This window comes from Arthrobacter sp. Hb9-2 (assembly GCF_059091165.1).
On sequence record NZ_JBNHGJ010000019.1, the window covers coordinates 1 to 56716 of the forward strand.

General features: G+C 63.9%; 52 protein-coding genes and 1 pseudogene (1 of these 53 cut by a window edge). 18 read left to right on the plus strand and 35 right to left on the minus strand.

Going from position 1 to position 56716, the window contains the following annotated elements:
* Positions 1 to 308: 308 nt before the first annotated feature.
* Together AC5RV1_RS11970 and AC5RV1_RS11975 are read left to right on the plus strand one after the other, a co-directional pair.
* Entirely contained in the window at positions 309 to 1088 is a 780-nt protein-coding gene (locus AC5RV1_RS11970; RefSeq protein ID WP_493949077.1) for an isocitrate lyase/PEP mutase family protein, read from the plus strand.
* Between the two features lie 78 nt (positions 1089 to 1166).
* A complete protein-coding gene (locus tag AC5RV1_RS11975) occupies positions 1167 to 1844 on the plus strand; it encodes a YqjF family protein (protein ID WP_493994752.1) in 678 nt (225 codons plus the stop codon).
* Between the two features lie 21 nt (positions 1845 to 1865).
* Here AC5RV1_RS11975 and AC5RV1_RS11980 read toward each other — a convergent pair whose 3' ends face one another.
* Positions 1866 to 2186 (minus strand): hypothetical protein, encoded by a 321-nt coding sequence (locus AC5RV1_RS11980; RefSeq protein WP_493994701.1) that lies wholly within the window; start codon positions 2184 to 2186, stop codon positions 1866 to 1868.
* Between the two features lie 98 nt (positions 2187 to 2284).
* Between AC5RV1_RS11980 and AC5RV1_RS11985 the strand changes: the two genes are divergently transcribed.
* Positions 2285 to 3082, plus strand: coding sequence for a ZIP family metal transporter (locus AC5RV1_RS11985; protein WP_493994702.1), 798 nt, complete (start codon positions 2285 to 2287; stop codon positions 3080 to 3082).
* Positions 3083 to 3133: 51 nt separating this feature from the next.
* Here AC5RV1_RS11985 and AC5RV1_RS11990 read toward each other — a convergent pair whose 3' ends face one another.
* Positions 3134 to 5635, minus strand: a complete 2502-nt coding sequence (locus tag AC5RV1_RS11990) for a Tex family protein (protein WP_493994703.1) — start codon at positions 5633 to 5635, stop codon at positions 3134 to 3136.
* Between the two features lie 142 nt (positions 5636 to 5777).
* On the opposite strand from AC5RV1_RS11990, the gene AC5RV1_RS11995 reads away from it, so the two are divergent.
* Positions 5778 to 6074 (plus strand): hypothetical protein, encoded by a 297-nt coding sequence (locus AC5RV1_RS11995; RefSeq protein ID WP_163165558.1) that lies wholly within the window; start codon positions 5778 to 5780, stop codon positions 6072 to 6074.
* Between the two features lie 233 nt (positions 6075 to 6307).
* On the opposite strand, the gene AC5RV1_RS12000 is transcribed toward AC5RV1_RS11995, so the two are convergent.
* The 3 genes from AC5RV1_RS12000 to AC5RV1_RS12010 form a co-directional block, all read right to left on the minus strand.
* Positions 6308 to 7378 (minus strand): alkene reductase, encoded by a 1071-nt coding sequence (locus tag AC5RV1_RS12000; RefSeq protein WP_493994704.1) that lies wholly within the window; start codon positions 7376 to 7378, stop codon positions 6308 to 6310.
* A 133-nt stretch (positions 7379 to 7511) separates the two neighbouring features.
* Positions 7512 to 8441 carry a hypothetical protein gene (locus AC5RV1_RS12005; protein WP_493994705.1) on the minus strand — a complete coding sequence of 310 codons (930 nt, stop codon included), beginning with the start codon at positions 8439 to 8441 and terminating at the stop codon, positions 7512 to 7514.
* Positions 8442 to 8443: 2 nt separating this feature from the next.
* A complete protein-coding gene (locus tag AC5RV1_RS12010; protein WP_493994706.1) occupies positions 8444 to 9106 on the minus strand; it encodes a DUF6318 family protein in 663 nt (220 codons plus the stop codon).
* 257 nt (positions 9107 to 9363) lie between these two features.
* Here AC5RV1_RS12010 and AC5RV1_RS12015 point away from each other — a divergent pair, with 257 nt between their 5' ends.
* Positions 9364 to 9798: a pyridoxamine 5'-phosphate oxidase family protein gene (locus AC5RV1_RS12015; protein WP_493994707.1), complete on the plus strand. Its 435-nt coding sequence runs from the start codon at positions 9364 to 9366 to the stop codon at positions 9796 to 9798.
* 17 nt (positions 9799 to 9815) lie between these two features.
* Positions 9816 to 10280: a very short patch repair endonuclease gene (locus AC5RV1_RS12020; protein WP_493994708.1), complete on the plus strand. Its 465-nt coding sequence runs from the start codon at positions 9816 to 9818 to the stop codon at positions 10278 to 10280.
* Between the two features lie 119 nt (positions 10281 to 10399).
* Here the strand turns inward: AC5RV1_RS12020 and AC5RV1_RS12025 are convergent, their stop codons facing one another.
* On the minus strand, positions 10400 to 11434 hold the full coding sequence (locus tag AC5RV1_RS12025) for a glycoside hydrolase family 26 protein (RefSeq protein ID WP_493994709.1): 1035 nt from the start codon (positions 11432 to 11434) through the stop codon (positions 10400 to 10402).
* Between AC5RV1_RS12025 and AC5RV1_RS12030 the strand changes: the two genes are divergently transcribed.
* Together AC5RV1_RS12030 and AC5RV1_RS12035 are read left to right on the plus strand one after the other, a co-directional pair.
* Positions 11424 to 11759 carry a hypothetical protein gene (locus tag AC5RV1_RS12030; RefSeq protein WP_493994710.1) on the plus strand — a complete coding sequence of 112 codons (336 nt, stop codon included), beginning with the start codon at positions 11424 to 11426 and terminating at the stop codon, positions 11757 to 11759. The genes AC5RV1_RS12025 and AC5RV1_RS12030 overlap by 11 nt on opposite strands.
* 91 nt (positions 11760 to 11850) lie before the next feature.
* On the plus strand, positions 11851 to 12261 hold the full coding sequence (locus AC5RV1_RS12035; RefSeq protein ID WP_493949083.1) for an Hpt domain-containing protein: 411 nt from the start codon (positions 11851 to 11853) through the stop codon (positions 12259 to 12261).
* Here the strand turns inward: AC5RV1_RS12035 and AC5RV1_RS12040 are convergent.
* The gene (locus tag AC5RV1_RS12040) at positions 12234 to 13001 is read right to left on the minus strand and encodes a response regulator transcription factor (protein WP_493949066.1); all 768 of its coding nucleotides are present in this window, start codon (positions 12999 to 13001) and stop codon (positions 12234 to 12236) included. The genes AC5RV1_RS12035 and AC5RV1_RS12040 overlap by 28 nt on opposite strands.
* Before the next feature lie 94 nt (positions 13002 to 13095).
* On the opposite strand from AC5RV1_RS12040, the gene AC5RV1_RS12045 reads away from it, so the two are divergent.
* A complete protein-coding gene (locus AC5RV1_RS12045) occupies positions 13096 to 14751 on the plus strand; it encodes a sensor histidine kinase (RefSeq protein WP_493994711.1) in 1656 nt (551 codons plus the stop codon).
* A gap of 40 nt (positions 14752 to 14791) precedes the next feature.
* Here the strand turns inward: AC5RV1_RS12045 and AC5RV1_RS12050 are convergent, their stop codons facing one another.
* The 11 genes from AC5RV1_RS12050 to AC5RV1_RS12100 form a co-directional block, all read right to left on the minus strand.
* Positions 14792 to 15967: a 5-methylcytosine restriction system specificity protein McrC gene (locus tag AC5RV1_RS12050; RefSeq protein ID WP_493994753.1), complete on the minus strand. Its 1176-nt coding sequence runs from the start codon at positions 15965 to 15967 to the stop codon at positions 14792 to 14794.
* Positions 15968 to 16016: 49 nt separating this feature from the next.
* The gene (locus tag AC5RV1_RS12055) at positions 16017 to 18266 is read right to left on the minus strand and encodes an McrB family protein (RefSeq protein WP_493994712.1); all 2250 of its coding nucleotides are present in this window, start codon (positions 18264 to 18266) and stop codon (positions 16017 to 16019) included.
* 69 nt (positions 18267 to 18335) lie between these two features.
* Positions 18336 to 18563: a PLDc N-terminal domain-containing protein gene (locus tag AC5RV1_RS12060; protein ID WP_430229492.1), complete on the minus strand. Its 228-nt coding sequence runs from the start codon at positions 18561 to 18563 to the stop codon at positions 18336 to 18338.
* 91 nt (positions 18564 to 18654) lie between these two features.
* Positions 18655 to 19071 (minus strand): acyl-CoA thioesterase, encoded by a 417-nt coding sequence (locus AC5RV1_RS12065; protein WP_493994754.1) that lies wholly within the window; start codon positions 19069 to 19071, stop codon positions 18655 to 18657.
* 137 nt (positions 19072 to 19208) lie between these two features.
* Positions 19209 to 21287: an ABC transporter ATP-binding protein gene (locus AC5RV1_RS12070; protein WP_493994713.1), complete on the minus strand. Its 2079-nt coding sequence runs from the start codon at positions 21285 to 21287 to the stop codon at positions 19209 to 19211.
* Positions 21284 to 23017, minus strand: coding sequence for an ABC transporter ATP-binding protein (locus AC5RV1_RS12075; protein ID WP_493994714.1), 1734 nt, complete (start codon positions 23015 to 23017; stop codon positions 21284 to 21286). The genes AC5RV1_RS12070 and AC5RV1_RS12075 overlap by 4 nt, the downstream gene beginning before the upstream one ends.
* Positions 23018 to 23168: 151 nt before the next feature.
* Positions 23169 to 24809 (minus strand): MFS transporter, encoded by a 1641-nt coding sequence (locus AC5RV1_RS12080; RefSeq protein ID WP_493994715.1) that lies wholly within the window; start codon positions 24807 to 24809, stop codon positions 23169 to 23171.
* Between the two features lie 12 nt (positions 24810 to 24821).
* The gene (locus AC5RV1_RS12085; protein WP_493994716.1) at positions 24822 to 25298 is read right to left on the minus strand and encodes a MarR family winged helix-turn-helix transcriptional regulator; all 477 of its coding nucleotides are present in this window, start codon (positions 25296 to 25298) and stop codon (positions 24822 to 24824) included.
* A 290-nt stretch (positions 25299 to 25588) separates the two neighbouring features.
* Positions 25589 to 27286 (minus strand): thiamine pyrophosphate-binding protein, encoded by a 1698-nt coding sequence (locus tag AC5RV1_RS12090; protein ID WP_493994717.1) that lies wholly within the window; start codon positions 27284 to 27286, stop codon positions 25589 to 25591.
* A 5-nt stretch (positions 27287 to 27291) separates the two neighbouring features.
* Positions 27292 to 28356, minus strand: a complete 1065-nt coding sequence (gene speB / locus AC5RV1_RS12095) for an agmatinase (RefSeq protein ID WP_163165588.1) — start codon at positions 28354 to 28356, stop codon at positions 27292 to 27294.
* Positions 28357 to 28506: 150 nt separating this feature from the next.
* Entirely contained in the window at positions 28507 to 29082 is a 576-nt protein-coding gene (locus tag AC5RV1_RS12100) for a cupin domain-containing protein (protein ID WP_493949058.1), read from the minus strand.
* 275 nt (positions 29083 to 29357) lie between these two features.
* Between AC5RV1_RS12100 and AC5RV1_RS12105 the strand changes: the two genes are divergently transcribed.
* Positions 29358 to 30878, plus strand: a complete 1521-nt coding sequence (locus AC5RV1_RS12105) for a sodium:solute symporter family protein (RefSeq protein WP_493994718.1) — start codon at positions 29358 to 29360, stop codon at positions 30876 to 30878.
* Between the two features lie 80 nt (positions 30879 to 30958).
* Here the strand turns inward: AC5RV1_RS12105 and AC5RV1_RS12110 are convergent, their stop codons facing one another.
* A complete protein-coding gene (locus tag AC5RV1_RS12110) occupies positions 30959 to 31183 on the minus strand; it encodes a hypothetical protein (protein WP_493949056.1) in 225 nt (74 codons plus the stop codon).
* A 340-nt stretch (positions 31184 to 31523) separates the two neighbouring features.
* Between AC5RV1_RS12110 and AC5RV1_RS12115 the strand changes: the two genes are divergently transcribed.
* A complete protein-coding gene (locus AC5RV1_RS12115) occupies positions 31524 to 32633 on the plus strand; it encodes a VIT1/CCC1 transporter family protein (protein WP_493994755.1) in 1110 nt (369 codons plus the stop codon).
* A gap of 60 nt (positions 32634 to 32693) precedes the next feature.
* Positions 32694 to 33632 (plus strand): matrixin family metalloprotease, encoded by a 939-nt coding sequence (locus AC5RV1_RS12120; RefSeq protein ID WP_493994719.1) that lies wholly within the window; start codon positions 32694 to 32696, stop codon positions 33630 to 33632.
* 27 nt (positions 33633 to 33659) lie between these two features.
* On the opposite strand, the gene AC5RV1_RS12125 is transcribed toward AC5RV1_RS12120, so the two are convergent.
* From AC5RV1_RS12125 to AC5RV1_RS12135, 3 genes are read right to left on the minus strand one after another with little or no spacing between them, the layout of a single operon-like run.
* Positions 33660 to 34793, minus strand: coding sequence for an LOG family protein (locus tag AC5RV1_RS12125; RefSeq protein ID WP_493994720.1), 1134 nt, complete (start codon positions 34791 to 34793; stop codon positions 33660 to 33662).
* A complete protein-coding gene (locus tag AC5RV1_RS12130) occupies positions 34735 to 35124 on the minus strand; it encodes an MFS transporter (RefSeq protein WP_493994721.1) in 390 nt (129 codons plus the stop codon). The genes AC5RV1_RS12125 and AC5RV1_RS12130 overlap by 59 nt, the downstream gene beginning before the upstream one ends.
* A complete protein-coding gene (locus AC5RV1_RS12135) occupies positions 35088 to 35351 on the minus strand; it encodes a hypothetical protein (RefSeq protein WP_493994722.1) in 264 nt (87 codons plus the stop codon). The genes AC5RV1_RS12130 and AC5RV1_RS12135 overlap by 37 nt, the downstream gene beginning before the upstream one ends.
* Before the next feature lie 282 nt (positions 35352 to 35633).
* On the opposite strand from AC5RV1_RS12135, the gene AC5RV1_RS12140 reads away from it, so the two are divergent.
* From AC5RV1_RS12140 to AC5RV1_RS12150, 3 genes are read left to right on the plus strand one after another with little or no spacing between them, the layout of a single operon-like run.
* A complete protein-coding gene (locus AC5RV1_RS12140) occupies positions 35634 to 36374 on the plus strand; it encodes a GntR family transcriptional regulator (protein ID WP_493949052.1) in 741 nt (246 codons plus the stop codon).
* A gap of 17 nt (positions 36375 to 36391) precedes the next feature.
* Entirely contained in the window at positions 36392 to 37285 is an 894-nt protein-coding gene (iolB, locus tag AC5RV1_RS12145) for a 5-deoxy-glucuronate isomerase (protein WP_493994723.1), read from the plus strand.
* 43 nt (positions 37286 to 37328) lie between these two features.
* Positions 37329 to 38345: a LacI family DNA-binding transcriptional regulator gene (locus AC5RV1_RS12150; protein WP_493994724.1), complete on the plus strand. Its 1017-nt coding sequence runs from the start codon at positions 37329 to 37331 to the stop codon at positions 38343 to 38345.
* Positions 38346 to 38422: 77 nt separating this feature from the next.
* Here AC5RV1_RS12150 and AC5RV1_RS12155 read toward each other — a convergent pair whose 3' ends face one another.
* From AC5RV1_RS12155 to AC5RV1_RS12185, 7 genes are all read right to left on the minus strand, one after another.
* Positions 38423 to 39463, minus strand: coding sequence for a Gfo/Idh/MocA family oxidoreductase (locus tag AC5RV1_RS12155; protein WP_493994725.1), 1041 nt, complete (start codon positions 39461 to 39463; stop codon positions 38423 to 38425).
* Positions 39460 to 40245, minus strand: coding sequence for a TIM barrel protein (locus AC5RV1_RS12160; protein ID WP_493994726.1), 786 nt, complete (start codon positions 40243 to 40245; stop codon positions 39460 to 39462). Before AC5RV1_RS12160 ends, AC5RV1_RS12155 begins: the two co-directional genes overlap by 4 nt.
* Positions 40245 to 41333 (minus strand): Gfo/Idh/MocA family oxidoreductase, encoded by a 1089-nt coding sequence (locus AC5RV1_RS12165; RefSeq protein ID WP_493994727.1) that lies wholly within the window; start codon positions 41331 to 41333, stop codon positions 40245 to 40247. Before AC5RV1_RS12165 ends, AC5RV1_RS12160 begins: the two co-directional genes overlap by 1 nt.
* 144 nt (positions 41334 to 41477) lie before the next feature.
* A complete protein-coding gene (locus tag AC5RV1_RS12170) occupies positions 41478 to 42413 on the minus strand; it encodes an ATP-binding cassette domain-containing protein (protein ID WP_493994728.1) in 936 nt (311 codons plus the stop codon).
* Positions 42414 to 42424: 11 nt separating this feature from the next.
* A complete protein-coding gene (locus AC5RV1_RS12175) occupies positions 42425 to 43474 on the minus strand; it encodes an ABC transporter permease (RefSeq protein ID WP_174175979.1) in 1050 nt (349 codons plus the stop codon).
* A 52-nt stretch (positions 43475 to 43526) separates the two neighbouring features.
* A complete protein-coding gene (locus AC5RV1_RS12180; protein ID WP_493949045.1) occupies positions 43527 to 44522 on the minus strand; it encodes a substrate-binding domain-containing protein in 996 nt (331 codons plus the stop codon).
* A 154-nt stretch (positions 44523 to 44676) separates the two neighbouring features.
* A complete protein-coding gene (locus tag AC5RV1_RS12185; RefSeq protein ID WP_493949044.1) occupies positions 44677 to 45690 on the minus strand; it encodes a LacI family DNA-binding transcriptional regulator in 1014 nt (337 codons plus the stop codon).
* Positions 45691 to 45842: 152 nt separating this feature from the next.
* On the opposite strand from AC5RV1_RS12185, the gene AC5RV1_RS12190 reads away from it, so the two are divergent.
* The 3 genes from AC5RV1_RS12190 (at position 45843) to AC5RV1_RS12200 (ending at position 48330) form a co-directional block, all read left to right on the plus strand.
* Complete coding sequence (locus tag AC5RV1_RS12190) at positions 45843 to 47021, plus strand: Gfo/Idh/MocA family protein (RefSeq protein ID WP_493994729.1); 1179 nt, start codon at positions 45843 to 45845, stop codon at positions 47019 to 47021.
* Positions 47018 to 48037, plus strand: a complete 1020-nt coding sequence (locus tag AC5RV1_RS12195; protein WP_493949042.1) for a sugar phosphate isomerase/epimerase family protein — start codon at positions 47018 to 47020, stop codon at positions 48035 to 48037. Before AC5RV1_RS12190 ends, AC5RV1_RS12195 begins: the two co-directional genes overlap by 4 nt.
* 110 nt (positions 48038 to 48147) lie before the next feature.
* Positions 48148 to 48330 (plus strand): hypothetical protein, encoded by a 183-nt coding sequence (locus AC5RV1_RS12200; RefSeq protein ID WP_493994730.1) that lies wholly within the window; start codon positions 48148 to 48150, stop codon positions 48328 to 48330.
* A gap of 415 nt (positions 48331 to 48745) precedes the next feature.
* Here the strand turns inward: AC5RV1_RS12200 and AC5RV1_RS12205 are convergent, their stop codons facing one another.
* From AC5RV1_RS12205 to iolD, 6 genes and pseudogenes are all read right to left on the minus strand, one after another.
* The gene (locus AC5RV1_RS12205) at positions 48746 to 50203 is read right to left on the minus strand and encodes a sugar porter family MFS transporter (protein ID WP_493994731.1); all 1458 of its coding nucleotides are present in this window, start codon (positions 50201 to 50203) and stop codon (positions 48746 to 48748) included.
* 11 nt (positions 50204 to 50214) lie between these two features.
* Positions 50215 to 51087 carry a sugar phosphate isomerase/epimerase family protein gene (locus AC5RV1_RS12210; RefSeq protein ID WP_493994732.1) on the minus strand — a complete coding sequence of 291 codons (873 nt, stop codon included), beginning with the start codon at positions 51085 to 51087 and terminating at the stop codon, positions 50215 to 50217.
* A 42-nt stretch (positions 51088 to 51129) separates the two neighbouring features.
* Complete coding sequence (locus AC5RV1_RS12215; RefSeq protein ID WP_493994733.1) at positions 51130 to 52143, minus strand: Gfo/Idh/MocA family protein; 1014 nt, start codon at positions 52141 to 52143, stop codon at positions 51130 to 51132.
* A 33-nt stretch (positions 52144 to 52176) separates the two neighbouring features.
* Entirely contained in the window at positions 52177 to 53094 is a 918-nt protein-coding gene (locus tag AC5RV1_RS12220) for a sugar phosphate isomerase/epimerase family protein (RefSeq protein WP_493994734.1), read from the minus strand.
* A 185-nt stretch (positions 53095 to 53279) separates the two neighbouring features.
* Positions 53280 to 54788 (minus strand): annotated as a pseudogene (locus AC5RV1_RS12225) (CoA-acylating methylmalonate-semialdehyde dehydrogenase); the annotation flags it as partial.
* Positions 54789 to 54833: 45 nt separating this feature from the next.
* Positions 54834 to 56716: the 3' portion of a 3D-(3,5/4)-trihydroxycyclohexane-1,2-dione acylhydrolase (decyclizing) gene (gene iolD / locus AC5RV1_RS12230; RefSeq protein WP_493994735.1), read on the minus strand. The gene runs 46 nt beyond the window's last position; the window shows 1883 of its 1929 coding nt (coding positions 47–1929); its start codon lies off the right edge, out of view; it ends in the stop codon at positions 54834 to 54836.

The window sequence follows — 56716 nt, forward strand, 5'->3', positions numbered from 1 at the left end:
TCTGCTCAGGCCACCACCACCTGATCCACAAAGAACAATGGACCATCACCACCATCAACAACACCCCCTGGTACACACCCCCAAAACACCTCGACCCCCACCAAAAACCCCAACAAAACACCTACTTCAAACCACCACCCCCACCAACACCCCGGAAATGAACGCGCGAAATGGGCTGACGCGAAATGGGGTTGACCCTAGAAAGGGCAGACACGAGAGAGGCGCGCGTTGGTCAACAATCTGCGTTCAACAACCGTCCTTCCGCGAGTGACCTGCTGCTATCGCCGGGCTCCGTTAGGCTTCACAGCATGACGGAAACCATTAATGCCAAGGCCGCTGAGCTTCTCCGACTTCACCAATCAGCTGAGATCCTCCAGGTGATCAATGTCTGGGATGCCATCACAGCGAGGGTTATCACCGACGTACAGGGCACCGTGGCCCTGGCTACGGCAAGCCATTCCATTGCGGCTTCACTGGGCTACCCGGACGGCGAGAACATCCCAGTGAACGAAATGATCGGCGCGGTGGGCCGCATCGCCGCGGCTACCCACTTGCCGGTGAGCGCCGACCTGGAATCCGGCTACGGGGACCCTGGCGAAACAACGCGCAAGGCTATCGGCGTTGGAATTGTCGGTGCGAACATCGAAGACCAGATGCGCCCGCTGAAGGACGCTGTGGAACAGATGTCAGCCGTTGTTAAGGCCGGGGCAACCGAAGGAATCGACTTCGTGTTGAACGCCCGGACGGATGCCTTTCTCAGAGGCAAAGACCGCGATCCCGCCCACGTTCTCATCGACGCCATCGAGCGCGGAAGGGCATTCCTGGATGTTGGTGCCACCACCGTCTTTGTACCCGGCCTGCTCGACGAAGCCTCGGTAGTTGCTCTGGTGGACGGAATCGGCTGGAACAAGGTTTCCGTCATCAACGTCCCGGGCTCCCTGCCTCCGGCCAGACTGCAGGAACTGGGGGTCGCCCGAATCTCTTATGGCCCATGGACGCAACGGGTTGCGCTGACAGCACTGGCGGACGCCGCGGCCACCCTTCTAGGCGGCGGGGAGCTTCCCGCCGGTACCCGCGCCCTGAATTAGCAGGAGCGGGCGGTGAATCAGCACCAGGACAGGGCGGCACAATGGCCACTGCCACAGGAACTGCCACTTCCTGTCATCATGGATCAGCGCTGGATGAACGCCGTTTTCCTCCATTGGCGCATTACGGAATCTGTTGCTGCCCGCTTTATGCCCCGGGCCGTGCAGCCAGACACCTTCGATGGAAGCTCCTGGGCTGGCCTCATCGGCTTCCGCATGAAGGAGGCAGGGATCGGACGCGGACCAGGCATCCCCTACCTGGGCAGTTTCAATGAAGTCAACGTCCGCCTTTACTCCAGGGAACCTGACGGAACCCGTGGTGTCGTATTTCTGAGCCTGGATTCAAACCGGTTGCCCGTGGTCCTGGCCGCCCGGGCGGCTGGCATTCCCTACGTCTGGTCGCGGACGGGTTACCAGCCGCCCTCAGCCCGGACCCCGGTCGCCAGCTACTCCGTGCGCAGGTTCCGGCGGGGCGCCAGCAGCATCTTTCGTGCTGCGGCGGATCTTGACACACCGGTTGAGGATCCCCTGTCAACGCATCTGACTGCCCGGTTCGGGCTGCACAGCGTTTTCAAGGGCCAAACCATCTACATCCCCAACACGCACGAACCGTGGCCCCTTTACGCGGCACACCTGCTCGAACTGGACGATGGATTGATGGGAGCAGCGGGGATCACAGTGGACGGCCCGCCGGAGTCCGTGCTGTACTCCCCCGGTGTCCGGACCCAATTTGGCCGGCCCCGTTTCGTCGGGCAGTAGCTGGACCCGAAGCGAAATATCCTAAACGTCCTGCCAGCCGCGGCCCTCATTGAAAGTGGCCACGAGGGTTCCGACTCCAGCGTTGAGGGAGTTTGACGGGTCGAAGTACAGGGACGCTTCAGAGGCACGGCTGTGGGTGATCAGCTGCTCTGCTTCCAGTTTTGCCTCCGGAACCGTGGCGCCGATGATGCCTGTGCGGGCCGGGAGCTCAGGGGTATGCACAACATCTGCATCCGTCTGGGTCAGCGGGATGGTAGTACCGGAGTTGATCTCGTCGTGCGGGAACTCAAACTCAGCATCATTGGCGGCGGCAGGAATGGTGTACTCCAGGAAATAGGTCATGAATCCACCTTTGCAGAAACCCACCGCCATCGAAAGTGTGGCCAAAGGTCTTGGCATGACGTATTCCCACGTCAAGGGCGCGCTCCTATACTTGCGGCATGATGATGTCGCTGTGGTTCGGCGTCATAGCATCCAGCGCTTTGGTCGTGGGTGCCCTCATCGGCGTCCGCTTCGAACTTCCCAAGCGGCTTTTGGCCATGCTGCTGGCCTTCGCCGCGGGTTCGCTCATCACGGCCCTCGCTTTCGAACTGTTCCAAGATGCCTATGAGCACGGCGGGATCATCCGCGCGGCCATCGGCCTCATGGGCGGCGCTGTGGTGTTCACGGTCCTCAGCGCACTGTTGGACCGGTGGGCGCAGGCCGGAGAACAGAAACAGGCCACGCCTGCGGATGAGTTCCAGGGCAGCGCCAAGCTCGACACTGATGCCGCCGCTTCCGATAAGGCTGCCACTTCGGCATCAACCCGTGGAGCGGCCGGGCTGGCACTCCTGGCCGCCGTCACCCTTGATGGCGTGCCGGAGAACGTTGCCCTCGGAATCTCGTTGGGAGAAGGAACCGGTGGCTTGGCGCTGCTGGCTGCTATTTTCGTCTCCAATTTCCCTGAAGCGCTGGTAGGTTCGGCGTCTATGCGGAGCCAGGGCCGTTCGACAGGCAGCATCCTCGGACTATGGCTGGCTTGTGCGGTTCTGCTCGTCATCGCCGTCGTAGTGGGAGCTGGACCGCTTTCCGGAGCGGACCCGGAGGCGATCTCCATACCTCTGGCGTTCGCAGCCGGTGCAGTGATCGCCTCGCTCGCGGACACCCTGATGCCCGAAGCGTATGAACACGGCGGCCCGGCTGTCGCCCTGAGCACGGCGGCGGGATTCGTCCTCGCGTTCGTGCTGTCGCTGGCTTAGGCCATACCCGCCGCCGCAACCGCACCTATGACATTGAGCCACCCGAACGGGCTACTTTCCCAGGCCCGCCTTCCGCAGCGCCTCAGCCATGGCTGTGTTCACCGGGGCGGCCTGGGGAGCAGAGGTGCGGCCGGACACTGGCGCATTACGCGTCGGCTTTCCGCCCGATCGCCCCTGTTCCTGCTTCGCGCCACGCTCCGAACCTTGGGATCCACCTCGTCCGGTACTGGGGCTTCCGCCGCGCCCGCCGCTTTGGTTCCTCCCCCGCTCTTGGTTCTGTGGCCGACCGCCGGACTTCCCGGCCGACGCGGCACCCGAACCCGGGCCGCCCGAGGAGGGCTCGTCGTCGAGCCGCAGCGTCAACGAGATCCGCTTCCGCTCGGGGTCCGCCTCCAGGACCTTCACCCGGACCACTTGCCCTGACTTCACTACCTCGCGCGGATCGGAAACGAAGCGGTTGGCCAGGGCAGATACATGGACCAGTCCGTCCTGGTGTACGCCCACATCCACGAATGCGCCGAACGCCGCAACGTTAGTCACGGTCCCCTCCAGGACCATCCCCGGCCTGAGGTCGGAAATCTTCTCGATCCCCTCCGAAAACGTCGCCGCAGCGAAGGCTGGGCGTGGGTCCCGGCCCGGTTTGTCCAGCTCCACCAGAATGTCCTGCACAGTAGGCAGCCCAAAGGTCTCATCCACAAAGGCACGCGGGTCCAGCGAGGAGGCAGGCGCAGAACCAGCGGCAACGAGGATCTTGCGTGCCACCGCATAGGATTCCGGATGCACGCTGGAGGCATCCAGTGGTTCCGCTCCCCCGGTGATGCGGAGGAAGCCGGCGCACTGTTCGAACGCCTTGGCACCGAGCCGCGGCACTTTCTTGAGGTCCGTGCGCTTGGCAAAGGGCCCGTGCTCGTTGCGGTACGCCACAATGTTTTCGCTGAGCAGAGGCCCGACGCCGGCCACCCGGCTGAGCAGCGCGGGCGAAGCAGTGTTGACGTCCACTCCCACGGCGTTGACGCAGTCCTCCACCACGGCGTCCAGGCTGCGGTCGAGTTTCGACGCCGTTACATCGTGCTGGTACTGGCCCACACCAATGGACTTCGGATCGATCTTCACCAGCTCGGCAAGCGGGTCCTGCAGCCTGCGGGCGATCGATACAGCCCCGCGCAGGGACACATCCATACCGGGCAGTTCAGCTGCAGCGAGAGCGGAAGCAGAGTAGACGGATGCCCCGGCTTCTGACACCACGAGCTTTTGCGGTTTCCGTTCGACGTCCGGCAGCCGCTTGATCAGCTCCGCGGCAAGCTTGTCAGTTTCGCGGGATGCTGTTCCATTGCCAATGGCCACGAGTTCGACGGCGTGCTGCCGCGCAAGCCGCACCAGCGTCGCCAAAGCCTCGTCCCACTTGCGTGCCGGGGCATGGGGGTAAACCGTATCCGTGGCCACCACCTTGCCAGTGCCATCCACAACCGCTACCTTCACGCCGGTTCGAAGTCCGGGGTCCAGGCCCAGCGTGGCCTTGTTCCCGGCGGGCGCGGCCAGCAGCACGTCGCGAAGATTCGCAGCAAAAACGCGGACGGCCTCATCCTCGGCGGCTGCAAACATCTTGCCGCGGAGGTCCGCCGTCAGCCGGGCCAGCACGCGGGACCGCCATGCCAGCTGGGCCGTTTCCATCAACCAGGCATCGGCGGGACGCCCGCGGTCGGCAACCCCGAGGCACCTCGCCACTGCCGATTCATAGCGTGAGCGCGCAGCCGCAAGGGCGCCGTCGTCCGTGGGGTCTGCTTCGGCGAGGTCGAGCTCAAGGACACCGTCCTTCTCCCCCCGCAGCAAAGCGAGTATCCGGTGCGACGGCATGCCGGCCGGCGCCTGGGCAAACTCGAAGTAGTCAGCGAACTTCTGGCCTTCTGCCTCCTTCCCCTTCTTGACGCGCGACACCATGCGGCCCTGCGTCCAGAGGCGCTCGCGCAGGGTGGCAGCGAGATCGGGGTCCTGGGCTACGCGCTCAACGAGAATGGCGCGGGCACCCGCGAGCGCGGCGGCGGCGTCGCCAACGGCATGTTCATGGTTGAGGTACTTCGCAGCCTCGCGTTCCGGGCTTAGCTCGGGGCGTTTCAGCAAAACCTCAGCCAGCGGCTCCAGGCCGGCTTCGCGCGCTATCTGCGCTTTGGTACGCCGCTTTGACTTGAACGGCAAATAGATGTCCTCAAGTCGGGATTTTGTGTCGGCAGCGAGGATCGCTTTCTGCAACTGGGGCGTCATCTGGCCTTGCGACGCAACAGCGTCGAGAACCGTACGACGGCGGTCCTCGAGTTCACGGAGGTAGCGCAGGCGTTCGTCGAGCTCACGGAGCTGAGTGTCGTCCAGCGTCCCGGTAGATTCCTTGCGGTACCGGGCGATGAACGGGACGGTGGACCCGCCGTCGAGCAGCTCCACTGCTGCCTTCACCTGCCAGGCTTTGACGCCCAGTTCGGTGGCAATCTGGCTGTAGATTCCGTCCTCCCTTTTCGTGGGTGTGGACGGAGCAGGGGAAGGGGCGTGCGGCAGTTGGGTCACCAGAACATCTTGCCCTAAGCGCTTGCCCGGCTCCACTGCCGTGGCAGTCAAGGACGTTGGGCAAGGGTATTCCGCTGCCGCCCGCAAAGTGCTGTAGTTGAAATGCCGTCACAGGCACCGAACGCTCGAGGAAGAGGGCATCATGCGGGAACTGCTTATTGTGTTTCAGGAGGGGTTCGAGGAAGCAAACATCACCGTGACGGTGAACGGTAAGCAAGCGCGGCGGGACCTGGACGTTTCCACCAACCCGATCCTCGGCATCGCATCTGAGGTATCCGTAGAGCTTCCGGCGAAGGGCGCGCAAGTGGGGGTCGAGGTAACCAACCGGGGCCTGAAAGCGATCAAGAAGGTCAGCGGAAAGCCCAAAAGCGTGCTCGTGTCCATAGAGGACGGCAAGCTGGTCATGACGGAAGGAACCGGCCGGGAGGCGCTTCTCTAGCCCGCCCGGCAGGTGCCGAAACGGACTCTAGTAAATCTCCATTTGATGGAGTAGCATCTGATCACCGCCGGACCCCAGAGGAGCCCGGTGGGCCAACTTCACCAGCCGAAGGCCGTCGGATGACCTGAGGCGACCGCTGCCGGGACAGCACACCGAGCAGCAAACGACGGCGGCACCCAGAGCCGGGTGCCGCCGTCGTTTGCTGCCTCGTGGTTGCTGTTTGGAAGGGGCTTTTAGCCGGCGTAGGCCGGGTAGTCCGTGTAGCCCTCGGCCCCATCGGCGTAGAAGGTTGAGGGGTCCGCTTCGTTCAGCGGCAGGCTCTCGTTCCAGCGCCGCGCCAAATCCGGATTGGCAATGGCGGGACGGCCCACCACTACGGCGTCAGCATGGCCGTTGGCCACCAGGGCAACAGCTTCCTCGCGGGTGGTGACGACGTTGAAGCCGGTGTTAACCAGGAAGGTGCCATCGAAACGGGCGCGCAGATCCTGGACCAGTTCTCCACCGGGTTCGTGGTGCAGGATGCTGAGGTAAGCAAGGTTCAGCGGGGCGATGCTGTCCACCAGAACCTCGTACGTGGCGCGAACATCAGCTGCGTCAGTCTCGGCAATGCCCTGGACGTTGTGCTCCGGGGAGATGCGGATACCCACCCGGTTGGCTCCGACCGCTGCCACTACCGCGTTGACCGTCTCGATCACGAAACGTGCCCGGTTCTCCGGGGAACCGCCGTAGCTGTCGGTGCGGACGTTGGCGTTCGGCGCCAGGAACTCGTGGAGAAGGTAGCCGTTGGCTGAGTGAAGTTCGACGCCGTCGAAACCGGCTTCGATGACATTCAGCGAGGCGGCGACGAATTCTTGGATCACCAGAGGCAGTTCGTCAGTGGTCAGTGCGTGCGGCACGGGGTATGGCTGTTTGCCGGACGGCGTACGCACTTCGCCCTCGATAGCTACCGCGCTGGGGGCGACGATGGTGTTGCCGCCCGTGATCTCCGGGTGTGAGACCCTGCCGCCATGCATGATCTGGGCGAACATGCGGCCGCCTTCGGCGTGCACTGCGTCGGTGACCTTCTTCCATCCGGCCACCTGCTCTTCCGTGACGATGCCAGGCTGGCCGGGGTAGGAACGACCAGCAGGGCTGGGGTAGGTTCCTTCGCTGACGATAAGGCCGAGGGAAGCACGCTGCCGGTAATGCTCAGCGAGGAGGGGACCGGGGATGCCTTCGTCGCCGGCGCGGAGCCGTGTCAGGGGTGCCATCACCAGTCGGTTAGGGAGCTCGAGTTCGCCAAGGGCCAGAGGGGAAAACAGCATGCGCGTCCTTTCGAAGTTTTCAACGTTCTGTCTGGCCCAACTGGGAGGCGCGTGCAACTATTCCGAAAGCGGCGCGAATCACAGCACGCTTACACGGCGGTTGCTCTCCGGTTGGGGCTGGCATGACGGCTCCTTAGCGCGTTGCCCCAACTCCCGGGCACCCCTGCCCCTGGGGGTTTGCATTGCAGTCGTCGGCGTAGTTGCGGGTGAGCGACCGCCAGACGCTGATGGTTTGCGGCGGCGCGTTGAATTGGCCCTGGCCAGGGATGGGCAGGGGTGGCCCGGCATTGACGGAGTACGTTCCTTGGAAGGACGTGGTCAGCACAACCTGGAAGTCGCCCGTGGCTCCGTAGGCGTGGCTTGTCCTCGTCTTTTCACCCCAGCGGTCCTGCGGCAGCGGGCCTCCCATGGACGGCTGGGGACCGAAAACAGTTCCATCGCCGTAGTTCCAGGTGTATTGAACCGGCGTCGCGACAATGTGCACCTGCTGGCCGAACATGGTGACATCGAACTGCTGTTCCACGGCCTCCGCGTAGAAGTTGGTTTCAGCGCCCCTAAGCGTGTGGGGGCTGGGCTGGGCCACGACTGTTCCGGCATTCACCGGCAAGCTTTGGAACTGCCGCTGGATGTCGGCGGCGATGCGGGGCAGCAAGTCCTCGGGCCGAGCGTCGTAGAGGCAGGTCGGGCCCGAATGGTGGGCCCAGACTGCGCCGGGAACTCCCCGGGGCCTTGATAGCCAGGTGACAGGGATGCCCTCTTCACCGTCAGGGCCGTCCTTGCATTCGATTTGCCGGGCAAGGCAAGGCGTGTCGAAGTCGCCCCCGCCAAGGTGGCACTGAAGCTCGTACTTGTACTCGTTAGGGTCGGTTACCGGGGCGCTCGGATCAGCCCGAATAAAGTCCTCAAGTTCCGTGTCCCAGATGTAACCCACTACTTGGAGGCCAGGATTCCATTCACCACCGAATTCAGGATCGCGGCCGTCATCGCCGTGCGCCGGATTGGTAAGGAGGCTAACGAATGCGACCGTTGCGAGGAGGATGCTAAGCAGCGGGTAACGTGACACTGCTAGCCAACGATGCTTCCGAGCTCAACCACGGTCCAACCGCCGTCTTCGTAGGTGAGTATAAGTAGATTCCCCTGGTCAGGCAGCTGTGCATCCGTCCGAGCTACGGAACCATCAGGCCGTACGTATGACAAAGGTTCTTGGTGGACTTGGACGGCGACTTTGTACCGGCCCTCTTGATTCTTCATGAACGTTGTATCCGTGACTGGCGTTGTTAGTTTGCCGCCTACGAGCCAGCGCCCCTCAGAGTGCCAGTCACGAATAACGTCTTTCACTTTTTGGCAAGCTGCGCACGACGGAGGTTCTATGCTTTCAAAAAGAGCAACGTCGCCTGTCTCATATGAATAACTCAGCACACTGAACCAATACTTTGCGAACGCCTCCGCACCCTCCTTCGTCTCTGTCTTCGCCACTTCGGGCAGCACGGGGACGGGAACGTTTTGGGCGGGGCCGGATGCGTCGGCCGGTTTGTAGACGGCGCTGGTCGTCGGCGTAGGGGTGGCGGAAGGACTAGGGGAGGTCGCCTCTGTAGCTGTCGGGGATGCCGTTCCTGGATCTGCAGGTGCTCCACCCGCGCAGCCAGCCAACATCACAGCAGCAGCAACAAGGATGGCTACAGCGCCGGGACGCAAGAGGCGGGACGTGAATACGTTGTGCGATGTCATGGGCCGCTAATCCCCCAGTAGTTTCAAGACGGCATGTTCCGGACAGTGACTTAAGGGTAGCCCAGGTCACATTTCAGCGATAAGACTTATCCACAGGCAACCCGTCCTTGGATTTATCACCAAGGCAGAAAATTGGAAAGTAATTAAGCAGCCCAGCAACTAAGAGCGCGGCCTGCATCGCACATAACCAAGAACGCCGGTCGGGGTTCAACCAACTCCGCCTAGCGCATTTCTACCGAACGTAGAAGAATGGCGGCATGATGTTTGAGCACGCAGATGGAAATCCGGTCCTGGAACTCAATGACGAGCAGTCCTGGCGCCTGTTGCAGGGGACCAAGCACGGACGGTTGGTGGTCTCGGTTGCCGGGGAACCGGATATCTTTCCCGTCAACTACGTCAGCTCGAACGGCAAGCTGTATCTGAGGACTGCCCCGGGCAACAAGCTCGCCCAGCTAACCATCAATTCGGCGGTGCTCTTCGAGGCTGACGGCATCCTCTCTGACGAGGCGTGGTCCGTGGTCCTTCGGGGAAGAGCGCGGGTACTGAGCAACTCGGCCGAACTGGCAGAGGTGGAAGAACTGGGTCTGAAGTCGTGGGTGCCAACGCTCAAGGACTTTTACGTCGAGATCGAGCCTGTCGCCATTACCGGGCGCCATTTCCAGCTTGGGGACCAGCCGGAGCGCGGTTTCTAGGAATCTAGACTGAAAGCATGGCGGATAAGCTGAGCCCGGAGCAGCGCAGCTGGAACATGTCCCGGATCCGGGGGAAGGACACCAAGCCCGAGCTGCTGGTGCGCAGGCTCCTCCACGCCAAGGGGTACCGCTATCGTCTGCACGGGAGGACCGGGGGCACCCGGCTTCCGGGTAATCCGGACTTGGTCTTCGCCGGCCGCCGCAAGGTCATTTTCGTCAATGGCTGTTTCTGGCATTTCCATGACTGCCGGGTGGGCCAGCACGCACCCAAAGCGAATGCGGAGTTTTGGGAGGCAAAGCGGTCCCGTACCAAGGAACGCGACGCCGGCCAGCGCCGTCTGCTGGAGGATGCCGGCTGGGAGGTGCTCACCGTGTGGGAATGCGAGCTCAAGGATGGATCGGCACTTGAAGCGCACCTGGTGCAGTTTCTGGAAACAGAACCCCACGCTTCCCATGGAGCCCCGACCAGACAGCATTCTTGAGGCAATCTTTAGCCTTTCCCCCTGCAGCCCTTGATGCGGGTCCGGAAAGATGACTGCGTTGTCCCGTTTGGAGGACTGCAGCACCAAGAGGCCGGAGCACCAGCATCCCCTTTCGCCAGCTAACTGCGCCGCGCCAAGAGCGCCGCATTCAAGGCAGACGCCGAGGAAGGACTGCTGTTGATGCGCCAGTCGGCCTCCTTCTGCAAGTGGAACCAGACGAACCCCATGACATCGGGCTGGGCGGCAAGGTAGGACACCAGACTGGTGTTCCATTCGGCTTTCGAACCGCCGGCCTCGCTGGACGCCGTCTCAGCAATCAGGATTGGTTTACCCGGCGCGAGGCTTCGGAGCGCTGCAATACCCGGGCCAAAGAGGTCCTGGGGCGAAACCCAGCTGCTCCACGCCGTGGACGTGCCCCAGTTGTACCCGTCGAGGGCCACCACATCCACGTAGCCCGCGCCAGGATAAAGCCCCGCCAGATCTGTGGAGCCCCAGTAGGGAACATTCGGAGACCACACCCACTGGACGTTGCTGGCTCCGGTGGAGGCGACGAGGTTGTGGACGTGCTGCCAGGCCTGGACGTAGTCGCCCGGCTGATTTCCGTTCGCCGATTCCGCCCACGGATACCAGTTGCCATTCATCTCATGGGCAAAGCGGAGCATCACCGGCTGGCCCCAGGAAGCAAGGGACTGGCCCCACTCACGAATGCGGTCATCAAAGTCGCCGGCGGTGATTCGGTCAAGGGAATATGCGGGCTGCTCAACGCCGCCGCCCCAAACCCACGGCTCCCACGTCACAAGCGGAACGGCACCGCGGGCGCGCACCGCGTTCAGCTCGGTCAGTGGAGGCGACTGAAGAAAGTCTTTGTAAATGAGGATCATGGAGGGGCTCTCCCCCGCCAGTGCAGATACTTCGTCGAGTTCCGCAGCAGCCAGTGCACCGCCAGGAGTGGCCACCCCAAAACGCAAGGAGTCCGTGCTGTCAGTAGGCCGCTGGGGCGCCGGGGCTGCCTCCACAACGAACGGAGCAGAAGCCTTGATGGACGACGTCTTGGCCGTGACTATGACGGTGCCGCTGGACTCAGCAGGGATGGTGATGCCGGTACTGAATGCGCCCGTGGCTGTGGTTTTGAAAGGAAAGGTAGTGGAACCCACAATTACCGTCCCGGTTGTAGATCCCTTGAATCCCGTGCCGGAAATGGTAACAGCAGAGCCAGCCGGCCCGGACGCCGGACTCAAGGCGACTTGGCCAGCCGGGGCAGCATGTGCAGGTTGGATAAAGGCCACAGCCATTCCGGCTGCCACCACAAAGGCTATGACAAAAGTTTTCAGCGACCTCAACACAACAACTATTCTCCGCGTCTCCATGCGACCCACTGCCGCTGATTTTTTTGTACGAAATGCACTGGCTCAAGTATTGGACGTAAAAACCTGCAGTCTCATCAAGAAACACACAATTCTCCACGGAAACCGCTCCTGAGTATGCGCAGCAGCCCTAACCTGAAGGGGCGTTGATGCCCCGCCTAACCCCCCGGTTTCCGGAGTGGAAGACCACAGCCGAAAGGACAATGATGACCCCGTCCAATGATGCCGGTCGCCCACTGGTGGACCAGGCCGTCCTGGACCGGCTGCGTGAGGAACTCGAGGAGGACGAGGGGTATTGCAGGGTCTTCGTGGGGAACTTCATTGACTACCTCCCACATCGTATTGGGCGCCTGCGGCTGGCCCTGACCACCGGAGACCTGGACGGCTCGGTGGACGCCGTCCTCAGCCTGAAGACATCCAGCCAGATGGTGGGCGCCCAGCGGCTCGCCAGTCTGGCAATGGCCCTGGAAGGCGAAATCCGGACCGGAGGGCCGGACGCTGACGCCGCCGTCGTCCTTCCCAGGCTCGCGGCCTCATTCCTGAGCCGGATCAGCCAGTGCAGCTTGCAGACGATGAGCAGGCTGCAGGATCAGCGTTCGTTAGGGGCGAGCCTGTAGCCTACGCCGCGAACCGTCTGGAGCCAGCGCGGCTTCTGCGGAGAATCACCAAGTTTTTTGCGCAGGTTGCCCATGTGGACCTCGACGGATCGCTCGTCAGCTTCGCTGATGTAACCCCCGACGTCGTAATCCTCGTCCCGTAGCCGGCGAACCAGGTCCGATTTGGTACGGACAGTCCTGCCTGCCTCCAGCAGGGCGTGCAGGAGTTCGAACTCGGTGCGGGTCAGGTTCATCTCCGCACCGTCCACGGTTACCGTGCGGGAGGCATAGCTCAGCTCCAGGCCGTTATGGCTGTAATTTCCCCGCTCCGGGTGCGCCTGGCCATCCGCCGACGCCTCCACCCCGGCAGCTTCCGCCGCGTCGGGGACGGTACGGGGGCGGCGCATCATCGCAGCGATGCGGGCGCGCAGCTCCCTGGGGCGGAACGGTTTTGTAAGGTAATCGTCCGCGCCGGACTCAAGCCCTATGAGGGTATCCAGCTCTTCTGTCCGGGCCGTCAGCATCACGATATAGGCGTCCGAAAACTCGCGGATCTGCCGGGAAACCTCAAAGCCGTCGATGTCTGGCAAGCCAAGGTCCAGGGTGATGACATCCGGATTGAGGGTCTTCGCAGTAAGGACACCTTCGGCACCGCTGCTTGCCACGGTCACGTCAAAGCCTGCCTGGGTCAGCACAGTGCGAACCAGTTCCCGAATGTCGTGGTCATCCTCGATGACCAGTCCGACACGTGCATCACTCATAGTGCCCCCTCAGCAGCCAACGTCAGAAGTATAGCTGGCTGCGGATATCCTGCTGATATGGCCTCGCACACCTTGTCCCGTAAGTTTCTGCGCCATGACTAACCCTGATGCGTGGTCCTCCGGCCGGATACGGTTCTTTCGGCGTCCTTTCCATGAGTACCGGCTGACGCAGCGGGTGGCGCTCAGTCAGATGCCCCTGTTTGTGACGACGATCCTGACAGCCTTCCTGATCTGGGCGTTCTTCCCGGCCACCATGAACAATCCGCTTTTTATCGCTTTCCTGGTGTCGCAGGCCGCCATCATGGCCCTGTGCTACCTGGTTCCCTGGGAGCGGTTGCCCTACACGAGCTTCCTGATTCTTCCGCTGCTGGATTTCGTCTCCATTGCCCTCGGCAGGGAAGGCGGGCAGGAAAGCCTGACTGGCATCAGCCTGCTTGCCGTGTTCCCGGTGATCTGGCTGTGCGCCTCCGGCTACTACCCGAGGGCTGCTTTGTGGCTGTCTTTCCTGGCGCCGCTGGCCATTATCTGGGTTCCGCTGCTGATCAAAGGAAGCTTTACGGCGCAGGACTTTGCGCGGTCACTGCTCCTGCCCGTCATGATGCTCGGCATCGGTGTTTCCGTGAGTGTCCTGACGCTCAGTATGATGCGGCAGCAGCGGGAGCTGGAGGAAAAGGACGCGCAATTGCAGGCCAACCTGCGCACCAGCCAGCGCCAGGAAGCGCTGTTGAACACCGTCCTGGACACTGTCCATCTGGGGGTGCTCGCTGTGGACGCGGACGGGCATGACGTGCTGATGAACCGGAAGCAGCGGACCAACCACGAACTGGCGCGGCCCAAGGAGATAGCTGACCCGAACGAGTCCCAGCTGCTTGTGTTTGGACCGGACCGGAAGACTTTGGTTCCAGTGCAGGATCGCCCGGTCCGCCGAGCCGTCCTCGGGGAAACCTTCACGGATTACCTTGTGTGGCTGGGCTCGGGCAAGGAGCAGCGGGCTTTCGTCACCACCGCCCGGGCCATGAAGGACGCCGAGGGAAAGTTCTCCGGTTCAGTGATTGCCTTCAGCGACGTTACTGACCTCGTCAACGCCCTGGCGGCAAAGGATGACTTCGTCTCGAGCGTCTCGCATGAATTCCGGACACCCCTCACGTCAATTCTTGGGTACGTGGAAATCCTGCTCGAAGATGAGCCGGCGGAGTCGCAGCGGGGCATGCTTGAGATCATCCGCAGGAACTCGGAGCGGTTATTGACGTTGGTCAGCGACCTGCTTGCCAGCCGCAACGGGCAGCTGATTGTTACGCCCCACTCCGTGGACGTGGCCGAGCTGGTGCGCAGCAGCGTTTCCTCGGCGATGCCCAAGGCGGCTGCGTCAGGGGTGGTGCTGGCCGCTGATACGCCGGAGCGGCTGGAGGCCCACGTTGACGGACAGCGGATTTCCCAGGTACTGGACAACCTGGTGTCCAACGCCATCAAGTACTCCCCCGACGGCGGCAACGTGCTGGTCTCGCTGGCGCAGGAGGACGGCCACCTTACCTGCCGGGTCAGTGATACCGGTATGGGCATGAGCGCCGAAGACGCCTCAGAAGTGTTTGCCAAGTTCTTCCGCACCAGCAACGTCCGCAGGACTGCCATCCCCGGCGTTGGTTTGGGCCTGCCGATCAGCAAGGCCATCGTTGAGGCCCATGGCGGGACCATTGGAGTGGCAAGCGCGCTGGGCCAGGGAACCACGTTCACGTTCCGGGTTCCGGTGTAACAAGGCCAGCGCGTACGACGGCGGCAGGGCAGCCCCAGCGTTAGGCGCCGGTGCGGGCCTGCCGAACTACCTCTCCCCAGGACTGGCGGGCGAGTTCCGCAATCGAGGCCAGGATTTCCGACGGCGGCCTGGACAGGTCCAGCGGGAACTCCACAATGTCGATGTCTGTGTTCATGATGCGGCGCAGCTTGACCTCACCGGATCCCGCGTAGACCAGCCAGGCCGTGGGCACCGCCAAAGCGGTGCAGTGGGCGAGCATTTGGTAATGGTCGGCTGTCAGCGAGGCACCGAGATCGGACGCGGCCTTGTACTTGGCGTTGTAGACCACCACGGGCCGTCCGCCCAGCAGGTGCACGGCATCCGGCTGCACGGACAACCGGTCCGTGTCCCGCACCGCCTCGCTCAGGAGTGCGTTGTACTGGAGCCGGAGCTCTCCCGGGTAGGCAGCCATCGCCTCCCGCAATGCCGTGCCGACAAAATCCTTAAACACCTGGGCCATATCCACCACGAACGCAGCCGTCTGGTGCTTGCCCTGGCCCGCTTCAGCCGAGGCGCTCCGGAGAATAAGTTCCGCCAGGCGGAGGACGGCGTGGTAGCGAAGGTTCATCCGGCTGGCCGTCCACGGCGGGAGCGGCGCGCCGGCCGGAAGGCGGGTGACGGCGTCGAACCTTCCCTTGAGCTGGCGCAGCCGGCTCAGCACCTCGGCGCGGACCCGCGGCACCTGGCCCATCCGCTCCAGCGCAGCACGCAGGATGCGGTTTTCGGCGATGTCCTCGCTGAACTCGTCATAGGAAACTTCCAGGGGCACCAGCATGCCGGGCCGCCGGGAGATCTGGTCCGAGATGCGGATGCGTCCCTTGACGGTGCGGAGCGACTCGTCAACGGTGCGGTACCCCTGCAGCACGCCGCGTCCCAGGGCCCGTTCCGCGAGCTGCGCCAACGACTCAGCCAGCGCACTCCAGAGTTCCCGGTCCTCCACGGCGGCCACGGAATCGGGACGGAACCCCTGTTCGCCTGCGTAGCTGAGCAGGAACAGGAGCCGGCTGAGCCCCAGCCGGTCCTTGGGCCGGACGTCCAGCTGCACCGTGGGAGTCCTCACCGAGCCCACCTTGCCCACGGGCTCGATCCGGTACAGCCCGAGCCCCATGGGCGACGCCTTGGCCAGGCCACTGGCGTTCAGGAACGAGGCGCTGGCAGGATCCAGCCGTTCCACCATCCCGCGGGACAGTTCATCCAGCACCAGGTGCCGGACAAACGCACTGGGGTCAGCGGCCTGCAAGGCGTTCCAGCAACCGGTCCAGTCCGAAGCGTTCCTCAAGCTGGGCCCGGGTCAGCTGGCCGTGGTAGTGCTCCTCAAGCAGGGGCATCAGCTCGTACTTCCAGATCCGCCGCAGCCCGGCAGGGGTTTGGGCTGCCGGCTTCATAAAGTACGACGGGCCGATCATGAGGTCCCGGTCCCACTCGTCAATGGCGGCGTTGAGGGCATCCAGCAGCAGTGCCGGCGTGGTGTCCAGCTGCCGGGCTTGGAGGAACCGGAGCAACGAGCCCTTCACCGGTTCAGTCTGCGGGTGCAGCTCAATGAAGGCAAAACGGCGGCGGATGGCGGCATCCATCATGGCGATGGACCGGTCCGCGGTGTTCATGGTGCCGATGATGTAGAGGTTGTCCGGCAGCGTAAACGGCTCATTGGGGCTGTACTGCAGGTAAATCCGGTCGTCGCGGTACTCCAGCAGGAAGTACAGTTCGCCGAACACCTTGGCGAGGTTGGCGCGGTTCATCTCGTCGATGATGAGGAAGTACGGTTTTTTCTCGTTTCCGGGCTTGGCCGCTTCTTCGGCGAGGCGGCGGAGCGGACCGGCAACAAGTTTAAAGGACACCTGGCCTTCGTCCGTCTTGTCCGGCCGGTAGCCCTCGAAAAAGTCCTCGTAGGCATACGAAGGGTGGAACTGGACCAGTTTGACCCGCTCATCCGTGGTGTCATCCGCCAACTCAGCCGCGAGGTGCTTCGCCAGGTAGGTCTTGCCGGTGCCCGGCGGACCGTACAGCACCAGCTGCCGGTTCTCCTCCAGCAGTTCGGCGATCTCCTGGAGCGGCTCCAGCTCCATGTGCAGGGAATCCGCGAACTCGCGCGTCAGCGGACGGAAGCCCTCCTGAACGGGATGGACGACGGCGGCCGTTTCAGCATCGCCGTCGGGCTCTGTTTCCGCTTCTGCGGGCAGCAGGGCCTGCAGAGCCTGCACCACCCTGGTCAGATCAACAACGATCCCGGGTGTGGCCAGCTGCCGCTGCACATGGCGGGGAAGGCTGGTGGTGGCGTGGCCTTCGTCGAACCAGCGGACCTTCCGGCGCAGCCGCCGGTTATCCTCGTTGTGTTCGGGCTCCCCGAGTACGACGCCGAGCCGCACCTTTCCGGCGTGCTGGTAGAGCGCCAGGTCCCCGGGCTTCATCACGGTCAGGAACGCCAAGATCGCGGTCTTGGTGTCCTCGCGCTCCACATAGCCGAGGTGCTTGTAGTCCTCGTCCACGGCATGCTGGACTACCCCCGCGGTGACGCCGGGGCCCAGCAGGCGGAGATGCTCGACGTCGAGCGTCACCTTTTCCTCGCCCTGCCAGGCGGTGAGCAGTTCAGTGTTGTCGCTGTGCGTGCGCAGCAGCCATGCCCGGCGGCCGGGGTCGCCTACCTTGCGCCACTGGCTGACCAGCTGCCGGGCGTACCAGTCGATGCGCTGCCCGGCCTGCTCATCAAGGTGCAGGCGGATGCGGTGGATGTCTGCGGTGATGTCCTCTTCCGCGTCGCCTTTTGCGCCGCCCACCAGCGAGGCGAAGGCATCGCGGATTTCCTGGCGCTCCACGTCCGCCACCACAGGCTCGAAGTAGCTGGGCCAGGTGAGAAATTCGATGCTGCGGCGAATAGCGGGCTGGTCTCCCGGGGTGGCAGCGGCGAAGCGGTGGAATTTCAGCGGGTCCTGCAGGGTTTCGGCAATATCCGCCGTCGTCTGCTGGTCCACCTGCCGCACAAAACGGCAGAGCCATCCCAGGTGGTCCCAGATGGTCCAGTTGAACTCGGCGGTCCGGTCGCGGATGACGCCGTGGTCGGTGAGACCCTGGTACAGCTCCTCGGGCAGCTCCAGCGGAGGCTCGAGCCAGGAAGCAGCCTCGGCCACACGGGCGCGCTTGACCTTCAGCGACTTCACCTCATGGGCCAGGGGCAGCGACTGCAGGAACAGCAGTTCCACGGCCAGCTGCTTCGCTTCCCGCGACGCGCCCTCAAGGTTCTGCCGAAGGTTGGTCATCATGGGCGCCTTCGGATCAGGGGTGCCCCGTTCCAGCCTGTCCAGGAGCTCTGCCGCCGCCTCCGAAGTCCAGGTCATGGTGCGTCCATCCAGCGCAGACGGCTTCCCGAGGAGCCCGGGGCCAAGCACGAACCACGCAGCCTCCTCAATTTCCCGGGAGACACCGAGAGCACGGGAGGCACCGAGGGCACGGGGCATGGCAGCAGTGGAGGCGGGGGTCATGAATTCAAATTTACAGGGTGAAGCTGGATGGGCGCTCAGAGCCGCTGTGCCCCCGTGATTCTTGGGTGGCTAAGCGACCGGCTTCTTCCGGCCGAACGTAAAGTAGCCCACCGGGCCAATGAAGTTGATGAACGATGCCGCCCGCCAGGCAGCCTTGGGACCGTTGATCATCGCTGCCGGGCGCTTTGAAATGTCCCGCTGCGCCGCAACCAACAGGGACACCTGTGCGATGGCCACCAGTATTGTGCCGGCCTTCGCAGATGGGGACATTTCCTTCCAAGTCTTTTTCTGGGCCATGCCTATTCCTCCTTGGTTGGGGTTCTTAGTTTCCGTTGCAGTCCGCTTCTGCGCAACGGGCTACACGGGCCGGAGCGCCTGCACATTCCGTTCACACAGTGAATGGTGCCAGCCGTTCCTTTTGTTCAGGCGTGAGGCGCTGCACGCGCCCGGTGGCTTCGTGCACGAACGCCAGATGGCTGCTGGCCTTCACGCAGTCCTCCCGGGTGACCGGGTCCTGGACGAGGTAGTGGATATCGAAGCTCGCTCCCTTGACGGCGCCGATCCACACCTGGACCACGGCAGGGACGTTCCGGTACTCCAGTGTCCTGACGTAGCGGATCTTGTGATCCACCACCAACGCCATGGTTCCCTCCGGGACGTCGTTGAACAGCGAGACGTGCGGCTCGATACCGGGCAGCCCTGCTCCCCGCGGCGGTCCAAAAGCGGCAATCCGCGCTTCCTCGAGCATCCGGACGATCTGCACGTTGTTGATGTGCCCGTACGCGTCCATGTCGCCCCACCGCATGGGAACCAGGACCTCGATCCGGCGGCCGCCCTCGCTCAGCGGCTTCGACTGCGCGTCCTGCCGCGCTGTGCCATCCTGCCGCGCCACGCCGTCTTCCTGCAATGATGCGTTTTCCTGCACCGGGGCCTCCTGCGCGCTCAGCTGCGCACCGCCGTCGAATCATCCACCGGCAGTTCCCCTGCGTCCGCACCGGCGAACTGGGACATGTACAGCCGGTAGTAGGCGCCTTCCGCAGCGAGGAGGACCTTGTGGTTCCCCTGCTCCACGATCCTGCCGTTCTCCATGACCAGGATGGTGTCGGCGTCGCGGATGGTGGAGAGCCGGTGGGCGATTACAAAGCTGGTGCGGTCCGTGCGGAGCGCTGCCATGGCCTTCTGCACCAGCAGCTCAGTACGGGTGTCAACGGAGCTGGTGGCTTCATCGAGGATCAGCAGCGACGGATTGGCCACGAAGGCGCGTGCGATGGTGATGAGCTGCTTTTCGCCGGCACTGACGTTGTTGCCTTCCTCATCAATCACGGTGTCGTAGCCCTCGGGCAGGGCGCGGACAAAGCGGTCCACGAAGGTGGCTTTGGCCGCGGCCATGACCTGCTCCTCGGTGGCGTCCAGGTTGCCGTAGCGGATGTTGTCGTAGATGGAGCCGCCGAACAGCCAGGCGTCCTGGAGCACCATGCCCACCTTGGAGCGGAGTTCGGACCGGCTGAGGTGGGTGATGTCCACTCCGTCCAGCGTGATGGATCCGGAGTTGAGCTCGTAGAAGCGCATCACCAGGTTGACCAGGGTGGTCTTCCCGGCTCCGGTGGGCCCAACAATGGCCACGGTATTTCCCGGTTCCGCCGTGAAGGACAGGTCTTCGATCAGCTTCTTGTCTTCCGTGTAGCTGAACGTGACGTTCTTGAACTCGACGTGCCCGTCCGTCTTGGCCGGAAGGTGTTCCGTGGCCGTTTCGACGTCCTGTTCTTCGGCATCCAGGAATTCGAACACCCGCTCGGAAGATGCCACGCCGGACTGGAGCATGTTGGCCATCCCCGCCATCTGGCCAAGCGGCTGCGTGAACTCGCGGGAGTACTGGATGAAGGCTGTGGCATCGCCCAGGGACATGGAACCCGAGGCCACCCGGAGTCCGCCCACTACGGCAATCCCCACGTAGCTGAGGTAGGAGACGAACTGCATCACCGGGAAGATGATGCCCGAAACAAACTGTGCCCCGAAGCTGGCCTTGTACAGGGCCTCGTTGCGTTCCTCGAACCGTTCCAGCATGTCTGCGTCCCGGCCGAACACCCGCACGAGGTCATGGCCGGAGAACGACTCCTCAATCTGGCCGTTCAAAGCACCGGTGTTTTTCCACTGCGCTGCAAAGAGCTTCTGGCTGCGCGAGCCGATAATCCCGGCAGCGACGCCGGACAGGGGAAGCGCCACCAAGGCAATGAGGGCCAGCTGCCAGGAGACGATGAACATCATGATCACAATGCCGATGACTGTCAGCAGCGAGTTGATCAGTTGGGCGAATGCCTGCTGCAGCGCCTGCTGGATGTTGTCGACGTCGTTTGTCACCCGGGAGAGGACGTCGCCGCGCTGGCGGGTGTCGAAGTAGTTCAGCGGAAGCCTGTTGAGCTTCTTTTCGGTGTCATCGCGAAGCCTGCGGATAACCTTCATCACGATGCGGTTCAGGACGTAGCCCTGCAGCCACAGGAAGATGTTGGCAACGAAGTACATCAGCAGCACCACGGCAATGAGGAAGGACAGCTTCTGGAAGTCGATGCCGCTTCCGGGCACCAGTTCCATCTTGGAGATCATGTCTGCGAAGTTGTCCTGCCCCTGCTGGCGCAGTCCGGCCACGAATTCTTCCTTGCTGGCGCCTGCCGGGAGTTGCTTGCCAACCACACCGCCGAAAATCACGTCCATCGCCTGGCCCAGGATCTTGGGGGCAATAACGTTCAGGACCACCGCGACCACCACCATCGCAACCACGGCATAGATGCCCGCAGCCTCTGGCTTCAGCAGTCCCATGAGCCGCTTGGCGGACGGCCAGAAGTGTTCGGCCTTCTTCGCCGGCATGCCGCCAAACATGTCGCCGTCGGCTTCGGAAGGCTTGTATTCCTCTTCGAAGAATTCCTCGTCCTCAACCGCGCCGTCGTCCACCAGATCCGAGTCAGCCTGGTCCTTGGAGCCTGTTGTCTCTTTCATGTCGGTGGAGTCTCTCTTGCGGGGGCTCATGCCATTTCCTCCACGCTCAGCTGGGATTCAACAATTTCCTGGTAGGTGGGTGAGGTTTCCAGGAGTTCCTCGTGTGTTCCGCGGTCCACGATGCGGCCGTTGTCCAGGACCAGGATCTGGTCCGCTTCGGTGATGGTGGAAATGCGCTGGGCCACGATGATGACCGTGGCGTCGGCGGTGGTGCGCTTGAGCGCCGCCCGGAGGCGGGCGTCAGTGGCGACGTCAAGGGCGGAGAAGGAGTCATCAAAGAGGTAGACCCGGGGCTTGGTGACCAGTGCGCGGGCGATGCAGAGGCGCTGCCGCTGGCCGCCGGAAACGTTGGTCCCGCCCTGCGAAATCCGGGAGTTCAGCCCGTTCTTCTTGTCCCGGACAAAGTCTGCGCCCTGTGCCACCTCGAGTGCATCCCAAAGCTCCTGGTCAGTGGCCTCGGTCTTTCCAAACCGGAGGTTGTGTTCGATAGTGCCGGAGAAGAGGTAGGGCCGCTGCGGGACCAGTGCCACGCGCCTGGTGATCTCCGCCCGGTCCAGGTTGTCGACCGATACGCCGTCCAAGAGCACTTCGCCCTCGGCGATGTCGTACAGGCGCGGCAGCAGGGACAACAGGGACGTCTTCCCTGCGCCCGTGGAACCGATGATCGCGATGGTCTGGCCTGGCCTGGCAGTGAAGCTGATGTTGCTCAGCACGGGCGACTCCGCGCCCGGGTATGCGAACGTGACGTTCCGGTACTCCACCACGCCTGCCAGTGCAGCCGGGGCCTGCGGCCGTTCGGGATCGTGGATGGAGGGCTCGACGTCGAGCACCTCGCCGATGCGGTCCGCACATACCGAGGCACGCGGGATCATCATGGCCATGAAGGTGCCCATCATGACGGCCACCAGAATCTGCAGCAGGTATTGGAGGAACGCGGTGAGTGCGCCCACCTGCATCTCGCCCGAGTCCACGCGCTGCCCGCCGAACCACAGCACGGCAGCGGTGGACAGGTGCAGGATCATGCCTATGGCCGGGAACATCAGCACAAACAGGGCGCCGATCTTCAGGGATACGTCAGTGAGATCCTTGTTGGCTTCGCCGAACCGCTCGGTCTCAAAGGGTTCCCGGACAAAGGCACGCACCACCCTGATGCCGATGATCTGTTCGCGGAGGACCCCGTTGATGCGGTCGATCTTCTTCTGCATGGCACGGAAGAGCGGCATCAGGCGGACCACCAGGTAACCCACAACCACCACCAGGACGGGCACGGAGACCCAGACCAGCCAGGACAGGTTGATGTCCTCACGGAGGGCCATGATGATGCCGCCGATACACATGATGGGAGTGGCCACCATGAAGTTCAGCCCCATCAGTACCAGCATCTGGACCTGCTGGACGTCATTGGTGCCGCGCGTGATCAGGGTGGGCGCACCGAAGGTGTTGACGTCCTTCGCGGAAAAGCTGGTGACTTTGCGGAACACCCCGCGCCGAAGGTCGCGCCCTACGGCCATGGCGGTCTTGGAGCCGTAGTAGACGCCGGCGATCGCTGTTCCCACCTGGATGAAGGCGACGAGGAGCATCACCCCGCCTGTGCGCCAGATGAAGTCGGTGTCCCCGCGGGATACCCCCTCGTCAATGATCTGGGCGTTCAGGCTGGGGAGGTACAGAGCAGCGATGGTTGACGCCAGCTGGGAGACGATGACGGCCACGATGTATGGCATGTACGGCCTGGAAAACCGCCGTATGAGGGTCAGGAGCATGCCCACGGGTCCTTAAGAAGAGTTCGCGAAGTGGTGAGGGTTAAGTAGTACCAGCCGGGGCTGACATCCTTAGCCTTCCCACTCTACGAAACTCCTTCCGGGGGTGAAACAGCCCGGCGAAAGATCATCCGGGAGGAGTAGTGCCCATGGCTTACCGGGCAGCGGAGGCCGGCTCCGCCGTCGCGCTTTCCTTCTGCTGGGCCGGCTCCTGCGCAGGCTGGATGTCAACGGTGCGCCGCAACGGCTTTTCCTTGATGAACAGCACCGATATCAGCGCGACGACGGTCACGGCCGCGGAGATCAGGAAGACTTCCGCGGTGGCATCTCCGTAGGCGGCCCGCATGATCTCCCGCACCGGTTCCGGCATGTGCGCCAGGTCCATGCTGGAACCGGCCGCGCCGCCCTGCACCGGGATGCCGGCCGTTGTGAGGCCTTTAGTGGCAAGCTCGCTGACCCTGTTCGCCAGGATGGCGCCCAGCACGGAGACGCCGATGGCGCCACCCACGGACCGGAAGAACGCCACCGAGGCACTGGCCGTTCCAATATCCGCGGCACGGACCGTGTTCTGCACAGCCAGGACGAGGTTCTGCATCAGCATGCCCAGTCCGAGGCCGAGCACAGCGGTGAATACGCCGGCGTGCCACAGCTCGGTGGTGTGGTCCATGGTTCCGGCCAGTCCCAGTCCGCCGATCAGCAGGATGGAGCCGGCGATCAGGTAGCCCTTCCACTTGCCGGTCCGGCTGATCAGCAGGCCGGATGCCACCGAGCCGGTCAGGTTTCCGGCGATCATTGGCAGCGTGAGGAGCCCTGCCTCGGTGGGGGTCGCGCCGCGGGCCACCTGGAAGTACTGGCCCAGGAATGTGGACGAGCCGAACATCGCGATGCCCACCGCCACCGAAGCGATGATGGCCAGTGCCGTGGTGCGCTCAGAGATGATCTTCAGCGGGATGATGGGCTGCTCAACCTTGGATTCCACCAGGACCAGCAGCGCCAGCAGGACGATGCCGCCACCCACCATCAGGGCGGACTGCCAGGAAACCCAGCCGTAGTAGGCGGGGTTGCCGGCGAACGAGACCCAGATCAGGAGCAGGCTCACACCGGACGTGAGCAGGATGGAACCGAGCCAGTCGATCTTGGCGGGCCGGCGGACGTGGCTAATTTTCAGGGTGACCTGCAGCAGGATCAGTGCGACGACGGCGAGCGGCACGCAGACGAAGAAGGTCCAGCGCCAGCCCAGCGGGCTGTCGACGATGAACCCGCCCAGCAGGGGGCCGCCGGCGGTGCCGACTGCCATCACTGCGCCCATGTAGCCGGAGTACTTTCCGCGGTCGCGCGGCGGGATCATGGTGCCGATGATGGCTTGGGCAAGGGCGGTGAGGCCGCCCATGGCGACGCCCTGGATTACCCGGGCACCAAGGAGCAGGGGGATGGTTTCGGAAAGACCGGCCATCACGGAGCCGGCCACGAAGATGACAATGCTCAGCTGGACCAGGACCTTTTTGTTGTAGAGGTCGGCGAGCTTGCCCCAGATCGGCGTAGTGGCGGCGTTGGCCAGCAGCGCAGCTGTGATGACCCAGGCGAAGTCTGTCTGGGTGCCGTGCAGGTCGGACATGATGGTGGGCAGCGCGTTGGCCACGATGGTGCTGCTGAGGATCGCGGTAAAGAACGCGGCGAGGAGCCCGGTGAGGGCTTCCATGATCTGGCGATGGGACATTTCGGGCGGTGCCCCTGCCGGTGCGGTGGATATTGTGGCCGCGGCGGCGGCTTGGCTTGCCGCAATGTGGGTTGCCATCGGGTTCAGCTCCTAGGAGGTGTGGGTTGTGGTGGTGCCGGCCGCCTTTGCCCGGGCTGATTGCTTAAGTGAGTCGGTGAGCTTGTGCAGGACTTTTGCCGTAGTGCCGGCGTCTTCCTCGCTCCAGTCGCGCAGGTAGTCCTGCAGCGCCGCCGCTCGCTGCTCCTCGATGGAGCGGAGTTTCTCCGCTCCCAAGGGTGTGAGGGCAACCAACTGGGCCCGGCCGTCGTCGGGATCCTGCCTGCGGATCACCAAACCATGCTCTTCCAGGTCCGCGATGTGCCGGCTGAGGACCGGGGCGCTGACGCCCAGCCGCTCGGCGAGCCTGGTGGCCCGGGACTCCCCCTCCCCCACGAAGCGCAGGACACCCTGGAGCGCTACTCCGGTGTCCTGCCCGCGAACGCTGGCAGTGGCTATGCACCGCACTGCGCGTTGGAGATCGAAGATTTGGTACACGAGATCAGCTGCCGTATCCGGTGCTACTGCCATGACTTCAGGCACTCCTTACTTGTTTGCCTGAAGCAACTATACCGCCACTTGGTTGCCTTGGGAAACTAAGTGCACGTGCGGGTGGGTCAGAGCTCGCAGAATGGGGCACAACTTCCCGCGAACAGAACCGGTCGCAGCCGAAGCTTGAAACGTAAGCATGCTTTCTATTACTCTGGTTTCAGCTACTCCGCTTGTCCCCCATCAGGCGGAGCGGTTGCCAAAAAGGCCCCGCAACACGGACTCGTGCTGCGGGGCCTTTAGCTTTCGGTTCCGGCGCAAGACCGGAGCAGTTAGGCAGGCAAGTGGGTGGGCGCGAACATCTTCAGGAGCGTTTCCACCACGACGACGTTGGGCCCGTCGGCAATGAAGCCCGCCTTCAGCGCCTCCCCCACGTCCTCGGGGGCCACTTTCGTGGCAGGCACGCCGAACGCTTCGGCGAGCTTGACGAAATCCGGCCGGGCGAGTTCGGTGGCGGTGGCCTTGCCGAACGCACCCACCATGTATTCGCGAAGGATTCCGTAGCCGCCGTCGTCCACAATCAGCCAGGTGACCGGCACGTTGTGCTGCTTGGCAGTGGCCAGTTCGGAGATGGAGTACATCGATGAGCCGTCGCCGGACACGGCAAGTACCCGGCCGGGCCTGCCCACCGTTTCCAGTCCCACTGCCGCGCCGATGGCTGCCGGGAAGCCGTAACCCAGGCCGCCGGCACCCTGCGCCGAGTGGAACTGGCCCTCCCGCGCATCCCAGCAGCTCCAGCCCCAATAAGCGGAGATCGTCATGTCCCAGAAGGTTTGCATGTCCGCGGGGACTGCTTCACGGATGTCGGACATGAACTTCAGTTCCTTGCCCAGGTCCTGGGATTCCAGGCGGGCACGGACCTTCGCGAGTGATTCCTTCACCAGGTCCTCCGGCGACGTCCCGTGCCAGTTCGGCCTGGTTTCCGCATGCTCAACCACCAGCGCTTCGTCCAGGGCGGCCAGTGCCTGCCCGGCGTCGGCACGGATGCCCAGACCTGGTCGGTTGGACTCCAGGACCCGGGGCTCGGCGTCAATCTGGATGATCCTGCCCCGCGGCTCAAAGGTGAAGTAGTTGGAGGTGACCTCACCCAGGGACGAACCGATCACCACCAGGACGTCAGCGTCCTCCAGCACATCGGTCATGTGGCGGTCCTCGATCCAGGACTGCAGCGACAGTTCATGGTTCCAGGGGAACGCGCCATTGCCGCCCGGGGTGCAGATCACGGGGGCGCGAAGCTTTTCTGCGAGGGAGAGCAAGGACTTCTCTGCCCGGCCCCGCCGGGTGCCGCCGCCAGCAATGATGGCCGGACGTTCCGCGGCCCGCAGCCATTTCACCGCTTCACGGACGAGCTCCACCCGCGGCGGGTTGTCCGCCGCTTCCGCCAGGGCGTCCTCCACGGGAGGCACCATGATCGGGTCCAGCAGGACGTTCTGCGGGATTTCGATCCACACCGGCCCCTGGGGCGATGAGATGGCTTCGGTCCAGGCGTCCTGGATGGCCGACGGGATGCCCGATGCGTGCTGGATCAGCCGCTGGCTCTTGGTGACGTTGGCGGCCGACGCCTTCTGGTCGTCCAGCTGGTGCAGCATGCCCTTGCGCCGGGCGCCGAGCCCCTCAAGCGGGATCTGGCTCGCCACCACCACCATCGGAACGCCGGTGGCATACGCTTCCTGCAGCCCGGCCAGGGACGTCAGGGCGCCGGGGCCGGTGGACAGGAAAAGGACACCCACCTCGCCGGTTGCCCGTGAATACCCGTCAGCAGCGAACGCGGAATTGTTCTCCACCCGCGACGACACGAACTGCAGGTTGCCGCGCCCCATTGCATCAAAGAGCCCCAGTGCATGCTGGCCCGGGATGCCAAAGACGGTTTTCGCGCCCAGGGCTTCCAGCGTTTCGACTACGAGGTCCCCGCCATTGCGGGCACCCGTCGCCTTTGTGGGAGCGGCCGTACCCGGGTCGAAGTCGATCATGCCGGCTACTCCTTGCCGGCCGCGGCGAAGCCTGCCGGGCGGCGGACTTCCTGGCCGAGGGCCTGGGCCGCGTAGCCCGTGGCCGCTCCGAAGCGGTCCCCCGCCACGGCATTGTCTGCCATCAAGGTGACGAGTTCGAAGGCCACGTGGCTTGCGGCCACGCCAGTTATCTCGGCGTGGTCGTAGGCGGGGGCAACCTCCACGACGTCGGCGCCCACCAGGTTCATGCCGCGGAAGCCGCGGATGATTTCCAGCAGCTCGCGGCTGGTGATGCCGCCGGCTTCGGGTGTGCCGGTACCCGGGGCGTGGGCCGGATCCAGGACGTCGATGTCCACCGAGATGTACAGCGGGCGGTTTCCGATCCGGTCCCTGACCTTGGCCACGGTCTCCAGGACGCCCTGGTAGTAGACGTCCGCGGAGGTGACGATGCCGAATCCAAAGCGATGGTCGTCGTCGAGATCCTTTTTGCCGTAAAGAGGCCCGCGGGTGCCGATATGGCTGATGGCCTCGGTATCCAGGATGCCTTCCTCGACGGCGCGGCGGAACGGTGTGCCGTGGGTGTACTCGGCGCCGAAGTAGGTGTCCCACGTGTCCAGGTGCGCGTCGAAGTGCAGCATCGCGATGGGTTCGCCGGCACGCTCGGCGGCGGCGCGGAGCAGGGGCAGCGCAATGGTGTGGTCACCGCCGAGGGTCACCAGCTTGCTGCCGCCGGCTGTGAGGTCGAGCGCGTTCTGCTGCACGGTCTCGATGGCCTCATTGATGTTGAAGGGGTTGACCGCCATGTCACCGGCGTCGGCCACCTGGATGTTTTCGAAGGGGCTCACGTCCCAGGCAGGGTTGTACGGGCGCAGCAGCCGGCTGGCTTCCCGGACGTGGTTGGCGCCGAAGCGGGCGCCGGGGCGGTAGGAGACGCCGGAGTCGAAGGGAACGCCCACCACCGTGACGTCCGCTTTTTCCACCTGGTCCAGGCGCGGAAGGCGGGCATAGGTGGCAGCCCCGGCGTAACGGGGAATACGGGATGAATCGATGGGGCCAAGGTTGCCGTTGGCTTCGATGCGCAGCTCTTCCAATGGAGGCCTCTCCTTCGAGGAGTTGAGGGACTGATGTGACTGCCATCATACAGCTTGTTTCCCTGTGTGCACCAGTTGTTTACTCTTTCGACCCTTTCGAGGGTGTGGCCTATCAGGGCGGGAGCGCGATGGGGACAAGTCGGCTTGGGATCAGCGGCTGGCAGCCGGGACCAGGACCCAGAGAACTTCCACCGGCTTGTCGGTGGGGTTGATCCAGGTGTGCGGCTCCCGGCCAGGGAAGGTCACGGTATCCCCGGCGCTGAGGTCGTACTCCTCGTTGGTAAGGATCAGCCTGATATTGCCCTTAATGACATGGAGTACGTCCACGTCGCAGTCCACGGCGTAGAGCTCGGTCTCGCCGCGGCCGTGCGGTTCGATGCAGGCCTGGATGATCTGGATGCGCCGCTCTGAACGGGCGGTGAGCAGGCGCTCCACGATGCCTTGGCCGCCGAGCGAGATCCGCGGCCCGTCATTACGCTTGGTGAGGTGGGTCTCCGGCGCAGCAAAGAGCTCCCCGATGGAGATTGAGAGCACCTGGCAAAGGGTCACGAGGGAAGCCACCGAAGGCGAGGTCAGGTCGCGCTCCACCCGACTGAGGAACCCTTTGGTCAGCCCGGTGGCGTCAGCTACCTGTTCAATAGTGAGCCGCTGGGCCTGCCGTGCGGCCCGGATCCTGGAACCGATGGCAACGGGTACGTTACTCGGCTCAACTGGCAGTGCCTTCATCTGCGTACCTTTCATGGCCGGCCGCCCGGCCCCACTCTGGAGCAATACTAATGGCCAGCAGCTTCTGTGACGCCTGCGTGGCGCGCGTGGCTGCCGGCAGCAACATCCCCTTGACTGTTACCACGGTCACAGCCTACTCTTTGGAAAACACTTGTTGCCTATAAGGCAATATCTGAGAACTTACTCTCATCCCACCCCTCGTGCAGCGGCTTCCGGCTTCCCCAACAATTCCCCGGAGACCACCCCGGCTGCCAAACAGCTCCAAGGAGTCCAACGTGGACGCAAATGTCATCAACATCGCCATCGTGGTGGTGTACCTTCTCGCAATGCTGGCATTCGGCTGGTGGGGCAAGTCCCGCACCAAAAACAACAGCGACTTCCTTGTCGCCGGCCGGCGCCTTGGCCCCTTCCTGTACACCGGCACCATGGCCGCCGTCGTCCTGGGCGGCGCCTCCACAGTCGGCGGTGTAGGACTTGGCTACAAGTTCGGCATCTCAGGCATGTGGCTCGTGGTCGCCATCGGCGCTGGCGTCCTGCTCCTCAGCCTGCTGTTTGCCGGGACCATCCAGAAGCTGAAGATCTACACCGTCTCGCAGATGCTTACCCTGCGCTACGGCAGCCGGGCCACTGAGGCATCGGGCATCGTGATGCTCGCCTACACGCTCATGCTTTGCGCCACGTCCACCGGCGCCTACGCCACCATTTTCGTGGTGCTCTTCGGCTGGGACCGCGCCATTGCCATCGCCGTCGGCGGCGCCATTGTGCTGGTCTACTCCACGGTGGGCGGCATGTGGTCCATCACCCTGGCGGACCAGGTGCAGTTCATCATCAAGACTGTTGGCATCTTCTTCCTGATGCTCCCCTTCACCCTCAACGCCGCGGGCGGCATCGACGGCATCCGCAGCCGTGTTGACGAGAGCTTCTTCCAGATCGACGGCATCGGCCTGCAGACCATCATCACCTACTTCGTGGTGTACACCCTCGGCCTGCTGATCGGCCAGGACATCTGGCAGCGCGTCTTCACGGCCAAGACGGCCAAAGTGGCCCGGTGGGGCGGCGCCACGGCCGGCATCTACTGCATCCTTTACGGTGTTGCCGGCGCGCTGATCGGCATGGGCGCCAGCGTGGCCCTGTCAAACATGGAGATTGCCGCCAAGGACGACGTCTATGCCGAAGTGGCCCAGACCCTGCTGCCCGTCGGCATCGGCGGACTCGTCCTGGCCGCCGCTGTTGCTGCCATGATGTCAACAGCTTCAGGCGCCCTCATCGCCGCCGCAACCGTTGCCCGCGCCGACGTCCTGCCGTTTGTGGCCAGCTGGTTCGGCAAGACCATTAACACGGAGGACACGGACAACCCCGAGCACGACGTCAAAGCCAACCGCATCTGGGTCCTGTCCCTGGGCATCATCGCCATCGTCATCGCCATTATCACCAAGGACGTGGTCGCGGCCCTGACTATCGCGTACGACATCCTGGTGGGCGGCCTCCTTGTGGCCATCCTCGGCGGCCTGGTCTGGAAGCGCGGCACCGGTGTGGCCGCGGCCGCTTCCATGGCTGTGGGTTCGGTAGTCACGCTCGGCACCATGATCATCCTGGAGATCAACGCCAAAGCGCCGCTGGACGGCATCTATGCGAATGAGCCCATTTACTACGGCCTGCTCGCCTCCGCCGTGGTGTACGTTGCGGTCTCCCTGCTGACCAAGCCCACGGACCCCCAGGTGATGCGCAACTGGCAGCGCCGGGTCGCCGGGCAGGAAGCCCCGGATGCTCCGGCGGAACCGGTGTCCGCCCCGTAGCAGCAGCTAACTGCCCCGCATACGACGGCGGCACCTCCCCTTCGCATTCCGCGGAAGGGGAGGTGCCGCCGTCGTCCGTCCTATTCGGTCTCGCGGATCTCGTCCGGGTCCAGCGGAACCGGGCGGTCCTCTGCGTCGATGACTATCGGGGCCGGGTGTACCACCGGCTCCTCTTCGTCCAGGAGGTCATCCTCGGTGTCCCAGTCGTCCTCATTGACGGGTGCATCCTCTGCGTAGTCGTAAGCGGGGTCCGCTTCGACGGCTTCCAGGTGCGGCATGTCCGCGTGCGGTCCGGTGGTGCCCATGATCCAACCTCCGTTTGTTCGCCTGACGTGCTCTTACAGGGCGCTGGCGTGCGCCACAGTTTCATCACAGCACCGCCGGGAGCCACGGTCAAGGGTGCGCTGCTTGCCCCAAATGCCTCCGGAAGCCTGCTGATTTTGAGGGTCACCGAAACCCAGGAGTGAGGGAAGCCAGCCGAAAAACCGCGGATTTCCTCTGTAAGCTGGCGGAGCAATGGGGCCGAACCATGCCCCATCCAGCCCAGGAGTTTTCGTGTCCCAGCACGCCAATCCAGACCACCACCGCGACTCCCCTGCAGGGTCCGTTCCCTCGGATTCTGTTCCGTCAGTTCCCGCTCCATCCCTGCCAGGCGCGGAAGCCCGGCGCGCAGCCCAGCCCACACCCGCGGACATCCGGCGCTGGCGCCAGTACCTGGCGGACGAACGGGCCGAAGCCGCCGTCTACCGGGACCTTGCGCAGAACCGGCAGGGCGAAGAACGCGACATCCTGCTGGCCCTGGCCGAAGCGGAGGGACGGCACGAGGCCCACTGGTTGGGCCTCCTCGGTGAACACGCCGGCAGGGCCCGGCCGGCGTCAATCCGGAGCCAGCTGCTCGGTTTCCTGGCGCGCCACTTCGGCTCCGTCTTTGTCCTGGCGCTGGCCCAACGGGCAGAAGGCCGCTCCCCCTACGCCAAGGATCCCAACGCCACTGCTGCAATGGCCGCAGACGAGCAGATCCACGAGGAAGTAGTACGGGGGCTGGCCACCCGGGGCCGCAACCGGCTGGCTGGCACCTTCCGTGCCGCCGTGTTCGGTGCGAACGACGGCCTGGTCAGCAACCTTTCCCTGGTGATGGGCATGGCAGCATCGGGCGTAGCCAGCAGTGTGGTGCTGCTCAGTGGCATCGCCGGGTTGCTGGCCGGTGCGATGTCCATGGGAGCCGGCGAATTTATCTCGGTCCGCTCCCAGCGCGAGCTCCTGGCAGCCACCCGCCCCACGCAGGTCACACTGGCAGCCGCCCCGAAGCTGGACATCGAGCACAACGAACTGCTGCTCGTTTATCTGGCCAGGGGAATGTCCCAGGAAGCGGCGCAGCACAGGGTCGCCGAACGCATGGGCCTCCTGTCCTGCGACTGCGACCCCAGCCTGTCCCTGCAGCCGGAGCTTCCCGAGGCCGAGGACCAGCACGAAGCCGTGGGCACCGCCTGGGGCGCAGCGTTGTCCAGCTTCTGCTTCTTTGCTTCAGGCGCCATCGTCCCCATCCTGCCGTTCCTGTTCGGACTGACCGGAGTGGCTGCCCTGGTGGTAGCGGGCGTACTCGTGGGCCTCGCCCTGCTGGTGACCGGCGGCATTGTGGGCCTGCTCTCCGGCACTTCGCCGCTGACCCGCGGCCTGCGGCAACTCGCCATTGGCCTGGGCGCCGCAGCCGTCACGTACCTGTTGGGGCTGGTCTTCGGCACTGTCGTCCACTAGCAGTAGGGTTTCACTGGCAGTAGTGGATAAGCGGGGGGACAGAATAATGGGGATGCAGTAGTGGAGGGCCAGCCGCCGCGCCACACCGGAAGGCGGGCACGCACTGGAAGTACCGGCAAGGCCCTTCGGTTCGTGCTCACAGGCGCCCTGTTCTCCGCAGCGTTGGTGGGGGCAGCGCTGGTGCTTGACGATCCGCGGTTCAAGGATCTCCTCGATGTCCGCCTTGGTCCGGGGCCCTTTGGGCAGGGCACCGGCGGGCAAGAAGGCGGCGTGCCCCAAGCCGGGACTGCCGGGGAGGCCGGAGCGCAAACCCCTGCAGAGGCACGGACGGGAGCGCCGCCGGTGGGAGTTGAGGAAAAGGATGCTCCCCTCGGCCAGCCCACGCCACCCACGATGGGCAGTGACGCGTACCGGTTCCTGGCAGTCAACGGCGACGGCAGCCCAGTAGGTTACTCCCCGTGCCGGCCACTGCACTATGTCGTCAACGATGCTTTGGCGCCGGCGGGGGCGCAGCAGCTGGTCGCAGACGCCATCACTACTATTTCCGCAGCCACAGGCATTGCTTTCGTTTACGATGGCACCACAACCGAACAGCCGTCGCCCCAACGGCCCCCGTACCAGCCTGATGCCTACGGCGAGCGCTGGGCTCCGCTGCTCATTGCATGGACCACACCGGATGTGGCGCCGCAGCTGAAGGGCAAAGTAATCGGCACCGGCGGCAGCACCCACTACAGCTACGGCGACGGCCCGAAGACCTTTGTTACCGGCGGCCTGGACCTGGACGCACCGCAGATTGCGGACGAACTGCTGAACCCCGATGGCCCCCTCTATGCCACGGCAGTGATCCTGCACGAACTCAGCCATGTGATGGGCCTTGACCACGTAACGGACCCCACCCAGCTGATGTACCCGGAGATCGGCACTCCTGAGGGGTTGTCCACAGGGGACCTCAACGGCCTGTTCGAACTCAGCAAGGCCCAGTGCCGAAAGGATCTCTGAGCAGCCTGATCCACGCCGATGTCCTGGCTAGCCGCGAAGGACGGCCACTGCCTCGTCCACTGTGTCCACCAGGAAGATCCGTTCGGCCATGGGCCTTCCCTCAGCCAGGCTGCGGAGCATGGGCCACGCCGGATACCGGTGTTCCCAATGGTGCCTGCCCACCAGCACCATGGGCGTGATTTTCTCGCGGGCGCCGTAGTAGTTCTCGCAGGCGTCCTGGAAAATCTCCTGGACCGTCCCTGCGGCTCCGGGCAGGAAGATGATGCCCCCTTGGCACAGCTCGAGCAGGATGGCTTCGCGGATGGCGTTGGCGAAGTACTTGGCGATGTGGGTGGCGAAGTAGTTGGGCGGCTCGTGTCCGTAGAACCAGGTGGGGATGCCAAGCGACGGCGTTCCACCCGGAAAACGTTCGACGACGGCAGCGGCCGCCCGCGCCCACGCAGACACGGAGGGACGGAACCCCGGGACGGAGGCGAGGCCCGCCAGCGCAGCCTGCAGCCCGCCGTCGTCCGTTTGGCTCAGGTAGGCGCCCAGGTTGGCTGCCTCCATTGCTCCCGGTCCGCCGCCGGTGGCCACCACGTGCCCGTTTCGGGCGAGCAGCCAGCCGAGCCGTGCTGCCTGGGTATAGTCCGCACTCCCCCGCTGGGCAGCATGTCCACCCATCACACCCACCACGGACCGGGCTGCGAACGGCCCGGAATGGATTGCCTCCTCGAGGGCATCGCCGACAGCGTGGTCGTGCAGCGCTGAGGCGAGGGTGGCGTCAAGCCGGTGCCGTTGCCCCGGTTGGATACTCCACTGGTAAATGCGGGCGTCGGGGAGTTGCTCGTACGGGGCATCGGCGAGCCCGGCGTAAAGCTCTGCGGGCGAATACAAACTGCCCCGGTAGGGGTTGAACGGAACGGACTCGAGGCGCGGAAAAATCAAGGCGCCGCGGCGGCGGAGGGTATCCTCTGTCCCATCGTCAAAGGTGCAGCCAAGGAAGATGGCGCCTTCAACGTTCATACCCTCCAGCGCGGCCGTCCTCCCCCGCAGGTCCAGGGACTGCGCATGCCAGCCGTGCATGTCCGGGGCTCCTGCGCCGACCAGCTGGTCGAAGCTTTCAAGGTCCTGGACTTCGAGGGTGTGGGGGTGGGGGCCCAGGTTTCCGGAGAGGTTCACGCTCTAAACCTAAAGCAAAGCGGGGCCAGATACCGCCCGTCCAGGAGTTCCGGATGGGCGGTATCTGACCCCGCGTCTGTGGAGCCAGCATCTGGCCTGTCACAATCATGAGCTCATTAATGGTCACCATCCGGCCGCGGAGGTGGGCGGGTGCCATCTCCGCCAGGTACAGCGGGCAGGTGACGGCTGCAGCGCCCACGCCCAGGCCCAGCAGGATGCGGGCCGCGATCATGAAGGTAACAGTGGGGGCAATAGCGCAGCCGATGGCGCCGAAGAGGAACAGGAGCGCGCAAATCAGCAGGGAGCCGCGGCGTCCAAGCATGTCAACCATGCGGCCGCCGGCCAGGGCGCCACCGCCGCGCCAGGAAAGAGCAGCGCACTCACCACTGTTGCTTCCTCAACGGAGTTCATGTTCAGCGAGTCGTTCATGTACAAGAGTGCGCCGGAGATAACGCCTTTGTCGTAGCCGAAGAGCAGGCCGCCGAGGGTGGAAATCACTGTCAGCCGCGCGAGGTAGCCGCGGCTTTTAGTGCCAGGGGATTGGTTCTGCAAAAGCATTGTTGCCTCAGATTCTCTCAGGGACGGTTGCTTCGATGTGATGCGTGCCACCGTCTTTAGAGCGCTCTGACAGCGGCTGTCAATGAAAAGCCCTAATGCCAGAACAATTACCTCAGCCCGTGCTGCCCTGCTCTATTCCGCCGCGGGCTCTTGACCGGCCAATCCGGCCTGCTACCATCGAGGAGGAGACTATGTCCTATCAAGCGAACATATTGCGAAGTGGTCAAGCGCTTCCTGGCCCCGACCGGGTCGAAGCTGTAACCGAGGAGCAGGAACGTAAAAGTGGCAAACAACCTGGGTCTCAGCGTGGATCGATCTTCCCCTGTGCCCCTTTATCATCAAGTGGTCCAGGGCATAGAAGCGGCGATCTACAGCGGCGTCCTGGAACCGGGCAGCCGGCTGGACAACGAGATCGACCTCGCGGCCCAGCTGAACCTTTCCCGCCCCACCATGCGCAAGGCCATGGACGAGCTGGTCAGGTCCGGGCTGCTGGTGCGGAAACGAGGTGTGGGAACCCAGGTGGTGTCAAGCCAGGTGCGGCGCCCGCTGGAACTCTCCAGCCTCTATGACGACCTCACCAACAACGGCAAGAAACCCACCACCGAGGTTCTGAGCTTCGCCCATATCGAGGCGGACGAAGCCACCCTGGCCACACTGCAGCTCCCGGCCGGTTCAAAGGTTTACCACTTCACCCGGCTGCGGAAAGTGGGCGGCAAGCCCTTGGCCCTGATGGAGAACTGGGTCCGCGACGACATCACGGATATGGACGAGGCGATGCTGTCCGCAGAGGGGCTCTACGCCATCCTGCGCCGCGGGGGCGTCAACTTCCGGCTGGCCACCCAGCGGATCGGGGCAATGACCGCAAACGAATACCAGGCCGGCATGCTCGACACAGAGCAGGGATCCGCCTTGGTCACCATGGAACGCACCGCAGTGGACGATACCGGCCGCCGGGTTGAAACCGGCCACCATGTGTACCGCGCGGATTCCTACAGCTTTGAAATGACACTCGTACAGCGCTAATCCAAGGAGTCAACTCCATGACCAACTGGGTCTACCCCCTGGGCACCGCCGCCGACGGCAAGTGGGACGTCTCGATCGGTACCTCCGATTCCGCGCTCGCCGTGGAAGGGTGGGCCCACACCGGCCTGAAAGTTGCCACCCTCGCTGCAAGGGCCGACGTCGTCCTCCCGGCCGCAGACGAGGAACGCATTGTGGTCCCGCTCAACGGGTCCTTCACCGTCACCATGGACGGCGCGGAATACCAGCTGGCGGGACGCTCCTCCGTGTTCCACGGCCCCAGCGACGTCCTCTACTCCGGCACGGGGCGGCAGGTCACCATCAGCTCGGCCGACGGCGGCCGGGTGGCGGTTGCCACCGCACCGGCAAAGGATTCGTACCCCACCCGCCTGGTGACCGCCGCCGAGACCCCGGTGGAACTGCGCGGGGCCGGCAACTGCTCACGCCAGGTCCACAACTTCGGGACGCCCGCCGCACTAGAAGCCGACAGGTTCATCGTCTGCGAAGTACTCACCCCCGCCGGCAACTGGTCCTCCTACCCCCCTCACAAACACGATGAGGAAAAGGACGGCGAGACGCACCTGGAGGAGATCTACTACTTCGAGACACAGGTGGCCGCCGGTTCAGCTGCCCCGGCCGACGCCGATGCCATCGGCTACCAGCGCGTCTACGCTTCCGATGACCGTCCCATCGAGGTGTCCGCCGAGGTCAGGACCGGCGACGTTGTCCTGGTTCCCTACGGCTGGCACGGTCCCGCGATGGCCGCTCCCGGCTACGACCTGTATTACCTGAACGTGATGGCCGGACCTGGACCGGTGCGCGAATGGCTCATCAGTGACGACCCCCACCACGGCTGGGTGCGCCAGACGTGGGACGGGCAGGACATCGACCCCCGACTGCCGTTCGGCGCCTGAACGCGGCACGGCCGGACGATGGCATAGTGGACAGTGGACACCTTTGAAGCAGACTTCCCCCGCCCGGTCCGTGACCATGGAGGATGTGGCACGTGAAGCCGGCGTGAGCCGGGCGCTGGTCTCCCTGGTGATGCGCGATTCCCCGAAGGTCTCGCCCGCCAAGCGGACGGCGGTGCTGGAAAGCGCCGCCGCCCTGGGGTACTCCCCCAACCGCCTGGCCAGCAGGCTGGCGAGCCGCCGCACCAACACCCTGGGCGTCCTCTTCCTTGACCTGCACAACTCGGTCTTCGCCGACATTTACGACGGCATTGCCGAGGGCCTCGCCGGCAGCGGCAACCAGGTGATGGTCGCCGTCGGCTCCGCTGATCCCCGCACTGAACTCGAAGCCGTGAAGAACTTCGTGGACCTGCGGGTGGACGGTGTGATCCTGGCCGGCTATACCGGCTCGGCCGGTGAACTGGAGGCCGCACTCCGCGGAACGCCCGCCGTCGTCATCACCAGGGAATTGGAGGCCGACGGCGTTGATTCAGTTTTGACCGATGACTTCCGCTCCGGAGCACTCGCCGTGGAGCACCTGCACGGACTGGGGCACCGGCGGATTGCCCACGTGGATATTTCGGACTGGCTGCCGTACACCGTGCGACGCGAAGGCTACCTGCACGCCATGAAGCAGTTCGGCCTTGAGCCGATGCTGGTGCACAGCGACATGACCGAGCGCGGCGGCCGGGACGTCATGGAACAGTTCCTGGCTTCCGGCGCCGCCCTGCCCACAGCGATCTTTGCCCACAACGACCTCACTGCCATCGGCATCATGGAAGCCCTCGCTTCCCGCGGACTGCAGGTCCCGGATGATGTGGCAGTCGTGGGCTGTGACAACATCGAGGTGGCGGCCTCTCCTCTGATCGGCCTGACGTCCATTGACCAGCACGCCGGGGAACTCGGCCGGTTCGCGGCACAGGTGATGCTGGAGCGCGGGGCGGGCAGCCAAGGACCGCCGGTGACCCGTAAGCTGGAACCCGTCCTGATGGTCCGGCGCTCCTCCGGACTGGCCGCCACCTAGAGTTTTTGTCCACATATGCGGACTTCAGGCACCACCTCAAGGCCTGCATATCTGGACAAGAACTCGCACCCGAACTTTCAGCGGACGCCCGCCGTGGCTGGTTCCACCCTCACCGGGACACCAGTGGCCAACGATTCCTGGGCGGCGTCGGCCACCCGGGAGGCGGCCACTGCGTCCTCCGGCGTGCAGGGATTGCCACGCTGGCCAAGGACAAGCTCAACGAACGCGGCCATTTCGGAACGGTAGGCCTGGTCAAAGCGCTCGGCGAACGTCCTGTGCGGCTCACCGGAAGGGAAACCTACGCCGGGCTCGGCCGACGCCATGGCGGTCTTCTCATCCAGTCCCACCGTCAGCGACCGGCTGGACCCTTGGATCTCCAGCCGGACATCGTGGCCGGCCCCGTTGTAACGCGTCGCTGAGACAGTGCCCACGGTGCCGTCGTCGAAAGTCACCAGCGCCAGCGCGGTATCCACGTCCCCTACTTCGCCGATTGCCGGATCACCGTTGTTGGAGCCTTTGGCGTAGACCTCGACGATCTCGCGGCCGGTCAACCAGCGCAGGATGTCAAAATCGTGGACGGAGCAGTCGCGGAAGAGTCCCCCGGACGTGGCCAGGAACTCCACGGGGGGCGGTGCCATGTCACAGGTGACAGCGCGCAGGGAATGGATCCAGCCCAACTCGCCTGCCTGGTAGGCCCGTTTGGCTGCCAGGTAGCCGGAATCGAAGCGGCGCTGGTGGCCAATCTGGACTACGCCGTTCCTGCTGCGGATGTAATCGAGCACGGGGAGGGCATCCGCCACATTCATTGCCACCGGTTTTTCGCAAAGGACCGGGATGCCGGCGTCCACCCCGGCTTTGATCAGCTCGGGATGGGTGGCGGTGCCTGTTGCCACCACCAGGCCGTTTACGCCGGAGGCAAGGAGGGCTTCAACGGACGGCATGAACCCGGCGTCCAGGCCGGCTGCCACGGTCCGCGCGTGCTCTTCGGCCACATCCGTGAGTCTGAGCCTGACGTTGATGCCCTTCGGGTTGAGCACCGCGTTGAGGCCTGCGATGTTGGTGGCGTGCATGACGCCGATCCGGCCAACCCCTACCAGGCCAAGCGTTACATCCTTCATTGTTTTTCCTCTGCATACACGGTGAAGGCGTTCCGGAAGGCATCGAGGGCCTGGGCGCTGCTGTCGCTGGCCCATGCTTCCAGGCCCACTGTGCCCTCGTAGCCGGCATCGGCGAGGGCCCTGGCAACAGCTGCGTAATTGATTTCTCCGGTTCCGGGCTCACAGCGGCCGGGTACATCCGCCACCTGGATTTCCCCGATGTACGGCAGGGCGCGCCTCACCAGTTCGATGAGGTTCCCCTCCCCCAGCTGGGCGTGATAGAGATCCAGCATCAGCTTGGCGTTCGGGTGCCCGGCGGCCTCCACCAGGGCGAGGGTGTCCTTGGCCCGTGCCAGTGGAATGCCGGGGTGGTCCAGGATGGTGTTCAGGTTTTCCAGGCAGAACGTCACGCCGTGCTTCTCGCCCAGGTTGCCGAGCCTTTCCAGCGTCCGTGCGCCGGTGGCCCACATGCGGCCGGTGGAACGGTAGGCGGGGCGGGCGGCCCGGCCTTCCACCAATTCCGCCGGGTGCACCACCATCCGGCTGACGCCAAGTTCAAGGGCTGTGGGGATCAGCGATTCAGCTGTCCGCACCACGTCATCGGCCGTGTCCGGATCCACCAGGCTGCCGGACGCGTAACCGGTCATCGAGGAAAATACTGCGCCGGTGGCCGCTAATGCCTTGACGTCCTTGGTCCGCGAATCCCACAGTTCCACATCGAATCCGGCCTCGTGGACCCGGCGGACCCGTTCCACGAAAGGCAGGTCCAGAAACACCATTTCCGCACAGACGGCCAGCCGCATCAGACGTTTGCCTTCTGGGCGACGGCAGCCGGGGCGCCGCTTTTGACCGACTCGATGCAGGCGAGGGCCATCGCCAGGGCGCGGCGGGCGTCGGCGGCGCCGGGCGTAAGGGTGACATCCGACGACGGCGAGGCCACGCCGTCGCGCCTTGCCCGCACCGCGGCGGCGAAGTCGGCGAGTTCGTCCGTATAGGCCTGGCGGAACAGCTCCACGTTGAGCCGGGGCGTGTCCGCCGAAAGTCCTTCTGCGGTATAACGCCGGGACGCCGTTTCGGTGGCCCGGCCGGCCTGCACCATGCCTTTGGAGCCGAAGACTTCGCCGCGGACGTCGTACCCGTACAGTGCACTGAAATTCGCTTCGGCCACTGCCACGGCGCCGTTGCTGTACCGGATGGTCACCACAGCCGTGTCCAGGAACCCTTGGTCGCGCAGGGACGGCTCCACGAGCGCATCCGCCACCGCGTAGACCTCCACGGGCTCGGCCCCCTCGTTGAACCAGTTGAGGGTGTCGAAGTCGTGGATGAGCGTCTCCAGGAAGATGGTCCAGGCCGGGACCCTGGCGGCGTTGGGGATGCTTCCCGTCCCGGGATCGCGGGTCAGCGAGCGCAGGAGTTGAGGGGTACCCGCCACTCCGGCGGCGAGATCCTTCTTCGCTGCCTGGAAGTCATCCGCGTAGCGGCGGTTGAAGCCGATCTGGAACAGGACGCCGGCTTCGTCCACAGCGGCCAAGGCGGCATCGAGTTCGGCCAGGGACTGGCCGGCCGGTTTTTCACAGAAAACGTGTTTTCCGGCTGCCGCGGCCTGGGCAATCAGGGCGGAATGGAACCGTGCCGGGCTGGCGATGATCACGGCGTCAATCTCCGGATCGGCCAGGATATCGTCGGCAACCGCCGTCACCTTCGCGGTCCCCAGTTCCTGGGCAAGGTTTTGCGCGGACTCCACGTTGGGGTCCGCGATAGCGGTTAGATCGGCACCGGGGACGCGGCGGGCAATGCTTTCGGCATGGAACGCGCCCATCCAGCCTGAGCCGATGAGTCCAATCCGGACCGGTACGGGCGCTGCCGCAGGGTGCTGTGAGATATAAGCCAATGGCTCGTCCTTTCGATGGTGTGAACAGGGATGGATCAGGCGACGCCAACCCGGATCGTCATACTGTCTTCCCGTCTGATGTTGTGGTGCACTTGCGGCATGGCGAGGGGGCGCATTCTAGCCGCGGGTCCCCTCCTCCCCCTGCTAGGCGTGCCGCGGGCTGCTTTCCCTTGGCGTTTCTGCGCCGTGGGTGACGTCGGCGACCTCGGCCTGGACTTCCTTGACCACATCACTGTGACCGCCGAGCTGCTCCAGCTCGTGGGCGAGCTCTGCGAGTTCTGCGCCGCCGGCCATCTGGGCCGTCAGCTCGTCCAGGGAAATGTCCTTCTTGTCGTAGTAGCCGATTGATTTCCCGCGCTTGAGCAGCAGGAACCTGTCCCCCACCGGGAAGGCGTGGTGCGGGTTGTGGGTGATGAAGATGACTCCGAGTCCGCGGTCCCTGGCCTGCAGGATGTAGCGCAGGACGACGCCCGACTGCTTCACGCCGAGGGCCGCCGTCGGCTCGTCCAGGATGAGGACCTTGGCGCCGAAGTACACCGCCCGGGCGATGGCCACACACTGGCGCTCACCGCCAGAGAGCTGGCCGATGGGCTGTTCCACATCGCGCAGGTCGATGCCCATCTCGGCCAGTTCCTTGAGCGTGATGGCCTTCATCTTCTCGACGTCCATGCTCTTGAACGGGCCGAAACCGCTGGTCAGTTCCGAGCCGAGGAAGAAGTTCCGCCAAATCGGCATCAGTGGCACCACCGCGAGGTCCTGGTACACGGTGGCAATGCCTGCATCCAAAGCATCACGGGGGGAAGAGAACTTCCGTTCCTCGCCCATGATGTTCAACACCCCTGCGTCATGCTGGTGCAGGCCTGCGATGATCTTGATCAAAGTTGACTTGCCTGCACCATTGTCGCCAAGGACGCAGGTGACCCGGCCGTTATCCACGGCCATGGTGACGTCGCTCAGGGCGATGATGTTGCCGTAATGCTTGCCCACGCCCTCGAGGGAAAGCAGGTGGACGGGGGTGTGGGTGAGGGGGTCCCGTTCGTTCTGGAGCAGCGTTTGCTGGTCTATTTCATGTGCGTTCATTTTCCGGCCCCTTACTTCAGTTCTGCGCGGCGCTTGACGATGAGGTTGACGATGGTGGCCAGGAGCAGCATCAGGCCCAGGAAGAACTTGAACCAGTCCGGGTTCCACTGCGCGTAGACGATGCCCTTGTTGGCCATGCCGAAGATGAACGCTCCAATCGCGCCGCCGATCGCAGAACCGTAGCCGCCGGTCAGCAGGCACCCGCCGATCACCGCGGCGATGATGTAGAGGAACTCGTTGCCCACGCCTTCACCGGACTGGACGGTATCGAAGGCGAAGAGGTTGTGCATGCCGAGGACCCAGCCACAGAATCCCACGCCCATAAACAGGCCAATCTTGGTGGCCTTGACCGGCACGCCGACTGCGCGGGCCGCGTTCTCGTCCCCGCCCACGGCGAAGATCCAGTTCCCAACCCGGGTCCGCATCAGCACCCAGGTGGCTACGGCGACCAGTGCGATCCAGATGAAGACCGTGATTTTTACTTCGATGCCGGCGATGTTTACCGCGGAGGCGAAGACCCCGCGGGCCGTATCGAAGCCATCCATGTTGGAGATTGACGGCGATGAGACGGAGCCACCGATCAGACGCGTAAGGCCCAGGTTTAGGCCGGTCAGCATCAGGAAGGTTGCGAGGGTGACGATAAAGCTTGGCAGCTTGGTCTTCATCAGGATCCAGCCGTTGATGAAGCCGATACCGAGGGACACCAGCAAAGCCAGGAGGACCCCTACCCAGACATTCGTGCTGAAGTACCAGCTGAACATAGACGCCGTCAGCGCCGATGAAATCACGGCGACACCTGTGGAAAGGTCGAACTCCCCGCCGATCATCAGCAGCGACACCCCTACGGCCATGATTCCGATTGTGGAGCTGCCGTAGAGAATGGTTGCCAGCGCATTGGGCTGGGTGAACGTCGGGGACACCAACGCGAAGAAGACAAAAAGGACGATTGCGCCCACCAGGGCACCGACCTCAGGCCGGCCGAGGAGCTTCTGCAAGGGATTGCGCTTGGCGACGCGCTCATCGGTCGCCGGTGATGCGATCTTGGTCTGGGTGATGGTCATGATGTTTCTCCTTGCTGCCGGGCTGGCGCTGGCCGGCCCGGCAAGCGGGCTGTTAGCGGATTCCCTGTTCGGCGAACTTCAGGACTTCGGTTGCATTGGACTGGTCGACGATTGCCGGGCCAGTGAGGACTGACTGTCCGCCACCGAGCTTGAAGCCGCCCCGCTTGTTCTGCCACAGCGCATCCACTGCGCCGTAGCCCTGCAGCCAAGGCTGCTGATCCACGGTGAACAGTACGCTGCCATCGGCAACCTTCTGCGCGAGTTCCTTGTTCAGGTCGAAGCTGGCAACCTTGGCCGAGCTTCCGGCCGTAGAGACTGACTTCATGAGCGTCAGCGTGATGGGTGCGCCGAGGCCGATGATGACGTCAGCATCCGCGGAAGCCTGGAGCTTTGCGGTCGCCGTCGATTCAACAGACGTCATGTCTGCACCGTTGACATACAGGATTTCGGTACCGGGCACTTTGGCCTTCACACCGGCGCACCGGGCCTCGAGCCCCACGTGCCCCTGCGCCTGGATGACGCAGACCGGGTGCTTGTAGCCGCCCTCGGCAAGTTTCGAACCCACTGCTTCACCGGCGAGCTTCTCATTCGAGCCGAAGTGGGTGAACGCCCCGAGTTGGGCAGAAGCCGCTTCGCCAGCATTAAAGCTCACGATCGGGATTCCCGCATCAGAGGCCTTCTTGAGCGCACTCTTCAGCGCGTCGGGAGTGGCCAGCGTTACCGCGATCCCGTCCACCTTCTGGTCCACCGCCTGCTCGATCAGTTGCGCCTGCCGGCCGGCCTCAGGATCTGAGGTGTAGAGCAGTTCGACATTGTCCTTTGCTGCAGCTTCTTCTGCGCCCTTACGGACGGTATCCCAGAAGGTGTCACCAGCGGGGGCGTGCGCTATCAGTGCTATCTTCATCCGCTCGGTGGTGGCAACCTGGCCACCACCGCCCCCTGTTCCAGTTTCGGGAGTCCGTCCACCACCGCTTGAGCACGCGCTCAACGCCAGCATGGGAACTACTGCCGTCAACAGAGCCGCTTTACGCCAAGAAAAATTAGCCACCATAATCTCCTTTGATCTCAGGTCCCGGGCTGCCACTTTGCAGCCTCCGGGGCACTGCCTACCTCGATCATGGTGATCTAATTCACGAATGTCAAGAGTTTGTCCTGACATTAGGATGTTTAGACCAACGTCTGGCGCTCGGCCTCCTGCACCCTCAGTCGGATAGCGGAGCAGTGGTTCCGCGGACAACCAATGTCGGCGCAATAAGGGTCCGCCCTGGGCTTGGGGCAGCGCTTTCTATCCGTGCGAGCAGCGCTTTAGCCACTTCCTTACCCACAAGGTCGCTTCGGTTGTCCACGGAGGTCAACTCCAGATAGCGGGACTTGGCCAGGGTTGAGTTGTCATATCCGATCACGGAAATTTGAGACGGGACCGCCAAGCCGCGCGCCTTGATGGCTCCAAAGGCGCCCAGCGCCATTGTGTCGTTGGCAGCGAAAATAGCCGTTGTGTCAGGATGGTGGTCCAGCAGCCAGCAGGCCGATGCGTACCCGTCCTCTTCCGACGTACCCCCCGTCTCCCCAACGACGCGCATATCAGCGCCTGCGTCCCGAAGGCGGCTGGCAAAACCCGCCCGGCGGTGGGCGGCGGCGCCGCCGAACCCCGACAGGTGCCCAATCCTGGTGTGGCCGAGACCCAGCAGGTGGTCGGCAGCCATGGCACCGCCGCCGTCGTCGTCATTGGTGATTAGGTCCGCCCCGGCGGGTACGCCGTTCCGCCACCCTGCCACCACCGTGGGCACGCCAGCGCCGGTGAGCATTGACTCGCTGGGTTCAGCCGCAATCACCAAACCGTCAACATGCATGGCGAGCAGGCCGTCCACAGCGTCACTGATCCGGTTCTCGCCGGGCCGGGAGTCAGCCAGCATCACCCGGTAGCCTTCCTGCGTCAGCACGGACTCCATGCCCCGCAGAAGATCAACGAACCACAGGTTTCGGTAGTCGTCGATCACGAGGCCTATGCTCTTCGTCCGGCTGCTTGCGAGGGCCGTGGCTGCCTGGCTTGGGCGGTAGCCAAGTTCCGTGATTGCCGCCTGCACAGCCTCGCGCCGCTTCTCGCTTACCCGCACCGGATTCTGCAGCACCAGCGAAACCAACGACGGCGAGACTCCCGCCTGCTTTGCGACGTCATAGATGGTGGGGCGCCGGGTTTTGGGGCGATCATTCGTCATCAAAAAGCCTTTCATCTCTGGGTTGAGAATATCCCGGCGGATGATTGACAGGACAAATAGACATGGCTACGCTCAAGGTCAGCGTAAAAATTGTAGCGCTACAAAATGCCGGCGGACCTTCATGCCGCGGCTGAATTTCAAAGGAGAAATTAATGGCTGAAAGCCTTGGTGTAGCCGTCATCGGTGCAGGCATGGCCGGCAAGGCCCACGCCGCCGCATACCGGACGGCGTCCGTCCTCTATAGCCCGGTCCTTCCTCCGGTGCGCCTGGTTTCGATCGGTGACGTCAATCCCGAATTCGGCTCCCTGGCCGCCCGGCGCTTCGGTTACGAGCGTAACGACACCTCATGGCAGGCAATCGCCGAAGCCGATGACATCGACGTGGTCAGCGTGGTCATCGCCAATTCCCTCCACCGTGAGGTTGTTGAGGGCCTGCTCGCCGCCGGCAAGCACGTGCTGTGCGAAAAGCCCCTGAGCGATTCCATGGAAGACGCCCGGGCCATGGCTGACGCAGCCCGCAGCGCGTCCAGCATCGCGCGGATCGGGTTCACTTTCCGCCGCACACCGGGCATCGCCTATATCCGGGACCTCATCCGGACCGGAGTGCTCGGCAACGTCCTGCACTTCAGCGGCCGCTACTGGACGGATTACGGCTTCAGCCCGTCCGCTCCCATGAGCTGGCGCTATAAAGGCGGCCCCGGCTCAGGCGCCCTCGCCGACGTCGGATCCCACCTGACGTACATTTCCGAATTCCTGTGCGGCGACATCAAGTCCGTTTCCGGCGGGCAGCTCAGCACCGTCATCAACAAGCGGCCACTGCCGCTCACTGCTGTAATGGGCCATGACCATGCCGCTGTCAGCGACACCTTCCAAGCCGTCGAGAACGACGACTATGCGGCTTTCAATGCGGAATTCGCCACGGGCGCCGGCAGCTTTGAAGTCTCCCGCGTTGCGGCCGGACACGCCAACAGTCTTCAGTTCGAGGTGTTCTGCGAAAACGGTGCCGCAAAGTTCGACCAGCGCCGTCCGTCCGAAATCCAGCTGTTCCTCAACGACGGCTCCGGCAACGAAAATGGTTACCGGCAGGTCATCCTGGGCCCGGGCCACCCGTACATCGCCGGCGGGCTCGCCATGGACGCCCCCGAAGTGGGCTTTGGCCAGAACGATGCCTTTGGCTACCAAGCACGTGCATTCCTCGAAGAGATTGCCGGCCTCAGCGAAGAAGAGTCTCTCCCCCGCTGTGCCACGTTTGACGAGGGCGTGCGGAACATGGAACTGCTGGGCGCCGTCACCGAATCCGCCCTTAACAACGGAAAGAAAATCACGCTATGAAACTCGGTGTCTACAACGCGATCCTGCATGACCGTCCACTTCCCGAAGCGCTGAAGGTCATAGCCGATCTTGGCCTCACCGGCATTGAAATCAACACGGGCGGATTCCTCCCTGCCGTCCATGTCCCCACCATGGACCAAATCCTGGAAAGCGACGCCGCGCGGGACGACTACCTTGCGATTTTCGAAGGCACCGGCGTCTCGATCGCCGGCCTGAACTGCAACGGCAACCCGCTGCACCCCAAGCGTGAGATCGGTGAGAAGCACGCCGAAGACATCCGCCGTTCCGTCCGGCTGGCACACCGCCTGGGGCAGAACCGGGTGGTAACCATGTCCGGTCTGCCCGGAGGCGAACCAGGCGCGACCACCGTCAACTGGGTAGTCAACGCCTGGAACTCGGCTGCGCTGGATGTACTGGACTATCAGTGGGGCGTGGCAGCGGAGTTCTGGAAGGAAACTGACCGCCTTGCTGCTGACCATGCCGTCAAGGTGGCTCTTGAGCTGCACCCCCAAAACCTCGTTTTCAACACCGCCGATGTCCGCAAACTTATCGAGCTCACGGGTGCAACACACGTCGGAGTGGAACTTGATGCCTCCCACCTGTTCTGGCAGCAGATGGACCCGGTGGCTGTGGTCCGCGAACTCGGCCCGCTGGTGTTCCAGGCAGCAGCAAAGGACGTCCGCGTGAATACGGAAAACGCCGCGCTCTACGGCGTGCTGGACAACAGTTTCCGTCGGCTCGCGCCGGAGGAGAACCGCACCAATCTTGGTGGCGACGAGTGGGCCAACGAGTGGCCCAAGAACTCCGCCTGGGACTTTGTGGCACTCGGACGCGGGCACGACACGGCCTTCTGGACGGAGTTCCTGCGCGCACTGCACGAGGTAGATCCGGACATGTTGGTCAATATCGAGCACGAGGACGTTTCGCTGGGCAGGATCGAAGGACTGGAAGTAGCCGCCAAAGTTTTGAAGGACGCTGACGCAGCCCTCGTGGCCTCATTGAACCCGACCGCCTGATAACCCGAGGGACACCCCGACAGCAGGAGGGGCGGCGCAAACGCGCCGTCCCTCCTGCTGTTTTCCAATCAGGCCACCCGAACAATAAATTCAACAGGCAAAGGAAACGAATGATGCGGATCGGCATTGTGGACTATGGAGCAGGCGGCCGGTACTTCCATGCCCCGTTTGTGGAAGCGGCCGACGGCGTGGAACTCGCCGGGGTGGTGGCCAGGTCGGCGGCGAACCGGCGCCCACAGCGAAAGACGCCAGGGAGCTGGAACTCGCGGCCAGCCAGGCCGGGGTTGTCCTGAACGTCTATCACAACCGGCGGCGTGACGCCGATATCTTCACTCTCGCGAACGTCCTTGCATCAGGGAAACTCGGTGAGCTGTGGCGGGTCCACTCGTTTGGTCCCAGTGGCGGACTCCTCCGGGATTTTGGCAGCCACCTTGTGGACCAGATGCTGTGGTTCCTGGGTCCTGCCATCTCTTTATGCCGGCTTCTACGCGGAATTCGCCCGCGCTGTCAGGGGGAAGGCCCCGAACCGGTACCGGCGGCTGAAGGGGTACGGACACTGGAGGTTCTTGACGCCGCCGGAAAAGCGCGATGCGGAACGCGGTGATTGCGCTCTAGCACCGCCCTCATCCTGGACGCAGAAACGCCCGACGCCGGCCGGCGTCGGGCGTTTCTTGTGGCGCCTGGTGCGCCGCCCCGTGGTTGAGGGCCTTAGGCGTCCACGCGGGAACGTTCCTTGAACAGGTGCTCGAGCTCCTCGAGGGACTTGTCCTTGGTTTCCGGGACCACCCGCTTGACCCAAACGATGGCGCCGAGCTGCAGCGCCACAAAGATGAGGAACGTAGCCGAAACACCGATCCACGCGACCATCTGTGGGAAAAAGAAACCTATGAGGAAGTTGACCATCCAGAGCACAAAAACGCAGATACCCATAGCAACGCCACGGACGTGCATCGGAAAGATCTCGGACATGGTCAGCCAGGTGACGGTGCCAATGCAGCCCTGCATGGAGGCCAGGAACGTCACCATGAACAGCAGAACCAGGTAACCGCGCAGGGTGCTTTCCGGCAGGGCGAAGGAGATAATCGCGATCGCCAGCAGGGACGAGGACGTGCCGCACAGTCCCACTATAAGCATGGGTTTACGGCGTACCCGCGACATCAGGTACATACCTATGACCACGGCCACCACAGAGGTGATGCCGTTGAGGACATTCGCGAGCAGTGCGCCACGGTCACCGAATCCCGACGAGGACAGGATGGACGTACCGTAGTACATGATCGCGTTCACGCCGCTGATTTGGTTGATGATGGCCATGCCGAGACCCACTACGAAGATCCTGCGGATCCACGGGACGGTGAGGTCCTTGACCGTTCCGAGTTTGGCTTGGTAATCCTCCCTGGCCGCCTGCCGGACCTCGTCGAACTCTGCTGACACGTCCCCGGCAGCGCGAGTGGAGCGCAGCACCTCCAGGACGGCGCCGAACCTGCCGGCGGACGCAAGCCAGCGAGGGCTTTCCGGCAGGACGAGCATCCCGAACCAGAGCACTACGGCCGGCAACGTAGCAATCACGAGCATCCAGCGCCAGATGTTCGCTTCTTCAGGAAACAAGTTGCCCAGCACCGCGTTGAACGTGAAGGCCAGGAACTGCCCGGTGACGATCATCAGTTCGTTCTGCGTGACGATTCGGCCGCGGTGGGCCGCCGGCGACATCTCCGCGAGGTATACAGGGACGATCACCGAAGCACCACCCACGGCGAGGCCCAACAAGGTCCTTGCCGCTATCAGCAGTTCAATACTCGGCGAAAGAGTGCAGAAGATGGTGGCGACGACGAAGATCAGTGCCAGCCCCATGATGGTTTTCCGCCGGCCGAAGCGGTCCGATAGGCGTCCGGCACTGATGGCACCAAATGCTGCACCGAAGAGGAGCGTGGAGGTGACGAGCCCTTCAGTCAGCGGAGTAAGGCCAAGATCCCGCTGCATAAAGGGCAGTGCGCCGTTGATGACGCCAGTATCGTAGCCGAACAGCAGGCCGCCGAAGGTGGAGAAGAGCGCCACCTTCCGCATGAATTTCTTCGGGTCGGAGGACTTTGACGGTGTGGAGTTTCCTGCAATGCCGGACGTTCCCACCGCGCGGGGCGCGGTCGTGGTTCCTTTGCTGTTTTCCATCCGCGCCTCCACTACTTCGTTTTGGCGATATAGTCCTGCATCGTCTCCAGCTGGTACCGGGAGACGTCCTCGGCCTTCTCGTCCTCAGCGAAGACGCTGGACACCATCACCGTGTTGTCCTTGTCCAGGAAGCCGATCTCCTTCAGGCCGCCGAAGAACTCGTCCCAGTTCACGTCGCCGTCGCCGATTTTCAGGTGCTGGTGCACACGCACGGCGTTGCCCGGCGGGTTGGTGATGTAACGCAAGCCATGGGAGGCGTTGTGGTCCATGGAGTCAGAAACGTGGACCAGGCGAAGTTTGTCACCGGCGGCCCGCATGATCTCCAACGGCTTGTTGCCCATGTGGAACGAGTGCGAGGCCACGTAGACCATGCCGATGTTGGGCGAGTTGACTCCGCGGATAACGCGAATGGCGGCCAGGCCGTCTTCGACGAAGTCGTCCGGATGCGGGTCGATCAGGACATCCAGTCCCTCGCGCTCAATGATCGGGAGCAGTTCCTCCATGGAGCGGTAGAAGGCCCGCTCGGATTCTTCGGCTTTCTCCGGGCGGCCACTAAATTCAGTATTCATGGTGCTGACGCCCAGGTCCACCGTGATTTGGATGGCACGCTTCCAGTAGCGGACAGCTGCCTCGCGGGCATCCTCGTCCGGACCGGACCAGCGGAGCACAGGGAGCACTGAGGCGATTTCCACGCCGGCATCCTTGCAGGCCTTGTTCATCTTCGTAACGAGTTCGTCGTCTGCTTTTGGGTGGTTATAAAAGGGGATTAAGTCTGCATGCGGTGTCATCTGCAGGTATTTGTAGCCCAGGTCCGCAGCCACGCGGGGAAATTCCAGCAGGTTGTGGCTGTGGTGGAACGGGGTGGGGTCAAGCGCGATTTTCACGGGGAACACTCCATTATGGATGAGTCAGGAATAGAAGGGCTGCTAGCTGTAGAGGGCTGGCTTGGCGGCCAGCTTTACTGCCACCTTTTCGCCGTTCTTCTGCGCCTCGACGCCGGCTTCGCAGCAGGCCGCAGTGGCGTAACCATCCCAGGCGGTGGGGCCACCGATCTCGCCCCTGAGCGCAGCGTCCACCCATGACTGGATTTCGACGTCGTACGCCGCGCCGAATCGCTCTTCGAACCCGGGAGTGACGTTGCCGCCCCAGCGGCCGGCGCTGCGGGTGTAGGGTCCCTTGTCGCCGCCGATGCTGACAACGCCTTCTTCGAATGACGCCTGGGTACCAACCTCATAGCCGTACTTTGCGTTGACAAAGATTTCGACGTCGGCCAGGACTCCGGATTCAGTTTCCAGCAGGACGTGCTGGGGGTCGTGCTGGCCGGCCGGGGCATTCCTGGTGGCCTTGCCCAGGCGGACCTGGATGCTGGTGATTTCCTCGCCCGTGAAGAACCGGATGGCGTCAAACTCGTGGACCACGGAGTCGTTGATCAGCATCTCATTAGTGAAGCCGGCCGGCGTCGTGGGGTTGCGGTGCTGGTGGTGCAGCATCAGCAGCTCACCCAACTCATGGTTGCGGATGATCTGTCCGAGTGCGGCGTATTCGGCGTCAAAGCGGCGCATGAATCCAACCTGGATGCGCTTGTGGCCCAGTGCAACCTCGGCCTGGACGATCTTCCAGGAGGACTCGGCGTCCGGGGTCAGCGGCTTCTCGCACAGGATCGGGATGTCCTTGGCAATCGCCTTGAGCAGGATGTCCTCGTGCAGGAAGCCGGGCGTGGCAATGAGTACTGCGTTGACATCACCGTTATTGAGGGCTTCCTCGGCGTCGGCAAGGGCTACGGCGCCTGGGATGCCTGCGACAGCTGCCTGGGCGCGGGCAAGGTCAACGTCCACGACGGCGGCAATTTCGGCTCCGTGAATGCGGGTGTAAAGGCGCTGGATGTGGTCAGCGCCCATGCGCCCGGCGCCGATGACGGCGACGCGGAGGGTTTCAGTCATTGTTTCGTTCCTTAGTGTCTGTGGCGGATGCGGTTAGCTGACAGCAGTACGGGAACCGCAGGACAGCAGATAGTTGCGGGTGCGCTTGGCGATCGGCATGGGCACATCGAAGGCAACCGGATACATGTCCTGTTCCACGATGCCGAAGATGGGCCGGTTGAGTGCCTCCACGGCTTCGATGACGGCCTGGAGGTCCGGCAGGCCGTTCGGCGGCTCGGTCATGACGCCAGCCAGGTTGGCTGCGGCCCAGGTCATGTTTTCCTCGTTGACCTTCTTCAGGATCTCCGGATTGATCTGCTTCAGGTGCAGGTAGCCGATCCGCTCCGGGTAGTTCTTGATGAGCTCAAGGCTGGAGGCGCCGCAGTATTCGGCGTGGCCGGTGTCCAAGCAAAGGTTCAGGTACTGCGGATCCGTGGCGGCCAGGAGGGTTTCAATGTCCTCCTGCGCGCCAACGTGGGAGTCGGCGTGGGAGTGGAATTGCTGCTTCAGGCCGAAGTCCTCCAGCAGGGTCTTGCCCAGGCGGTTGTGCCCGCCGAACAGGTCGCTCCAGGCCTTGTCGCTGAGCGTGCCGCTTTCCACGGCTTCACCGGTGACGTCGTCGCGCCACATGGCCGGGATGACCACGATGTGCTCGCCGCCCATGGCTGCCGTCAGTTCAGCCACCTTGCGGGCCGGCTCCCAGGCGGTCTCCCACTGGTCCAGCCCGCGGTGGAAAGCGGTGAAGACGGTGCCGGCGGTGACCTTGAGGTCGCGCTGCTTGAGCTCCTCCGCGAGGCGGCTGGGGTCGGTCGGAAGGTAACCGTAAGGGCCCAGCTCAATCCACTTGTAGCCGGATTCGGCGACCTCGTCCAGGAACCGCTCCCACGGCGTCTGCTTGGGGTCATCCGGGAACCAGACGCCCCAGGAGTCCGGCGCGGTGCCGATGATGAGCTTGTTCTCTTGGTCTGTCATGACAGCGTTGTCTTTCTGTTGTCGGGGTGCTCAGCTGGGATGGCGTAGGTCGAAAGGGGTCAGTCGCGCCGTCCGCGGCCTTCAGTTGCATCGTCGGCCCGGCCCGGAACGGAGTCTTCTCCGTGCGCCAGCTCGTCAGGGAGTCCTTCTGCGATTCCGTCGTGGCGCACTGCATGGTCGTCGGCGTGGGAGGGAAAGTTGTAGGAGGCGCCCGAAGCGGCGGTGGATTCGGGCCAGCGGGAGGTGACGACCTTGCCGCGGGTGTAGAAAGAGACGCCCTCGGGGCCGTAGATGTGCTTGTCACCGAACAGGGAGGCTTTCCATCCACCGAAGGAGTGGTACGCCACAGGAACGGGCAGCGGCACGTTGATCCCGATCATGCCGACGGTCACGGAGCGTTGGAAGGTACGGGCGTGGGCGCCGGAGGAGGTGAAGATGGCGGTGCCGTTGCCGTACGGGTTGGCGTTGATCAGGTTGATGCCGTCTTCGAGGCTGGCGACGCGGACAACCACGAGGACGGGTCCGAAAATTTCCTCGGTGTAGGCGGTCATTCCGGTCTTGACGTGGTCGATGACGGTCGGGCCTACCCAGAAGCCGTCTTCGTGGCCCGGGACCACCAGGTCGCGGCCGTCAACCACCATGGCGGCACCGGCTTGTTCTGCCTCGGTGACGATCTTGACGATGCGTTCCTTGGAGGCAGGGGTGATGACCGGGCCCATTTCCGCGTCGGGCGCGGTGCCGTTGTTCACCTTCACGGCCAGTGCGCGCTCTTCGACCTTCTTGACGATCAGGTCCGCGGCGTCCGCAACGGCGACGGCGACGGAGATGGCCATGCAGCGTTCCCCCGCAGAGCCGAAGGCAGCGGCGGCAAGGTGGTCGGCGGCGTTGTCAAGGTCGGCGTCGGGCATGACGATGGCGTGGTTCTTCGCCCCGCCCAGGGCCTGGACGCGCTTGCCGTGCTTGGTGGCGGTTTCGTGGACGTACTGGGCGATCGGGGTGGAGCCGACGAAGGAGATGCCGTCCACGTCCGGGTGGGTGAGCAGCCCGTCGACGGTTTCCTTGTCGCCGTGCAGGACCTGGAACACGCCGTCGGGCAGGCCGGCCTCCGTCCACAGCTTGGCCAGCAGCATGGACGCGGAGGGGTCGCGTTCGGAGGGCTTGAGGATGAACGCGTTGCCGGTGGCGATCGCCATCGGCGCCATCCACAACGGCACCATGACGGGGAAGTTGAACGGGGTGATCCCGGCGACCACGCCGAGGGGCTCGCGGAAGGAGAACACGTCGATGCCGGTGGAGACCTGGTCCGAGTAATCGCCCTTGAGCAGGGTGGGGATGCCGCAGGCGTACTCGATCACTTCCAGGCCGCGGCCGATCTCGCCCTTGGCGTCGGACAGGACCTTGCCATGCTCGGCCGTGATCAGGGCGGCGAGCTCGTCCACATGGGCGGCGACGAGTTCGCGGAACTTGAACAGGACGGCGGTGCGCTTGGCCAGAGAGATGTCGCCCCAGTTGTCGGCGGCTTCGCGGGCGGCGGCGACGGTGGCGTCCAGGTCGGCGCGGTTGGCCAGCCGCAGCTCCGCAGTAACCTGACCCGTGGCCGGGTTATAGACGGACGTGGTGCGCTCACCCTCGCCGGCAGTTTCGGCACCGTTGATGAAGTGGTTGATGGTGGAGGTCTCGGTGGTGACAGTCATGGCGACTCTTCCTTGAGTTGAAAACGTGCGGGGTCGAGGAGGGATTCAGCCGAGCAGTTTGCGCTGGCGTGACTTGTGATCGGTGTAGGTCTGGAAAGCAGCTTTGGTGGAGTCCAGTTCGGAGACCTGGGAGACGGGCACATCCCACCATGACTCGGAGGACGGGGCATCCAGCAGCGGATCGGATTCGACATGGATCAGGATCGGGCCGCCCCGCTCGGGGGCGGCCTTGGCGTCGCGGATGGCCTGCTCCAGTTCGGCGATGACTTTTTCGCCCGGTTCGACCCGGATGACCTTCACGCCGAGTGATTCGGCGTTCAGGGCCAGGTCGACGGGCAGGATTTCACCTTCGTCGAAGCTGTGCTGTTCATTGTTCAGTGCCCGGTACTGGGTGCCGAAGCGCTGGGAACCGAGCATTTCCGAGAGGGAGCCGATGGAGGCGTAGCCGTGGTTCTGGATCAGGACCACGATCAGCTTGATGCGTTCGGCGACGGCGGTGACCAGTTCGGTGTGCATCATCAGGTAGGAGCCGTCCCCCACCATCACGACAACGTCGCGCTGGACCCCTCCGGCGGCGGCTTCGGAGAGGGCTGCACGTTTCACACCGAGGCCGCCCGGGATCTCATAGCCCATGCAGGAGTACGCGTACTCCACGTGGTAGCCGAACGGGTCGCGGACCCGCCACATCTTATGCAGGTCACCCGGCAGGGAACCGGCCGCGCAAACGACGACGTCCTGAGCGTCCATGGCCCTGCTGGTGGCGCCGATAATTTCGTTCTGTGCAGGCAGCGGGGTGTAGCGGGTATCGAATGCCTCGTCCACGGTGGCGTTCCAGCGCTTCTTCTCGGCTGCGACCTTCTGTTCCAGATCCGCGCCCACACGGTAACCGCCGAGCGCTGCGTTGAGCTTCACCAGTGCCTTCCGGGCGTCCGCCACGATCGGCAGGGTGGTGCCATGCTTGTACGCATCGATCGGTGCGACGTTGATGTTGATAAACCGTACGTCCGGGTTCTGGAACGCCGTCCGCGAGGCGGTGGTGAAATCCTCGTACCGGGTGCCGATGCCAATGATCAGGTCCGCCTCAGCCGCGAGGGCGTTGGCCGCTGTCGTGCCGGTGGAGCCGATGGCGCCCAAGGAGAACTGGTGATCCCAGGGCAGCACGCCGACGCCGGCCTGGGTGTTCCCCACCGGGATGCCGGTCAGCTCGACAAACTTCGCGAGTTCCTCGTTGGCGTAGGCGTAGAGGACACCGCCGCCGGCGATGATCAGCGGCCGCTTCGCGGCACGGATGGCCTCGGCTGCTCGCCGGATGTCGTCGTCGTCCGCGTCCGGGCGGCGGATCCGCCACTCCCGCTCGGCCAGGAACTCCTCCGGTACGTCGAACGCTTCGGCCTGGACGTCCTGCGGCAATGAAATGGTGACCGCACCGGTTTCAGCCGGGTCGGTCAGGACGCGCAGGCCGTGGTGGAACGCCGAGAACAGCTGCTCGGGCCGGTTGACCCGGTCAAAGAACTTGGACAGCGGCCGGAACGCATCATTGACGGTGATGTCGTAGGCGTGGGGCTGTTCCAGCTGCTGCAGCACCGGGTCCGCGGCGCGGGTGGCGAACGTGTCGGACGGCAGCAGCAGCACCGGGAGCCGGTTGGTGGTGGCCAGCGCGGCGCCGGTCAGCAGGTTGGAGGAGCCCGGGCCGATCGAGGTACTGATCGCAAAGGTCTGCCGGCGGCGGGTGTGCCGGGCATAGCCCACAGCCTGATGGACCTGGGCCTGCTCGTTCCGGCCCTGGTAGTACGGCATGATCGCCGGGTCCAGCTGCTGGTACTGCTTCAACGCCTGGCCCACACCGGCAACATTGCCGTGCCCGAAAATACCAAACGTCCCCGGAATCAGGCGCTCACGGTACTCAACACCATCGATCGAATCGACCG

Bases quoted from the DNA above. Each gene is read 5' to 3' on its own strand.
- AC5RV1_RS11980 (WP_493994701.1), bottom strand. From the start codon at position 2,186: ATGACCTATTTCCTGGAGTACACCATTCCTGCCGCCGCCAATGATGCT.
- AC5RV1_RS12045 (WP_493994711.1), top strand. From the start codon at position 13,096: ATGACTAACCCTGATGCGTGGTCCTCCGGCCGGATACGGTTCTTTCGG.
- AC5RV1_RS12185 (WP_493949044.1), bottom strand. From the start codon at position 45,690: ATGACGAATGATCGCCCCAAAACCCGGCGCCCCACCATCTATGACGTC.
- AC5RV1_RS11975 (WP_493994752.1), top strand. From the start codon at position 1,167: ATGGATCAGCGCTGGATGAACGCCGTTTTCCTCCATTGGCGCATTACG.
- AC5RV1_RS12160 (WP_493994726.1), bottom strand. From the start codon at position 40,245: ATGCGGCTGGCCGTCTGTGCGGAAATGGTGTTTCTGGACCTGCCTTTC.
- AC5RV1_RS12060 (WP_430229492.1), bottom strand. From the start codon at position 18,563: ATGGCCCAGAAAAAGACTTGGAAGGAAATGTCCCCATCTGCGAAGGCC.
- AC5RV1_RS11970 (WP_493949077.1), top strand. From the start codon at position 309: ATGACGGAAACCATTAATGCCAAGGCCGCTGAGCTTCTCCGACTTCAC.
- AC5RV1_RS12050 (WP_493994753.1), bottom strand. From the start codon at position 15,967: ATGGTGGAACGGCTGGATCCTGCCAGCGCCTCGTTCCTGAACGCCAGT.
- AC5RV1_RS12170 (WP_493994728.1), bottom strand. From the start codon at position 42,413: ATGAACGCACATGAAATAGACCAGCAAACGCTGCTCCAGAACGAACGG.
- AC5RV1_RS12110 (WP_493949056.1), bottom strand. From the start codon at position 31,183: ATGGGCACCACCGGACCGCACGCGGACATGCCGCACCTGGAAGCCGTC.
- AC5RV1_RS12080 (WP_493994715.1), bottom strand. From the start codon at position 24,809: ATGGCAACCCACATTGCGGCAAGCCAAGCCGCCGCCGCGGCCACAATA.
- AC5RV1_RS11985 (WP_493994702.1), top strand. From the start codon at position 2,285: ATGATGATGTCGCTGTGGTTCGGCGTCATAGCATCCAGCGCTTTGGTC.
- AC5RV1_RS12200 (WP_493994730.1), top strand. From the start codon at position 48,148: ATGATGCGGATCGGCATTGTGGACTATGGAGCAGGCGGCCGGTACTTC.
- iolB (WP_493994723.1), top strand. From the start codon at position 36,392: ATGACCAACTGGGTCTACCCCCTGGGCACCGCCGCCGACGGCAAGTGG.
- AC5RV1_RS12035 (WP_493949083.1), top strand. From the start codon at position 11,851: ATGACCCCGTCCAATGATGCCGGTCGCCCACTGGTGGACCAGGCCGTC.
- AC5RV1_RS12070 (WP_493994713.1), bottom strand. From the start codon at position 21,287: ATGAGCCCCCGCAAGAGAGACTCCACCGACATGAAAGAGACAACAGGC.
- AC5RV1_RS12020 (WP_493994708.1), top strand. From the start codon at position 9,816: ATGGCGGATAAGCTGAGCCCGGAGCAGCGCAGCTGGAACATGTCCCGG.
- AC5RV1_RS12000 (WP_493994704.1), bottom strand. From the start codon at position 7,378: ATGCTGTTTTCCCCTCTGGCCCTTGGCGAACTCGAGCTCCCTAACCGA.
- AC5RV1_RS12215 (WP_493994733.1), bottom strand. From the start codon at position 52,143: ATGACTGAAACCCTCCGCGTCGCCGTCATCGGCGCCGGGCGCATGGGC.
- AC5RV1_RS12135 (WP_493994722.1), bottom strand. From the start codon at position 35,351: ATGCTTTTGCAGAACCAATCCCCTGGCACTAAAAGCCGCGGCTACCTC.
- AC5RV1_RS11995 (WP_163165558.1), top strand. From the start codon at position 5,778: ATGCGGGAACTGCTTATTGTGTTTCAGGAGGGGTTCGAGGAAGCAAAC.
- AC5RV1_RS12010 (WP_493994706.1), bottom strand. From the start codon at position 9,106: ATGACATCGCACAACGTATTCACGTCCCGCCTCTTGCGTCCCGGCGCT.
- AC5RV1_RS12085 (WP_493994716.1), bottom strand. From the start codon at position 25,298: ATGGCAGTAGCACCGGATACGGCAGCTGATCTCGTGTACCAAATCTTC.
- AC5RV1_RS12075 (WP_493994714.1), bottom strand. From the start codon at position 23,017: ATGCTCCTGACCCTCATACGGCGGTTTTCCAGGCCGTACATGCCATAC.
- AC5RV1_RS12065 (WP_493994754.1), bottom strand. From the start codon at position 19,071: ATGCGGTGGGGCGACATGGACGCGTACGGGCACATCAACAACGTGCAG.
- AC5RV1_RS12195 (WP_493949042.1), top strand. From the start codon at position 47,018: ATGAAACTCGGTGTCTACAACGCGATCCTGCATGACCGTCCACTTCCC.
- AC5RV1_RS12015 (WP_493994707.1), top strand. From the start codon at position 9,364: ATGATGTTTGAGCACGCAGATGGAAATCCGGTCCTGGAACTCAATGAC.
- AC5RV1_RS12175 (WP_174175979.1), bottom strand. From the start codon at position 43,474: ATGACCATCACCCAGACCAAGATCGCATCACCGGCGACCGATGAGCGC.
- AC5RV1_RS12220 (WP_493994734.1), bottom strand. From the start codon at position 53,094: ATGACAGACCAAGAGAACAAGCTCATCATCGGCACCGCGCCGGACTCC.
- AC5RV1_RS12100 (WP_493949058.1), bottom strand. From the start codon at position 29,082: ATGAAGGCACTGCCAGTTGAGCCGAGTAACGTACCCGTTGCCATCGGT.
- AC5RV1_RS12130 (WP_493994721.1), bottom strand. From the start codon at position 35,124: ATGGTTGACATGCTTGGACGCCGCGGCTCCCTGCTGATTTGCGCGCTC.
- AC5RV1_RS12090 (WP_493994717.1), bottom strand. From the start codon at position 27,286: ATGATCGACTTCGACCCGGGTACGGCCGCTCCCACAAAGGCGACGGGT.
- AC5RV1_RS12190 (WP_493994729.1), top strand. From the start codon at position 45,843: ATGGCTGAAAGCCTTGGTGTAGCCGTCATCGGTGCAGGCATGGCCGGC.
- AC5RV1_RS12055 (WP_493994712.1), bottom strand. From the start codon at position 18,266: ATGACCCCCGCCTCCACTGCTGCCATGCCCCGTGCCCTCGGTGCCTCC.
- AC5RV1_RS12040 (WP_493949066.1), bottom strand. From the start codon at position 13,001: ATGAGTGATGCACGTGTCGGACTGGTCATCGAGGATGACCACGACATT.
- AC5RV1_RS12205 (WP_493994731.1), bottom strand. From the start codon at position 50,203: ATGGAAAACAGCAAAGGAACCACGACCGCGCCCCGCGCGGTGGGAACG.
- AC5RV1_RS12155 (WP_493994725.1), bottom strand. From the start codon at position 39,463: ATGAAGGATGTAACGCTTGGCCTGGTAGGGGTTGGCCGGATCGGCGTC.